This window comes from Gordonibacter sp. 28C, from assembly GCF_003339845.1.
In the GTDB taxonomy this organism is placed as follows: Bacteria; Actinomycetota; Coriobacteriia; order Coriobacteriales; family Eggerthellaceae; genus Gordonibacter.
Genome location: NZ_PPTR01000013.1, coordinates 1 through 57,671, shown reverse-complemented (window position 1 = coordinate 57,671; position 57,671 = coordinate 1). Strand labels below are relative to the sequence as shown.

Here is a 57,671-nt window from a genome sequence, read left to right as displayed (position 1 = left end):
GACGCACGTCGACTTGCCCGTGACGAATGGCCGCCTTGAGTCCGACATCGAACAGGACGTGCTCAAGACGTTCGTGTTCGAACGGCACCACGAGACGGGCACGTTCGGTTGCGGGTTCGTCAAGGGCTTCGGCATCAAACGCGGCGCCATGGCGTCCACCGTGGCGCACGACGCGCACAACCTACTGGTGGTTGGCACGAACGACGAGGATATGGCCTTGGCCGCCAACACGCTGGCCGCCTGCGGAGGCGGCATGGCGGTCGTCGCCGACGGCGAGGTGCTGGGACTGGTGGAGCTGCCGATAGCCGGCCTGATGGACGCGCTGCCCGCCGAGGAGATGAGCGAGAAGGTGCACGCCCTTGAGGGCGCCTGGACCGAGATCGGCTGCGCCATGCCGTCGCCGTTCATGACGATGGCCCTGATCCCGTTGGCCTGCCTACCCGAACTGAGGTTGACGAACCGGGGATTGGTAGACTGCACGACGTTCGAGTTCGTGCCGCTGGTGGTGGGATAGTAAAGGATACGACAGGGCTGCCCGTGTCAGAGGGCGGCCCAGTTTGCTTTCGAGTCGATGTCATTTGTTATCTCAACCGCACTCTCTGCCATGATGGGGAGATTACTTTGACCATGCTCTCGTACTGAAGTTCTTTGTCCGGCGCATGACCACATCCCAGCCTCAGGCCGAATCGCACAACACTATAGATGAACTGACTTAGTTTTCATAACGCAGCATTCCCTGTTCGTTATGAAGACGAAGACCCGTATGGGTCATCTATAAAGCGGGCGAAAGATCGTACCGCATGTTAGCCAAAGCAAGAGAAAGCGAAATCTGCGTATATGGGCGACTCTGCTCCGCAGAGCACCACATATGAACTCAAGTCGCTTCAATCGGAGAGTATTCAGCTCTTGCCGCATTAAGGAGCTTCTCCAGGGTCAATCCCGGAAAACTTAGCTCACGCGCTCACAGTTTTATATTTGCGATTAAATCAATCATCATTGATAATAGCAGTAGATAATTGTCTCTGGATGGGATGGCGCATGGACGAGTACTCATGTCTTCAAAAAATGGATGCAGAACCCACATCGCTCTCTAAAGAGGCGCAGTGGAGAAAAAAGCCCGCCGAGGAGCTCTCTATCTTCAAAAAGGATATTGAGAAATTTAAGGATAGTGGCTTTTATATTGCACGAGAAATGACGCGAAAATGCATTGTCAAGAGAGAATGGGCTCATCATAATCAGCTTGTGAATCGGGTTTGGCTTCTTTTTTATAAATTGGGCTATTGCGAGCTGGGTGCAGATTTCGATTTCAATACCAGTTCAAAAAAGGCGGATGACAAGTCCTTTTTTTACCATATAGACGTAATAGCAAAAGACGACGAAACCGTAGTTGTGTCCAAGTGCGTGTCTTCCGATATCCTTTCCAGAGCAAGTCTTACGAAAGAAATCGATGATTTCACTTGCTCAAAGAACCAGATATCAAAAGCCATCAACGAACATTACGCAAACCAAGGCAACAAATTAAAGATCATATGGATAATCATAACCCAAAATATCATCTGGACTTCTTTAGACAAGCAATATGCAGCAAAGAACAGGATTCAAGTCGTAACCGAAAAGGAGCTTCGTTACTATCTGCAAGTCGCAGAGCACTTAAAATCTGCAGCTAGATATCAGGTGCTCGCAGAGTTTTTGAAAGATCAGAAGATACCTGCACTCGAAAACGTAAAGGTTCCCGCAATCAGAGGGAAACTCGGAGGCCATTCTTACTATTCTTTTGTTTCAACACCGCAGCAATTACTTAAAATATCTTTTGTCAACCACAGGTCACTTAACGACCCGGAAGGTGCTCCTTCCTATCAAAGACTAATTAACAAAACGAGACTCGGACAGATATCAAAATTTATCAAAAACGGAGGTTACTTCCCTACTAATATTTTAATCAATTTCACAAGAAAGTGTAGATTTGAGCGCATCAGCCATGATGAAAATGCTGATATCACCTTTGGAAATTTATATCTACCGAGCCAATACCGCTCAGCATGGATCATAGATGGGCAGCATAGACTGTACGGATACGCGCCGTTGGACGAGGATCATTTAAAACAAAATGTAATGGTTGTGGCATTCGAAGAACTCGATAAAACTGAGGAAGCAAATCTTTTTGTAACCATCAACCATGAGCAAAAATCAGTTTCGAAAACCCTCCTTGATGAACTCGAGGGAGAACTAAGGTGGGGGTCAGACAAACCAAATGAACGCATTGGCGCAATAGGTTCGCGATTGATAAAGCTTTTAAACGAGGATCTTGGAGAACCACTCTACAGGAAAGTGACTCAGCAGGGAATCCCACCAGCCGATGAAACCTGCCTCACTATCCCGGAATTGAAAAATGGGTTAAAAAAATCAGGGCTCATCGGAACCATAGGCTGCAATAAAGAGTATCTCAGAGGACCTCTTTCAGGCGAAAACGATTCTGAAACACTTCAACGCGCTCGTGAAGCTATTAATAGTTATCTCGACTTTGTCAAAAGTTCAAATCCTATACTTTGGGACATGGGACGCAAAGGAATTATATGCACAAACATAAGCATTCAAGGGTATTTGATGCTTTTTGGTGCACTTTTAACCTTCAAACAGCTTGAAGCTGAAACGGATATGCAAAAGCAAAATCCACTTGATATCGTTCTGGGCATACTCGATTATCTCTCCCCTATTAGAAAATGGCTTTCGTCGGCTACTGTAGAAACGATGGTTGACGAATTCAAAGTTCAATTCGGCTCCGGAGGGCCAAAAGAATACTATTTTCGACTTTGTCAAATAATTAATAGTGAATACCCCGAATTCCAACCAGATGGGTATGCAAAATGGCTCAATGAACGTTCTGTTGAGCGCATTGAAAAAGCTGATAGACAAATTAAAGAGCTGCATATCGCTGTTCAAAAAACCATATTTGATCAGCTTAAAAAGATTCATGGCGACGATTATTGGCGCCATGGAGTTCAAGACAAAACCATCATGAGCAAAGCTTACGCGAAATCTCTAGAGGAAGACGAGGAACATCTTCCTCTAGAGAACTATCTCGAATTTATCGAATACAAAAAGATTGTCGAGCGTAAAGACAATTGGCCGATATTCAAATCTGTATTTGATATCCCAGAACCAAACGAAAAAGGAAAGGCAAAAAATTTGAAATGGATGGAGAGGATTAACGAGCTAAGGCGAATACAAGCGCATCCGACTGAAAATCGGAGCTACAAGATGGAAGACTACGAATATCTTGATTATGTATTTCAAGAATTTATAAATCGTATCCATGCAAACAGCAGCGAAAGCTAGACAATGAAGCCATTTTTAAACTGGGCCGGCGGCAAACGATGGCTAACAGTAAAGTATCCAGAATATTTTTTTTGCAGCTATGAAAGATATATAGAGCCTTTTCTGGGCAGCGGAGCAATTTTCTTTGCACACCAACCCAAAAACGCCATACTATCTGATTCGAACCAACAGCTAATTGACACATACAAGGCAGTACGTGATGATTATGATAAAGTTTTAAACATTCTCAAGATCCATGATTCCAATCACTGCACAGAATACTATTACAATACAAGAAATCGACAATGCACTAAATCTCACACTAAAGCAGCTCAATTCATATATTTGAACAGGACATGTTTCAACGGCCTATACCGCGTCAATAAAGAAGGAGTTTTCAATGTTCCCATAGGAACGAAAAAAAACGTACTTCGAGAAGACGACGATTTCTCAGCATGGGCGAGCATTTTGAAAAATGCAATCTTCTATGCTCAGGATTTTGAAAAAACGATTCAAATGGCGCATAGAGGTGATTTCGTATACGTTGATCCACCATATACTGTTCGCCACAATCAAAATGGTTTTTTAAAATATAATGAAAAGATATTCTCATGGAATGACCAGGAGAGGCTTTCTCGATCATTGAACGATGCGAGTGATAGAGGTGCGAAAATTTTGATTTCCAATGCTGATCACGACTCGATTCATTCTTTATACAGCATGGAGAGATGGACTATTGACAGGGTAACAAGGTTTAGCGGCATAGCGGCGGCTTCGGGTAATAGAAAAGGAATTACTGAAATATTAATTAGGAATTATGATTTGGAAAAATCGAATCCGTTTTTCTGATGCAACGCATCCTCATATCGTCGTTTCGTTGCGTGGTAGACGCGCTGCAAGCCTTGCAGCGCCAGCGAGTGGCGCCGGAGGAGGTCTTGCCGTTGCGTTTCGTCTCCGCACGCAGGACGCAACACCTTTCGAATTCTGCGATAGAAACACAGAATTCGAAAGGAAGGTCTATAGCCTCTGACCTGCGGCATCAAATCAAATCGGACACACGTTTTTTCCGGGCTCTTAAAATCGTCCCATAAGTTTAAAAGACGGTTTTTAGGTCACGGCCTGCTCTTACGTCCCTAAAACAGACACACTTTTTTGCCTACACCCCAAGATAATCTACGAACTTGAGGAGATATCCCGCCGCGACGACCCTCATAGCAAGGAAAGGCATTCGTCGGAAACCTTGCGGAACCGCAGTGCCATCGCGTCGACGATTATCACATCGTATGTAGCATCGATGTCGGTTCCTAGTGGTACTAGTGGTCGATATCGTACATCGCTGAGAAGCTTGCCGCTAAGGGCAGGAACCGTCGAGACTGTCGTATTATGCAGGGTTGGCATAACGCACATCGTTCTCCGCATAGCGTCTACGGTGCGCATAGAGCCCCCCCCCCCCAAAAAAAAACTATCCTCCTGCGCGCTTTTGGACATGGCGCCGCCACCCTCCGCCGGGCCATACTGTCCCTAACGTCATTCCCCTAGCTGCACCTCAGATCGACCGCACGTCGCACGTTTTCGAAGGCAAGCGCCCGCAGGCACCGCGAAGCGGGCACACGGCATGGCAAGCCCCGTTCGGAAAGGAGCAGACCGAAGGCGAAACGATCATCCGCAATCGTCGACCGACAAGACGAGAGGAAGAGGACTCATGGCTGAAGACAAGGTGGAGGTACTGCGAGCAGGTTGCTTCTTCTGCCACGTGCGCTGCGGCGTGCTGGTGACGAAGGTCAACGGCAGGATCACGAACATCGAGGGCGACCCGGACTGCCCGCACAACAAGGGCTACACGTGCTCCCGCTTGGACAAGGGACGCTACCTCGAAGGGTTCGTCTACAACCCGAACCGCCTGAAGAAGCCGCTCAAGCGCAAAGGAGAGCGCGGCGGCGGGCAGTGGGAGGAGATCTCGTGGGACCAGGCGTTCGACGAGATAGCCGCGAAGCTGGCGGAACTGCGCGACGAGTACGGCCCCGAGACGCTGGCCTTCACCGAGGGCACGGCGCGCACGTGGAGCTGGCTGCACTACAAGTTCACCAACCTGTTCGGCAGCCCGAACACCGGCGGCAACGGCACCATCTGCTACAGCTCCGACATGTGGCTCGAGCCCTGCACGTACGGCGGCTTCTGCTCCGACAAGGCCGACTGGGTGAACGCCGACCTCGTGGTGCTGTGGGGGCGCAACACCATCGCGTCGGAGCCGCTGCTGTGGCATTGGGTCGACACGAACCGCAAGGAGCGGGGGGCAAAGCTGCTGGTCATCGACCCGCGCTTCAGCGAAGTCGCCCAGCAGGCCGACCTGTTCCTGCAGCTGCGCCCCGGCACCGACGCGGCGCTCGCGCTCGGCTTCATCAACGTCATCGTCGAAGAGGACCTCTACGACCACGAGTTCGTGGACGAGTGGTGCATCGGCTTCGACGAGCTGCGCGAGCGCGCGAAGGAGTACCCGCCCGAGAAAGTGGCCGAGATCACCTGGGTCCCGGCCGACAAGATCCGCGAGGCGGCCCGCATGTACGCCACCGCGCCGTCGGCCTGCCTACCGTGGGGCCAGAAGGGCGGCGACGCCAGCGGCATCAACGCCTCGAGCGCCATCCAGGCCAAGGCCATCCTGCGCGCCATCACGGGCAACATCGACAAGAAGGGCGGCGACCAGCTGGCACCCCCGTCGCGCTTCCCCCCGGCGTTCTACGAGCACTACGCGCTCTCGCAGGAGCAGCGCGACAAGATGATCGGCAACGACCGCTTCCCCGGCCTCACGTTCAAGGGCTGGGACGTCATCTCGCAGGCGTACCCGTCGTTCTACCCGTACAGCAACGCGCCGCTGCTGTTCCGCGCCATGCGCGACGGCGACCCCTACCCCGTGAAGGCGCTCATCGTGCAGGCCGACAACCCGGTCATGGCGTTCTCGAACACGAAGCTCGTGGTGGAAGCGCTCATGAACCTGGAGCTTCTGGTGGTGCACGACTACTTCCTCACGCCCACGGCGGCGCTGGCCGACTACGCGCTGCCGGCTGCCACCTGGCTCGAGCGTCCCGACAACTGCTACGCGGTCATGAACCACCGCCCCATGTACTTCGGCGCGCAGGCCCGCGTGATAGAGCGCTTCGAAGGCGGCGCCGACGTGGACTTCCGCGACGATTACGAGTTCTTCTACGGCCTGGCCTGCCGCCTGGGCCAGGAGGACAAGTGGTGGGGCCCCACCACCGAGGGCATGCTGGACTTCCAGCTGGCTCCCATGGGCATGACGCACGAAAAGTTCTACAACGACGTGAAGTACATGGCCGGCCAGAAGAAGTTCGAGAAGTACAAGGAGCCCGGCTACAAGTTCCTCACGCCCTCGGGCAAGGTGGAGCTGAAGTCGAGCGTGGTGGAGAAGCTGGCCGCGGAAACGGGTTTGCCGTTCGACCCGCTGCCGCACTTCGAGTACCCGGGCCTCAGCGTGGAGAAGCACCCCGAATGGGAAGGCGTCTACCCGCTCGCCATGATCACCGGCGCGCGCTTCATGCCGTTCTACCACTCGGAGCACCGCCAGCCCGGCCCGTACCGCGACCTGCACCCCGACCCGATCTTCGACATCCATCCCGACACGGCCATCGACCTGGACATCCGCGACGGCGACTGGTGCTGGATCGAAACGCACATGGGCCGCATCAAGCAGCGCGCTCGCAAGACGTCCATCGTGGACCCGCGCGTCATCAGCGTGCAGCACGACTGGTGGTTCCCGGAGAAGGAAGAGGCCCTGCCGAGCCTGTTCGGGGCGTTCGAGTCGAACGCGAACGTGCTTCTGGACGACGATCCCGACACGCTCGACCAGCTCATCGGCGCTTGGCAGCAAACCGGCGTGGCCGCGAAGGTGTACAAGTGCGAGGAGCAGGACCTGTAGGAAAACGGCGCGGCGCCGAGGCGGGCCCGTTTAAGCCGCCCGAGCGCCGCGCAAACGCCCGCCCCCGTCCGGCGAGGATCGGGGGCGGGCGCATTGGCATGTTGACGATTCCCGCACGACGACCCCGTCGCGCGGACGACCAGGAAAGGCGGATGATTTTCATGGCTGCCGATCTCGACAAGCTGTTCGGTATCGACCCCGACGCGGTGACGAAGCTCAAGGACCTGGGCATCGGCACCATCGAGGACTTCTACGAAGTGGCCAAGTACCCCGACTCCCGCGCGGAACTCGCGGGGAAGATCGACGTCGACCCCTTCAAGCTGGAGGAATGGTCCTCGACGGCCGGCAACTTCATCCTCATGTCGAACTGCGAATGGTAAGGAGGCTCAACCATGTGCTTCAGGCCACCCACGGCGGAGGCGGGCGAGGTGGTGTGCCCCGGCTGCTACATCGTCGCCGAGCCGAACCCCGACGGCACCTGCCCCGAATGCGGAGCGATGATGAGGAAGCCGCAGGACCAGGCGACGGCTCCCGGCGCGCCAGGCGCTCCGGCCGCGCCGGGAGCGCCCAAGGCGCCCATGCCGCCGAAAGCGCCGGGGAATCCGGAGGGCGGCGCGTAACCCTCGACCGTAGAAAAACAGGAAGTACCTGCGGCAAGCCGTTTCGCCGCAGGTACTTCCGCGCTATCATGGAAACCGCAGTTGCCAGCGCGGCGTCGACCGGCCGCGCGCAGACGAGCCGTTCGAGGTGCCGCATGAGCCCGAAGCGCTACGAAGCGAAACTCCGCCTAGCCGAAGCGTTCGTACGCCTCGTGGAAGCCATGCCCGCCGAGCGGATCACCGTCAATATGATCGCGGAGGCGTCGGGCAAGCACCGCAAGACGTTCTACTACCACTTCGCCGACAAGGAGCAGCTGGTCGTTTGGCTGTTCCGCTACGATTTGGCAAGCGGGCTCGCCGACAAATTCCCCGAGGACCTGCTCGTGCGCGAGCAGGACTCGCCGGACAATCCGCTCGCGGAGTTCCCGTTCTACGCGCGCCGGATCGAGGAGTCGGGGCGCATCTACAACGCTCCCTTCTTCGCCGCGCTCTCCTATTCCCTGGAGAAGCGGAGGGCGTACTACCGCCGCATCTTCTCGACGCGCGGGCCGGGAACGCTCGACTTCTACCTGCACCAGCTGTTCTTTCCTGCAATCAAGGAGGACATCCTCTTCCTCATCGACCGCGAGATCGGCCGGCAGAGCGCGGTGGAGCGGAAGGCCCTGCGAGAGCGCATGACGAGCAACGCGGGAGTCGACTTCCTCGCCGAGTTCTACACGGGAGCGTTCCTGTCGCGCTTCGTCGAGCGCCTCAACTACACGTCGGCGCGACGCACCGCGCGCGACATCATCCCCTTCGAGAACGTCGTGCACGACTCGTTGGCCGCCCTCATACGGCAGGAGATCGAGAAGGCCGCCCGGGAACCGGGCTCCGAAGATCGGCCAGGGAAAGGAGGCGCCCCATGTGCATCCCCTGCGTGATGTGCGGCGCCTGCATGGACGGGAACGGCGCCGACGTCGACGACGGCCGCTGCCCCGCATGCGGCGAGCCGGTTCCCGACGACGCGCTGAGCTGCCCGCATTGCTTCACGTTCCTCTACCGCAAGCCCGCCGTGGCGGCTGAACGGCGCGAAGCGGGCCGCGACGGCCGGGAGCGGCCGGACGGCGGCGCGTAGGGCGTCCCCTCAGCCGCGCGCCCCGGCAGCCCATCCTACCCGCGTCAAGTAGTACGACTCGAGATCCCGCACGACGCCGTCGGGGCCGGCCTCGGCGGCGTGGATGGTGCCCTCGTGCGCGAAGCCGCACTTCTCGATGACGCGGCGGGAGCGGTCGTTTGACGGGTAATGCGTGCAGGAGACCAGGTCGAGCGCCAGCTCCTCGAAGCCGTAGCACAGCACCTCGCGCGACGCCTCGGTCATATAGCCGCGGCCCCAGGCGGGCTTCGCCATGGAGTAGCCCAGCATGAGGGCGTCCACGTTGCGCCGCTGCGGGTCGGGGATGAGCCCGACCGAGCCGATGCAGGGGCCCGTGCGCAACGCTGCGGATTCGTCGCCGGCCGAGGTGGCGGATCCGTCGGCGGCGGGAACCTTCTCGAACAGGCCGAACACGTGCGGCTCGCAGGCCGCGGCATCGATGAACGCGCGCGAGTCCTCGACGGTGCGGTGCATGGGCCACCCGGCGTCCGCGCCCACGTCCGGATCCGAGCAGTAGGCGAACACGTCCTCGGCGTCGTCCGGCGCGATGGCGCGCAGCACGAGCCGCTCGGTCTCGAGCACGGGGCACTCCGCCGAGGCGGCAGCGAGAAGGGCGGGCCGTGCGCCCGGATGGCGCGCCTCGGACGCGGCGAGCGCCGCGCCCAGCCGCTCCTCGTCGATCACGCGCACGCCCTCCCCGCGCAGCAGGCGCGCCGTCGCGCCGTAGCCTTCCGCCAGCGTTCCCGTGAACGTGCCGTCGTAGACGCGCCCGTTGCCGCACGACGGGCTCTTCGCCTTGAGCACGGCCAGCTTGCATTCGTTTCGCTGCACGATCTCGAGCGCCCTCTGCGCGCCTTCCATGAACGCGGCCGTGACGTCGACACCCTCCGCGTTCGTCACGCGCAGGACGCGCTCCGACGCGGCGATCTCGCTCGGTGGGCGCGGCGTGGGCAGGCCGCCGAGGACCTCCGGGCACAGCTCCACGAGCTCGATGCCGTCAACGTCTCGCAGGGACCGGGCCGCTTCGTTCGGGCAGGCCCGTCCGTCGAAGCGGCAGGGCTCTCCCATAAGGCAGGAGCTGACGGCAATCTTCAAGAGGGGCCTCTCTTCCGTGGCGTTGGGCGAACGGCGACCGAAACGCCATTCTAACACGGCGGCGCCTCCGCGGCGTTGCCCTTCGCGGGGGCTCCGCGTACAATGGGCACCCATGAGCCTCATCGACGACATACGCGCCTACGAGCCCTTCAACGAGCAGGAGACGGCCGACCGGCAGGTCATCCTGCGCGCGCTCGAGACCGATCCGCACGCGTTCGACCGTTCGTCCCCCGCCCATATGGCATGCTCCGTCTGGACGGTCGACGCCACCCGGGCGCGCACGCTCATGGTGTACCACAACCTCTACGACTCGTGGAGCTGGATCGGCGGGCACGCGGACGGCGAGCGCGACCTCGCCCGCGTGGCGCTGCGCGAGCTAAAAGAGGAGACCGGCGTCGCACACGCGCACCTCGTGCCGTGCGGACCGGGCGGCATCTACTCGCTCGAGGTGCTCACGGTGGACGGCCACGAGAAGCGCGGACGCTACGTGAGCTCGCACCTGCATTTGAACGTCACGTACCTGGCCGTGGCCTCGCCGGACGAGCCGCTGTGCGTCAAGCCCGACGAGAACAGCGGCGTGAGGTGGGTGGACCTGGACGACGTCTGCGCCGTGTCGACCGAGCCCTGGATACGGGAGCGCATCTACCGCAAGCTCATCGACAAGCTGAGCACCGTTGACCTGGGGCGACCGACCAGCTCTTAGGCGCCGCCCAGGACCCGTACTTTGCCGATTTAACGCGCGGAGCGCGCATCCGCATCCCTTCGCGCCATGGTCTGTAGTATGATGAACAGTACACCCGTTCGCGGAACAAGGAGCAGAAAGCCTATATGATCTCGGAAGACGCCATCGCGGAGCACTGTTACCCGCGCACGCTGCAGCGGGCCCAGGCGATCGCGGCCTCCGATCGGAACATCCTCACGAAGCAGGTGCGCTACGACGGCGACGAGACCGTGCTCTCCGCGTTCGTCGCCTCGAGCAACGGCTGGAACGACCGCTACCGCACCTCCGCGTCCTTCGACGAGGAGGCCGACGTCGTCACGGACTACGCGTGCACCTGCCCCGCCTACCGCGAGTACGACGGCATGTGCAAGCACTCCGCCGCGCTGCTTCTGGCCTACGGGAAGGCCCCCGAGAAATTCCTGGGCTATCGGGAGGTGCGCACGGCGTCCACGTCGCCGAGCATCGCCGCGTTCATGGAACGCGCGCGCCAGGCGGGCGCCGAGGAGCCCGGCACCGTCGATCTGGAAGCCACCGTCGCCTACGGCTACCGCACGTGGTCGGCGCATTTCCGCGTGGCCGGCCCGAACGGCTCCTACGTCCTGCGCAGCATCTCCGACTTCGTGCGCCGCATGCGCACCGGCGAGCGCTTCTCCTACGGCAAGAAGCTCGCCTTCGCCCACGTCCCCTCCGCGTTCACCGACCGCGGGCGCGCCCTCGCCCGCTTCCTGGAAAAGGCGGTCTCGCTGCGCGAGCAGGCGAATGGCCCTCTGTACGGCCGCTATCGCAGCCGAGACGAGGTGGAGCGCAGCCTGGACCTGTCCGACTGGGAGCTTATCGAGCTCCTGGACGCGCTGGACGGCACCGCGTTCACCGTCGAGGGGACCGACTACGGCACGCGTTCCGTCACGCAGGCGCGCATCGTCCACGAGGACCCGCTCGTCGACGTGCGCCTGAACCGAACGGACAAAGGCGGCTTCGTCATCGCGCGCGGAGACGACATCCCCTTCGCCGCGCAGGGAGAGCGCATGTACGTGTGGCGGGACGACCTGTTCTACCGTTGCTCTCCCGGCTTCGCGCGCACGGCCGACTTCCTGCGCAACGTGTACGAAAGCGACGACGACCGCCTGTTCGTGAGCGAGTCCGACATGCCCCTGTTCTGCGCGGCCGTGCTGCCCGCCATCGAGGAGCACCTGCACGTGGTCGCCCCCGAAGAGGTGAACGCCTACCGCCCGGTGCCCTGCCGGCTGGAGTTCTACTTCGACCGGGACAAGCGCGGAGTCACCTGCGACGCCCAAGCCGTGTACGGGGAGCGGCGCCACCCGCTGTTCGAGGCGCCGGAAGCCGGGACCGGAGGCGGAGCGCGGCAGGGCGGAAGGCCCGAGCCCTCCCCCGGCCCGCTGCGGGACGAGCGGTTGGAAGGCAGGGCGCGCGACTTGGTGGAGCGGTATTTCGACCTGCCGGATCCGTTCATCGAGATAGGCGACGACGAGGCCGTCGCGTCGCTCGTGTTCGGCGGCCTCGCCCGCTTCCAGGAACTCGGCGAGGTGTTCACCACGCCCGCCTTCGACCGGCTCTTGCGCGACAAGCAGCCGCGCATCGCCACGGGGCTCTCCCTCGCGGGGGATCTGGTGAACCTCACCGTGTCCTCCGACGACCTGCCCGCCTCGGAGCTCGCCGCGCTCCTGTCCAGCTACCGCAAGCGCAAGCGCTACCACCGGCTGCGCAACGGCGCGTTCGTGAGCCTGGAGGGCTACGACCTGGCCGAGCTCGACCGCCTCGTGGAGGATTTCGGCATCACGGCCAGGGAGCTGTCGTCGGGCACGGTGCAGCTGCCCGCCTTCCGCGCGCTCTACCTGGACGAAGCGCTTCAGGACGCCGAGCGAGACAAGTCGTTCACGCGCTACGTGGAGAACTTCCGCCGAATCGACGAGCGCGCCTACCGCGCACCGGCGTCGCTCGCGGGCACGCTGCGCCCCTACCAGGAGGCGGGCTTCCGCTGGATGAGCGCGCTCGCCGACGCGGGGTTCGGCGGCATCCTGGCCGACGAGATGGGCCTGGGCAAGTCCGTGCAGCTCATCGCCTTCCTGCTCGCGCGCCGCGACGAGGCGCGCGCCGAGGGGCCCAGCCTCATCGTATGCCCGGCATCGCTCGTGTACAACTGGAAGGCCGAGCTCGAGCGCTTCGCGCCGCAGCTGGACGTGCGCGCCATCGCGGGCACGAAGCGCGAGCGGGCCCTCGCGCGCGACGAGGCCTGCGGCGGCGCAACGTACGGAAACGGGACGGCCGGCGACGGCGCGAAGCCCTGCGACGTGCTCGTGACCTCCTACGACCTGCTGCGCATCGACGCGGACGACTACGCCCGCCGATCGTTTTTCTGCTGCGTGCTCGACGAGGCGCAGTACGTGAAGAACCATGCCACCAAGACGGCGCGCGGCGTCAAACGCGTGCGGGCCCGCCACCGCTTCGCCCTCACCGGCACGCCGGTGGAGAACCGCCCGAGCGAGCTGTGGAGCATCTTCGACTTCCTCATGCCGGGGCTCCTGGGATCCTACATGCGCTTCCGCGAGCGCTTCGAGCTGCCGCTGCTCGGCGGCGACGACGAGGCCGCGCGTCGGCTGCAGGCGCTCGTGGGGCCGTTCATGCTCAGGCGCCTGAAGGCCGACGTGCTGCGCGACTTGCCGGACAAGCTGGAATCGGTGGTGCGCGTGAGCCTGGAGGGCGAGCAGCGCCGCCTGTACGCCGCAAGCGAGCAGCAGCTGCGGGAGGCGCTGACCGAGCAGCACCGCGAGCGCAAGAGCCGGGAGAAGGACCGCACCAAGGTCGAGATACTCGCCGAGCTCACGAGGTTGCGCCAGCTGTGCTGCGACCCGGGGCTTCTGTACGAGAACTACGACGGCCCCGCCGCGAAGCTGGACGCCGTGATAGAGCTGGTGGAGTCCGCCTTGGACGCCGGGGAGAAGACGCTCGTGTTCTCGCAGTTCACAAGCTTCCTCGCGCGCATCTCGGAGCGGCTCGCGCGCGCCGGCGTGCCCCACTACACCATCACGGGCGCCACGCCCAAGAAGAAGCGCCTGGAGCTGGTGGACGCCTTCAACGCCGACGACACGCCCGCGTTCCTCGTGTCGCTCAAGGCGGGCGGCACGGGGCTCAACCTCACGGGCGCGTCGGTGGTCGTGCACGCCGACCCCTGGTGGAACGCCGCCGCGCAGAACCAGGCCACCGACCGCGCGCACCGCATCGGCCAGACGAAGGTGGTGAGCGTGCACCAGGTCATAGCAGAGGGCACCATCGAGGAGCGCATCCTGCGCCTGCAGGACGCCAAAAGCGAGCTGGCCGACCGGCTGATCGCCGGAGGCGGCGTGTCGCTGGCGTCGCTCAGCAAAGAAGAACTCGCGGACCTGCTGCAGGGATGACAAGAGGAGGGAGCCTGCGGCCTTCGTCCAGGATGGCAAGAGAGAGAGAGGGGGGGGGTGCAGCCCCCTCTCAGGATGACAGGAAAATCACTTGCTCGAAACTCAGAACTTCGCGAAGCGCTCGTAGCGGGCTTCCAGCACCTCTTCGATCGGTTGCTCGCACAGCTCGGCGAGGGTGTCTGCCACGTAGGCGCGCACCTGCTCGGCGGCGGCCTCAGGGTTCTCGTGGGCGGGAGCCGGGCCTTCGGATAGCACGGCGTCCACGATGCCCATCTGGCAGGCCTCGGCGGCGCTCATCTTCATGACGGCCGCCGCCTCGGGCGCGCGCGTGCGGTCCTTCCAGAGGATGGACGCGAAGCCCTCCGGCGACAGCACCGAGTACACGGCGTGCTCCTGCATGGCCACGCGGTCGGCCAGTGCGAGCGCGAGCGCCCCGCCGCTCCCGCCCTCGCCCAGAAGCACGCTCACCACCGGCACGCGCAAGCCCGCCAAGGCCAGCAGGTTGTCGGCGATGGCGTTGCCCTGCCCGCGCTCCTCGGCCTCCATGCCGCAGAACGCGCCCTGCGTGTCCACGAGGCACACCACAGGGCGGCCGAACTTCTCGGCCTGGCGCATGAGCCGCAAGCTCTTGCGGTACCCCTCGGGCTGCGGGCAGCCAAAGTTGCGCCGGATGCGCTCCTTCAAGTCCGCCCCCTTCTCCTGCGCGATCACCGTGACGGCGCGGCCGCCTATCCAGCCGACGCCGCACACCACCGCCTCGTCGTCGCCGAACGCGCGGTCGCCGTGCAGCTCGATGAAGCCGTCCACGAAGGTGTCGATGTAGGCCCGCGCCGTGGGACGGTGCACGTTGCGCGCGAGCTGCACGCTCTGCCATGCGCGGTTGCCGGGATCGGCGGCCATGTCCGCACCGCCGCCCACCACCACGCCGTTCACCTCGAGCGAAGCGCCCTCTTCGGCGTCGAAGCCGCCGCGCGAGAGAGCCTTCTCCAAGCGCTTGGGCATCGCGGCGCCGGAACCCCTCCGCTCGAAGCGCCCGGCGAGGCCGGACAGCAGCCGCTGCGCCCGGCGCGAACCGCGCGCGGCGGCCTCGCCGAACGGCAAGCCCCCTTCGGGCTCCAGCATGCCGTACGTCACCGTGTTGTAGGTGTCCGTGCCGTGCTCCAGGTTGTCGCGCACCTTTTGGTAGTCCACCAGGATGGAGCGCTCGCCCGGCCCGCACGAACCGCGGTCCTCCGTAGCCAGATGGATGGCCAGCAGGTGCGCAAGCGTCGCGCGCAGCTCGCCGCGCTCGACGATGGCGTCGATCAGGCCGTGCTCGAGGGCGAACTCGGCGGTTTGGAAGCCCTCGGGCAGCTCCTGCTTGATGGTGTCTTTGATGACGCGCTGGCCGGCGAAGCCGATGAGCGCGCGCGGTTCGGCCAGGATGACGTCGCCCTGCATGGCGAACGACGCGGTCACCCCGCCCGTGGTGGGGTCGGTGAGCACCGAGAGGTACGGCAGCCCCGCCTCGGCGTGACGCGCGAGCGCGCACGACACCTTCGCCATCTGCATGAGCGAGACGAGGCCCTCCTGCATGCGCGCGCCGCCCGAAGCCGTGAACACCACCACCGGCAGCCGCTCGTCGGTGGCGCGCTCCACCATGCGGCAGAGCTTCTCCCCCACGACCGAACCCATGGAGCCCATGAAGAACCGCGACTCCATGATGCCCACGGCCACGCGCAGACCGGCGATGCGGCCCTCGCCCGTACGCACGGCTTCCTCGAGGCCCGTCTTCTCGCGCTGCGCGGCCAGCTTGTCCTCGTAGCCCGGAAAGCCCAGCGGGTCGGTCTCGGGCACGCGGCGGTTCCATTCGACGAAGCTGTCCGCGTCGAGCGTGTCGTCGATGCGCTCGGCCGACGACATGCGGAAGTAGCCGCCGCACGAGGGGCACACGTAATGGCCGGACGCCAGGCTGGCCTCGTCGAACGAGAGGCCGCAGCGCGGGCAGGTGCGCCACGTCCCGTCGTCGGCGGCGGGCTTGTCGGTGGAGCAGAGTATCCAGCCGAGCGCCGGCGCGTCCGGGCTCATGGCGCGGAACACGCGGACGCCCCGCGCGGCGGCGCGGGCCAGGAAGCTGTCCACCTCGGCCAGGGGAAGAGCCTCGTCGGAGAGCAGCACCACCGCCGCCTCGCACTCGGCGGCCGCCTCCAGCACGGCGTGGCCGTTGCAGAACAGCGCGTCGGAGTATTTCTCGCCCAGGCACACCGCGCGTTGCGCCGCTTTGAGGTACCCTTCGTTGCGACGGTCCTGCGTGTAGACCGCGCAGGCGCAGAAGCCCGCGTCCGCCACGGCCTGCAACAGGCGCTTGGCCGACTTGGAGCGCGCCATCACGAGCGCGACGGGCTTGGCCGCCGGCACTGCGGCGCGCGAGACCCCCTCGGCGCGCGCGGCGGCCTGGGCCTCGCCCGGCGCCACGGCGGTGTACTCCGACATGTCGGCCGCATCCAGCGCGTTCGGGGCCACCGGAAAGCCGGCCGCCTCCTCCACCATGCGCGACAGGCGGTAGGCGACGTCGGCCGATTCCTGCGCGGGCGCCGTCTCTTCGGACGCGCTTCGCTGCGGGACGACCGCGCCGTCGGCGGAGAGCGTGATGTAGTTCTGCTTGCGTTGCTTCATCGGATGATCCCTTGCCTCTGTCTCGGGGCGCGAACGCGCCGCCTTACGCCTCGGCCTTCGCCAGCACGTACTTCTGCACGGCCGTGGCGCACACCTGGCCGTCCACGCTGGCCTCCACCTCCGCCACGCACAGGCGCGACGACGATTTCACGATGCGGGCCTTCAGCACGAGCGTCTCGCCCGGCTCCACCTGCCGACGGAACTTGGCCCCGTCGATGCCGGTGAGGAACCCGATGGACCCCTCCGCGCCGCGCTCCACCAGAATGCAGAACGAGGCCGCCTGTGCGAGCGCCTCCATGATGATGACGCCGGGCAGCACCGGATGCCCGGGAAAGTGGCCGGCGAACAGCGGGAGGGAGGGATCGACGTCCAGCTCGGCCGTCACTTCCACGCCCGGCTTGCACGCCGCAACCCGGCTCACCCAGCAGAACGGATCGCGATGCGGCAGCACCGCCTGAACGACGTCCTTGCCGCAGGGATATTCGATGTCCATGCTCTTTCCTTCCAACGTTCCTTGCCGTGCAGAGCGGTTCCGTAGGACGGCCGCCCCTACCTCCGGCGACGGCAATCCTCCGTAGGGGCGATCTCCTGATCGCCCGTTCCGGCGAAGCCGGAAAACAACCCTGTGCCGCGTTCTCGCGCTTCGCGCGAGCGGGCGATCAGGAGATCGCCCCTACGGTCAACCTGCCGATCGCCTCACGCGGGCCACAGGCCGCTACCTGCGATACGGCGAAATAGCCAAGCAGGCGTTGTGCCCGCCGAAGCCGAGGCTGTTCGACAGCGCCACCTTCTGCGGGTAGTTCGTCTTCGCCTCCGTCACGACGCTCACCGGGCACTCGGGGTCGGCTTCGGCGAAGCCGGCCGTAGGCGGCACGCAGTCGTTCATCACGGACAAGGCCGTGACGATGGCCTCGATGGCGCCGGCGGCGCCCAGCGTGTGGCCCGTCGTGCCCTTCACCGACGTGACCGGAACCGCGCGTCCCGCCTCCTCGCCGACGAGCGCCAGCAGCGCCTTCGACTCGGTGGCGTCGTTCGCCGGCGTGCCCGTGCCGTGCGCGTTCAAATGCCCCAGGTCGGCCGGCGTGAAACCGCCTTCCTCGAGCGCCTGGCGCATGGCGCGCGCCACGCCCTCGCCGCTGGGCTCGGGAGCCGTCATGTGGTAGGCGTCGCCCGTGGAGCCGAAGCCCGTGACTTCGGCCAAGATCGTCGCCCCGCGCCCCAGCGCATGCTCGAGCGACTCGAGCACCACCGCGCCCGCGCCCTCGCCCGCCACGAAACCGGCCCGGCGCGCGTCGAACGGCAGCGACGCCTGGGCGGGATCCTCCGCCTTCGTCAGCGCGCCCAGGTTCGAGAAGCCCGCCAGGCAGATGGGCGACACGGACTCCTCCGAGCCGCCCGCCAGCGCCGCGTCGATGTAGCCGTGGCGGATGTCGCGCACGGCCGAGCCGATGCAGTGCGCCCCGGTGGCGCAAGCGGTGACCACGTTGAGGCACTCGCCCTTCAAACCGTAGCGGATAGACAGGTTCCCGGCCGCGATGTTGCCGATCATCGTGGGGATGAACAGCGGGCTCACGCGTTTCGGCCCCTTCTCGGCCAGCGTGAAGAATCCGCTCTGCAGCTCGTCGATGCCGCCGATGCCCGTGCCGAACACGCACGCGATGCGCGTGGCGTCCTCGGCCTCGAGGTCCAGGCCCGACTGCGCGAGGGCCTCGTCGGAAGCCACGACGGCGTACTGCACGAAGCGCTCGAAGCGGCGCGCTTCCTTCTTCGACAGGCCGTGCTCGGTGGCGTCGAAGTCGCGCACCTCGGCGGCGATGTGCACGTCGTAGTCGGTCGTGTCGAAGCGCGTGACCGGCCCGATGCAGCAGGCGCGGCCCATGACCGCGTCCCACAGCGCGTCGGTGCCCACGCCGGCGGGCGACACCGCGCCCATGCCGGTGATGACCACGCGATGCGTGCCGTCGGGGCGGCGCGTCGATGCGTTCGTGTTCTCGCTCATAGCGACATACCTCCGTCGATGCAGACAACCTGTCCGGTGATGTAGCCCGCGTCCTCGCTGGCCAGGAAGCGCACGAGCTTCGCCACGTCCTCGGGCTCGCCGAGGCGCTTGCTGGCGATGCGCCCCACGATGGCCTCGCGCTGCTTCTCCGACAGCGCGTCGGTCATGTCGGTGGCGATGAAGCCCGGCGCCACCGCGTTCGCCGTTATGTTGCGGGCGGCCAGCTCGCGGGCGATGGACTTCGTGAGGCCGATGACGCCGGCCTTCGAGGCCGCGTAGTTCGCCTGGCCCGCGTTGCCCGCCACGCCCACGACGCTCGACATGTTGACGATGCGTCCGTAGCGCTGCTTCATCATGCGCTGGGCCGCGGCCTTGCAGCAGTTGAACGTGCCCTTGAGGTTCACGTCGATCACCGCGTCGAAGTCCTCGTCCTTCATGCGCGCCAGCAGCCCGTCGCGCGTGATGCCGGCGTTGTTCACCAGCACGTCCACGCGGCCGAACGCCTCATGGGCGGCGTCGATGAGCGCCTGCGCCTCGGCCGAGTCGGCCACGTTGGCGGCCACCGCGATGGCGCGCACGCCGTGGTCGGCTGCAAGCTGCGCTGCCAGCTCTTGCGCGGCGGGCAGACCGCCCTCGCTCGAGCAGTTCACGCACACGTCGAAGCCCGCGCGCGCCAGCTCCTCGGCCACCGCGCGGCCGATGCCGCGGTTCGATCCGGTGACGACCGCGCTTCGACGCGGGGTTTCGGTTTCGTTGGTCATGGGAGAAAAAGCTCCTATTCGGAATCGGTTGCGGAAGCTGCGGCCAGGTATCCGTCGAAGCTCGCGCGATCCTGGACGCAGGCGCGCGTCGCGCTCTTGTCGATGCGCTTCACGAGGTTCGCCAAAACGCCGCCGAAGCCGACTTCGACGAACGAGTCGGTGCCGGAACGGGCAAGCGCCTCGACGCTCTGCTGGAAGCGGACGGGGCTCGTGAGATGGCGCACGAGATGGTCGCGCGCCTCGGCGGCGGACAGCGGCGCGGCGGTGACGTTGCAGACAAGCGGGATGCGCGGCTCAGAGAACTCGACGCCCTTCAGGTAGTCGGCGAGCCCTGCCGCGGCATCGGCCATGAGCGGGCTGTGGAACGCGCCCGACGTGGCCAGACGCGACGAGCGCCTCCCCGCCTCGGCCCACGCCGCCTCGGCGCGCGCGACGGCCGCCGGCGCGCCGGCGACGACGATCTGCCCCGGGCAGTTGAAGTTCGCGGGCACCAGCACCTCGCCCTCGGCGCACCGCTCGCAGAGCGCGTCGACGCTCTCTTCGTCGGCCTTCAAGAGGGCGCTCATAGCCCCCGGATGGGCGGCGGCCGCCTCGGCCATGAGCTCCGAGCGCGCCTTCACGAACGCGAACGTCGCCTCGTCGGAAAGCATGCCCGACACGGCAAGCGCGCTCACCTGCCCCAGCGAGAAGCCCAGCACCGCCGCCGGCTCCACGCCGCGCGCCATGAGGACGCGCGCGATGCCCACCGACAGCACGCACAGCGCCGGCTGGGCGTTGCGCGTGTCGTTGAGCTTCTCAGGCTCCGCGTTGAGCACGAGATCGGCCACGTCGCACCCGAGCACGTCGGACGCGCAGGCGAAAACCTCCCTCACCTCTTTCACAGCGAGGAGATCGCCCCCCATCCCCGGCTTCTGCGATCCCTGCCCCGAAAACATGAACACAGGCGCGCCAGCGGGGATAACGGGGATCGCCGAACCGGAACAGGGCTGGACGGCGTCGTCCACCAAGCGAGTTCCGCAGCGCAGCGAGGACTGTTCGAGCGACTGGGCGATGTCGTCCAGCCCTCCCGCAGGTTGAAAATCGTCCATCAAGAGCCCCTTAGATCGCGCGCCCGCGCCGGGCGCTCAGCGCAGCCAGTGCTTCCAAGTTAAGCCCGCCCAGAGCCTCGGCCTCTTCGATCATCCGAGCGATAGCCTCGGCCGCCGTCGCGCGCTCGTGCACGAGCGCGGCCGACTGGCCGGCCATCATGGTGCCGTTGTCCACGTCGCCCTCGATGGCGCGCTTGAGCGATCCCACGTACATGGCCTCCAACTCGTCGCCGTTGGCCGCCACGTCGCCCTCGAGCGACCGCGCTTTGCGGGCGAACTTGTTCTTCAGGCAGCGCACGGGATGCCCGCTGCCGCGGCCCGTGACGATGGTGTCGGCGTCCTTGGCGGCGATCACCTTGTCCTTGTACGCGTCGGCGATGGTGCACTCGTCCACCGTGAGGAAGCGGGTGCCTACCTGCACGCCCTCGGCGCCCAGCGCGAAGGCGGCGGCCATGCCGCGCCCGTCGGCGATGCCGCCGGCGGCGATCACGGGGATGGACACGGCGTCGCACACCGCGGGGATGAGCGCCATCGTGGTCAGCTCGCCGATGTGGCCGCCGGCCTCGGTGCCCTCGGCCACCACGGCATCGGCGCCCAAGCGCTCCATGCGCGCAGCCAGCGCGCTCGAGGCCACCACGGGCACCACCTTGATGCCGGCTTCCTTCCACATCGGCAGGTAGTTCGCCGGGCTGCCCGCGCCCGTCGTGATGACGTCCACCTTGAGCCGGGCCAGAAGCTCGGCCGTCTCGCCGGCGTTCGGATCCATGAGCATGACGTTCGCGCCGATGGGCTTGTCGGTCATCGAGCGGGCGATGCGCACCTGCTCCTCCACCCAATCGAGCGGCGCGCCGCCGCATGCGATGATGCCCAGGCCGCCGGCCTCGCTCACCGCGCCGGCCAGGCTCGCGTTGGCGATGCGCGCCATGGCGCCCTGGATGACGGGCACCTCGATGCCCAGCAGTTCCGTGATACGCGTCTTCATGCTCAAGTTCGCTCCTCTTCTTCCGGCGTGCGTCAAAGCAAGGGCCCCGCATCGGGGCCCGATCGGCATGCGCTTACTTCAACGAGTCGATGTGCGCGACGAGCTGGCCGATGGTCTCGATGCCCTCGGGCTCGCCGAACTCGACCTCGCATTTCTCCTCCAAATCGCAGATGAGCTCGACCATGTCGAGCGAGTCCACGCCGAGCGATTCCAGCGTGGCGTCCTCGGTGACCTTGTCGGCCTCGAGGTCGAGGTTCTCCACGAGGACTTCCTTCACGGTGTCGATGGTAGCCATGGTTGCGTTCCTTTCGCGTCATGCCAATTAGTTTGATAATCAAAGTATTTCTACCGAAGTAATGGTATGGTGACGGACTTTCGATTGCAAGGCCCCTCGCCGCCCCTCCACGATTTCTGCGGCCTTCCCCTCTCTTCTTCCGCCCCGTTCCCGACGAGCCCCCGGGATGCTGCAACGCTTCCAGCCGAGTCATCCAGCCATGAACAGGGCGGCGCGGTCGTGCAGTGCGACGAACAATCGCTGCGTGTGTGAGGAGTGCTGTACGACCGCGCCGCCCGCCCCACAGGTCGATATCCCCTAAGCCTGAGAATCGAAAAACGCCTTCACCTTCGCCAGCGCGTCGGCGAACACGCGCTCCTCTTCGTCGGTGAGGTCGGCCAGCGCCTCGTCGATCATCTGGTGGTGGAACAGGTTGTGCGCGCGCAGCACCTGTCTGCCCTTCTTGGTGAGCGACACCAGCACCTTGCGCCGGTCGTCCTCCGCCCGCGTGCGGTCGACGAACCCCTTCCGGGCCAATTTGTTCACCGCCGTGGTCAGCGTGGCCAGCGTCACGTTCAGGCGCGCGGCCACCACGTTCATCGGATTGCGCTCGTGCAGGCCGATGGCCACGATGGTGTGCACTTCGGTGATGGTCAATCCATGCGTCAGGCGGTTGTCGAGCGATTGCTCCTCGATGCGCAAGATGGAGTTGAACGTGCCGGACAGCAGGTCGTCGATCTCCTCGCGTCGCTGCCGCGACGCGCTCGCCTCCTTGCTGGAACCGTTCATTCCCGCCTCCTTCTCGTTCGTCGCCTCACGTCATCCGCATCATACCGCAGTTAGTTAGATAGTCAAAGTATCTGGCTTGTCGGAATCGATGCCTTCGGCGGAGGCGCCGTGGCCTCCGGAACGGGCAGGCTCGCCGAAACCGGCAGGCGGGTTGGCCTCGGCGTTCTCGCCCGGCCCGCCGTCCTCCCCCGACACGATGCCGGCGGGGCGCGGCGCTTCCCCTTCCGGCACGGACAGCACGGGCACGAAGCGACGCGCGAACGTGCCCTCGCCCTTGCTTTTCAGGTAACGGTAGCCGATGACGGAGAACGCGAGCGCCCCCACGAAGTTCACGAACAGATCCTCCATCGTGTCGATGAGCCCGATGTCCAGGTACCCTCCCAACCCCAGGTCCCGCCCGTTCACCACCACGGACTCGATGCCGTCGATGCGCCACGGCCGCTGCAGCCCTTCCGGATCCAGCATGACGCTGGCGATGCTGCCCACGATGGTGTCCTTCTGCATGTCGAGCCCGAACACCCAGTCCATGCCGAACTCGAAGAACTCCCACAGCACGCCGATGGTCATGGAGAAGCAGAACGCCACGACGGCGCAGAAGAACGGCGAGAGGTAGAACGCGATGCGGTCCGAGCGGTTCAGGATGGACACGAGCGCGAGGCCGATGGCCGCCGCCAGAAACCCGTTGAACGTGTGCAGCAGCGTGTCCCAGAACGGGATGATGGTGTAGAAGTGGAACACCTCGCCCAGTATCTCCGCGGCGAAGATGAACAGGGCGATGACCACCTCGAGCGTCTCGGGTATCGTGATGCTGAAGTTGACCTCGATGAACGGCGGCACCAGGAACAGCACGAGCGTGAGCAGGCACAGGAAGAACGCCTCGTAGTTGCCGAACACGAGCGCGGTCACGGCGCACGCCACCACGACGAGGCGCAGCACCACGTACAGCGCGAAGGTCCCCTTGTTGCGGCGCATGACGCGCACCATGGCCAACGCCCTCTCGCGCACTCGTCCCATCGCTTCCCCCCTTCGCCCGCGGAATCCGCTTCAGCGCTCTTCGCGCGCCGGGCGGAAATCGAGCCGGCCGGCGCGCGGGTCGGCCGACGTGAGCACGACGGGCAGGCGCTGCCCCAGCCGATAGACCGCGCCGGAATCCTGGCCCGTCAAACGGTGCAGCACCGGATCGAACGAGAAGTACTCGCGCCCCAGGTTCTTGAGCGGCACGAGCCCCTCGGCCGTGTTCTCCAACCGCACGTACACGCCGTAATTGGCCACGCCCGACACGACGGCCGGAAACGCCTGCCCCACCGCACGCTCCATATACTCCACGATCTTGAGCTCCTGCGACTCGCGCGCCGCCTTCTCGGCCACACGCTCCATGTCGGACGAGTGCTCGGCTATCCACGGCAGGGCCGCGACCTCTTGGTCGAACCGCTCCGGCCGCCGGCGCAGCTGCGCCTTGAGCATGCGGTGCACCACGAGGTCGGGATAGCGCCTGATAGGGCTCGTGAAGTGCGCGTACGCCTCGCTCGCCAGGCCGTAGTGCGGCTCGCAGGCGGGACGGTACACGGCGCGCTTCATGGACCTCAGCACGAGCGTGGACACGAGCTCGCCTTCGGGGCGGCCCGCGCTGGCATCGAGCACCTGGGCGAGGACGTGCGGATCGCCGGCCACGAGCCGGTTCTGGTCGATTCCCCCGAACCACGCGAACTCCTGGAACACCGGGACGAGCGCAGCCAGGCTGTCGGCCGAGGGCTTGTCGTGCACGCGGAAGATGCCCGGGAACTTGGCGTCGCGCAGATGGCGCGCGACCGTCTCGTTCGCCAGTATCATGGCCTCCTCGACGAGCGACGTCGCTTCCGTCTTGCGCCGCAGGTCGATGGCCACGGGATGCCCCTCGTCGTCCAAGCGAACCTTCGCCTCGGTCGTGTCGAAGTCGAGCCCCCCGGCCGCCTCCCGCGCGGCCGCGCGCCGCTTCGCAATGCGCGAGAGCACCGCGAGGCGCGCGGCGAGGGAGTCGTTCGACGGAGCAGATCCACCCACGTCAGCGAAGGTTTCCGCGGCGTCGGCATTGCCCGTCGGCTGACAAGCCGACAGCATGGTTTGGGCTTCGTCGTAGGTCAGCCGGGCATCCGAGCGGATGAGCGCCGGATACAGCTCGTAGCCCACGAGCCGGGCCTCGCCGTCCAGGTACAGGTCGGCCGTCATCGCCCTCCGCGCCTCGCCGGGCCGAAGCGAGCACAGGTCGCCCGACAGCTCTTCGGGAAGCATGGGGATGACCCGGTCGACCAGGTACACGCTCGTCGCCCGCCTCCGCGCGTCCAGGTCGATCGACGAGTTCCACAGCACGTAGTGCGACACGTCCGCGATATGCACCCCCAGCCGCCACCGCGCCGCGCGGGCGCCGCGCCCGTCCACGAACCGCACCCCGGCAGGAACCCCGCAGCCCCCAACCCCGGAAGCCTCGCCGGTCGAACCGTTCTCACCAGCAGCACGTTCTCCATCGACGCAAGAACCTCGCAGCCCCTCGACACCACCCGCATCGCCAGCGGCACCTACGACCCCCTTGGAGCCCTCGGGCTCGCGGGTGCCCACCAAGCGAGTTCCGCACGAGCCGGAAGCCCCAGCGGGGCTTCCGTGCGAGCCAGGACTGCCGAGCGACTGGGCATCCGCGAGTCCGAGGGCGGTCCCGTCGGTCGAAACCCGCTCCAAAGACAGCGCGTCGTCGAAGTCCCGCGCGTCGGCGGGGTCGATGGTGAACGTGAAGCGCCCCCGCAGATCGCGGTACCCTTCCGCCAGCGCCCCGTCCTCGTCCAGTACGGCGGCGCGCGCCTCGGCGAGCGCGCCTTCCGAGAACGCCGTCTCGAGCTTGTGCCGCGCCACGATGAGGTCCACGCCCAGGTCCTCGTCGCCCGCGCGGCCGATAACCTCCTCCACCACGCCGGTGGCCGCCGTGTTGCGCGACGGGAACGCGGTGATGCGCACGCGCACGAGCGACCCGTCCTCGACGTCCGGATGGTCGGCCCGCATGGTGAAGATGTCGTAGGGAATGCGCGCGTCCTCGGGCACCACCACGCCGAAGGGCTCGGCCACCTCGTAGCGGCCCACGATCGTGTCGTGCGCGCGGTCGAGCACGCGCAGCACCCGGGCGGCAGGCTGGTCGCCGGAACGGGAACCGCCCTGGTGCGGCTGCTTCGCCCCTCCTTTACCGCCCGACGGGGGCAGGGGCGCCACTTCCACCAGGTCGCCGTCGAAGGCGCCGGCCATCTTCGACGCGGGGACGAAGTAGGCGCCCTCGGCCGTTTGCACGAACCCGAAGCCGCCGCCGCGCACGGTCAGCACGCCGCGCGGGTTGCTGCGGGGTCGGCGGCGCGTATGCGACCGCGAGCGCGCCACGGCGCTATTCCCGCACGAGGGATTGGGCGGTTTCCAAGGCCAGGTTCTTCTGGTTGTCGCTGCCGGCCTCGCCGCCGAGTCCCACCGACACGTCCGGCGTCACGCCCACGCCGTCGAACGAGCGGCCCTGGGGGCTCAGGTAGTAGGCCGCCGTGTAGCGCAACGCGCCGCCGAAGCTCAAATCGCGCACCACCTGCACTGACCCCTTGCCCAGCGTCGAGGCGCCCACGAGCGTGGCGCGCTGGCTCTCCTGCAGCGCGGCGGCCAGCACCTCGGCGGCGGCAGCGGTGTTCTCGTTCACCAGCACCACGAGCGGCTTGTCCGTGGCCACGCTGCCCGTGGCCGACTTCACGCTCTTGCCGTCCTTCGTCTCTATCTGCACGATGGCCCCGCTTTTCACGAACAGGCTCGCCATGTCCACGGCCTGCGTGAGGTAGCCGCCGGGGTTGTCGCGGACGTCGAGCACGAACGAAAGGGCCCCTTGGGCGCCCAAATCCGCGAGCGCCTGCTTCACCAGGCTGGACGAGTTCTGCGTCAGCTGCTTCACCTTGATGTAGCCCACGGTTCCGGAGAGGCTCGTCGTGACGTTCTTCACGTCGTACTTCGAGCAGGCCAGCGTGGTGGTGAACTCCTCGCCGCCCTCGGCCTCCAGCGTGGCCGGGCGCCGCCACGTCACGACCACGGTGTCGCCCTCCTCGCGGTCGAGCGATGCCGTGACCTCGTTCATGGACCATTCCTGGCCCCGGTCGCCGTCGATCGCCACCACGAAGTCCCCCTGGCGCACGCCCGCCGCCTGAGCCGCCGAGCCGTCGAACACGTCCACGGCGTAGGCCAGCCCGTTGTACTCCGAGAACAGCACGCCCACGCCGGAGTAGCTGCCCGAGCTGTCGTGCATGAGCGAGGAGTAGCGCGCCGGATCGTAGTAGCGCAGGTAGGGATCTTCCGTAGTGTCGGCGAACGCGTCGAGCACGCCCATGGTGGCCGCGTCGAGATCGTAGGAGTCCAGGGAGTCGTTGGCGAGCGCGTCCTCCACCTCCGAGACGCGCGCGGACAGCGAGTTGAAGGCGTTCTTGTCCTTGGCCGCCGCCGTTCCCGCAACGGAATCGCCGTTCTCCAGCAGCGGGACGAACCCGAGCGACGCGAGCAGCGTGTCGTTGCCGCGCACGGCGAACCCGGCCACGAAGGCCGCGCAAAGGAACACGACGAGCGCGAACACCCTCATCAAACGCAGATTGCGGGCCCGCGCTTTACGCGCGGACGCCGCAATCTGCTTGTTGTCTCCATGCCTTGCCATATGCGGGCCGCCTGCGCGACCGCTACACCTTCAGGTAGCGGCGCATGGCCAACGCGGAGCCCAGCAGGCCGATGACCAGGCCCGCGACCACGAGCGCGACGTAGATGAGCAAGAACATGTTCAGGCTCACGTCGAAGGACAGGAACGGCAGCGCGCTCTGCAGCTTCGGCAGCGCCATGTTGCGCAGAAGCTCCAGCACGCCCACCGCCAACAGCGATCCGATGACGGCGTGCAGCGCGCCCTCCATGAGGAAGGGTCCGCGGATGAAGCCGTTCGACGCGCCCACGAGGCGCATGATGGCGATCTCCTTGCGGCGGGCCAGGATGGCCAGGCGGATGGTGTTGTTGATGAACACCATGGCGATGAAGATGAGCAGCACGATGAGGGCGATGCCGATGTAGCGCACGTAGTTCGTGAGCGTGAACAGCTTCTCCACCGTCTTCTGGCCGTACTTGAGCGACTCGTCCACGGTGTCGTAGCCGTAGATCTTCTGGTACGTGGCGTTGTTGCGGATGGAGTCGGCGACCTGCTCCACGAGCTGGGGGTCGGAAAGCTCCACGTCGATGGACGCGGGCAGCGGGTTCTGGCCGTCGAGCGCGTCGATGATGTCGGTGGTGGACGTCGAGCGGAAGTTCTCGAGCGCCTGCTCCTTGGTGGTGAAGCCCACCGAGGCCACGCCGTCGAGGCCGCGGATGTAGCTCTCCACCTGGTCGATGTCGCTCTGCGAGGCGTCGTCGGCCACGAACGCGGCGATGGACACCTCGTTCTCCACGCCGGACACCACGTTCTCGACCACGAGGCCGCCGACGAGGAACACGCCGATGATCAAAAGCGACAGGAAGATGGTGACGATGGAGCCGAGCGCCGTCGAAAGGTTGCGCGTGAAGCCCGTCAGGGACTCTTTGAGGAAGTACGCGAAACTAGACATCGAAGCCGTACACCCCCCTATCCTGGTCGCGGGTCAGATGCCCGCGGTCGAGCGCGACCACGCGGCGGCGCATGTTGTCCACCATCTCGCGGTCGTGCGTGGCCACGAGCACCGTGGTGCCCGTGCGGTTGATGCGCTCGAGCAGATCCATGATGCCGCGCGACGTCTGCGGGTCGAGGTTGCCGGTGGGCTCGTCGCACACGAGCAGCGGCGGGCGGTTCACGATGGCGCGCGCGATGGACACGCGCTGCTGCTCGCCGCCGGAGAGCTGGTCGGGGCGCTTGTTGAGCTTGTCCTGCAAACCCACCAGACGCAGCACCTCGGGCACCTGCGTCTTGATGACGTGGCGGCTCTTGCCGATGACCTCGAGCGCGAACGCCACGTTCTCGAACACGGTCTTGTTCGGCAGCAGCTTGAAGTCCTGGAACACGCAGCCGATGTTGCGGCGCAAGTACGGCACGCGCCAGTTGCGCATGGTGGTGAGATCCTCGTCGGCGACGTAGATGTGGCCCTGCGTCGGCTTCACCTCGCGGATGAGCATGCGGATGAAGGTGGACTTGCCGGAGCCGGAATGGCCCACGAGGAAGATGAACTCGCCTGCGTAGATCTGCAGCGATATGTCGTTGAGCGCCGGCTTGTTGGGCTGCGCGGGGTACACTTTCGTCACGTGGTCGAAGGTGATGACCGGCGTGCCCGCCTGCTGGGGGATGTCGTCGACCTCCAGAACGGGCAGCGACGCAGAAAGCTGCGAAGTAGCCTGCCGGGAGTGAGCCGCGTGGGCGCCGGTGCGACCCGTCGGGCGCGCAGAACCCCCTTGGCTGGAAACGTTCGTCACAGAATGCTCCGTTCGAATAGTGATGTACTGAGACGGCTAGATTCTATCAGACTTGCTTTCGCGCCATGACGTTCTTCACAGCTTCGACAAGCGCGTCCGCGTCCAGGTCGAAGTACGCCATCAGCTCCTCGAACTCGCCCGATTTGCCGAACGCGTCGCGCATGCCCACGAACTCCATGGGCGTGGGGAGCTTGCGCGCGAGCGTCTCGGCCACAGCCGAGCCGAGGCCGCCCATCACGCTGTGCTCTTCGGCCGTGACGACGCAGCCCGTCTTGGCCGCAGAGGCCAGGACGGTCTCCTCGTCGAGCGGCTTCACGGAGAACGCGTCGATCACCTCGACCTCGACGCCCTCGGCCGCCAGCACCTCGGCCGCCTTGAGCGCCTGCTCCACCTCCACGCCGCAGGCCACGACGGTGGCGTCGGAACCCTCGCGCAGCACGTAGGCGCGCCCGAGCTCCAGCTCCACGTCGTCGGCGTACACGCACGGCACCGAGGCGCGGCCCATGCGCACATAGACGGGGCCCGGCTCGGCGGCCGCCAGGCGCAGCGCGGCGCGGGCGGCGGCGTAGTCGGCCGGCACGAGCACGCGCATGTTGGGCAGCCCCCGCATGAGCGACACGTCCTCGAGCATCTGATGGCTTCCGCCGTCGGGGCCCACCGAGATGCCGGCGTGCGTGGGAGCTATCTTGACGTTCAGGTTGCTGTAGCACACGGTGTTGCGGATCTGGTCGTAGGCGCGCCCCGTGCCGAACACGGCGAACGAGCCGGTGAAGGCCACGTGCCCCGTGACGGCCAGGCCGGCCGCCACGTCCACCATGTTCTGCTCGGCGATGCCGCAGTTGAACAGGCGGTCGACGTATCCGGCGTCGGCCAGCTTCTTCGTGGTCGTGGAGCCCGTGAGGTCGGCGTCCACCGCAACGACCGGCACGCCCTCGCCCGCGAGCTCGGCGAGCGTCGCTCCGTAAGCCGCACGCGTGGCCTTCTTCTGCTTGGCCTGGTCCTCGTTGGCGAGCTTAACCACGGCGGGCCTCCTTCCCCTCGGCGCCCTCGAGCGCGGCGAGCGCGTCGGCGGCCTGCTCGGCGCTCGGCGCCTTCCCGTGCCAGCCCGCCTCGTTTTCCATGAACGGCACGCCCTTGCCCTTGACGGTGCGGGCGATGACGGCGTGCGGCTTGCCCGCACGGTCGGCCTTCGCGGCCCCCAGCACCTCGACGAGGGCCCCCGCGTCGTGGCCGTCGACCTCGGTCACGTCCCAGCCGAACGCGGCGAACTTCGCGCCCAGATCGCCCGGATCGCACACGTCGCAGGTGCGTCCGTCGATCTGCAGGCCGTTGCGGTCGACGACGGCCACGAGGTTGTCCAAGCGCCGATGCGCCGCGAACATGGCGGCCTCCCACACCTGGCCCTCCTGGCACTCGCCGTCGCCCAGCAGCGCGAACACCGCCTGCGGCTTGCCGTCCAGCTTGAGGCCGGCCGCGGCGCCGGCGGCGATGGACAGCCCCTGGCCGAGCGAGCCCGTGGACACCTCGACGCCGGGCACCTGGTTCGAGTCCGGGTGGCCCTGCAGCCGGCTGCCCAGCTTGCGCAGCGTGGCGAGCTCGGCTTTCGGGAAGTAGCCGGCCTGCGCGAGCGCCGCGTAGAGCGCCGGCGCCGCATGCCCCTTCGCAAGGACGAAGCGGTCGCGCCCCTCCCACTCCGGGTTCTCCGGGTCGTGCTCGAGCACGCCGCCGAAGTACAGCGCGGCCAGGATGTCGGCGCACGAGAGCGATCCGCCCGGGTGCCCGCTGCCGGCCTCGGCGATCATGCGCACGATGTCGACGCGCATCTCCGTCGCCCGTCGTTCAAGCTCGGTCATTTCGTTTCCTTCCGTTATTGCGAGACTCGCCACTTGTGATAGCCTATCACGAAATCCTCCAGGTCGCCGTCGAGGACGGCGTCGACGTTGCCGGTTTCCACGCCGCTGCGCACGTCCTTCACCATCTGGTAAGGGTAGAGCACGTAGTTGCGGATCTGGCTGCCGAACGTGTTCTCCATGCGGTCGCCGCGCAGCTCGGCCAGCTCCTCTTGGCGCTTCTGCTCTTCGCGCTCGTAGAGCTTCGCCTTGAGCACGCGGAACGCCGCCTCCTTGTTCTGCAGCTGGGACTTCTCGTTCTGGCACGTCACCACGATGCCCGTGGGCAGGTGCGTGAGGCGCACGGCCGAGTCGGTGGTGTTCACGCACTGGCCGCCGGGGCCGCTGGAGCGGTACACGTCCACGCGCACGTCGGAGGGGTTCAGGTCCACCTCGATGTCGTCGGGCAGCACCGGCAGCACCTCCACGCCCGCGAACGTGGTGTGGCGGCGCTTCTTGTCGTCGGTGGGGCTGATGCGCACGAGGCGGTGCACGCCGTTCTCGCTCTTCAGCATGCCGAAGGCGTTGCGGCCCTCGATCTGGATCGTGGCCTTGTCAAGGCCGATGCCCTCGCCCGGAACCACGTCGAGGATCGTGACCTTCCAGCCCTTGTTCTCGGCGTAGCGGGTGTACATGCGGTAGAGCATGTCGGTCCAGTCCTGGGCCTCCAGCCCGCCGGAACCGGGGTTCACCGTGAGGATGGCATCGCCGCCGTCGAAGCGCTCCGAGAACCACGACGTGATCTCCAGCGCGTCGAGCAGGCCCGACAGGCGCGCCAGCGCGGCGTCGGCCTCCTCGGCGAACGCCTCGTCCTCCCCCGCCAGCTCGAGCGCGGCGCGGGCGTCCTCCAGAAGAGCGGCGGCCTCGTCGTACTCGCGGATGGTCTCGCGCAGGTTCGACGCCTGCTTGGACACGCCCTGCGCGTGCGCCGCGTCGTCCCAGAAACCGGGGGCCGCTATCTCCTCGTCGAGCTTCGCCAGCTCGGCCGTCTTGTCGTCGATATGCAAGAAGCCGCGCGCGTCGCTCACGCGCTCGGCCATCTGCTCGATATCGTGTTCGTTGCTGTCTGCCATGTTCAACCTATGCGTTTTTGCCGTGGCACTTCTTGTATTTCAGCCCCGAGCCGCAAGGGCACGGGTCGTTGCGGCCCACGTTCGCGAAGGGGTCGTCTTTGTCCTTCTCGAACGTCTGCGGCTTCGCGGCGGCGGGCTTCGGGGGCGGCGCGGCCTGGCCGGCGGCCTGGGCGGAAGCCTGGCTGCGCGCGGCGGCCACGCCCGTCTGCTCGAGCGCCTGCTCGGGCGAGGAGTAGCTCACCTTGCCGTCGAGCGGGCTCTTCTCCTCGGGCAGCTCCGGAGCCTGCTGCACGGCTATCTGCAGGCGCAAAAGCGTGCGCAGGTAGTCCTCGTACATGGACGCCGTGAGGTTCTGGAACGCGTTGTAGGCCTCGTTCTTGTATTCGACGAGCGGGTCGCGCTGGCCGAACGCGCGCAGGCCGATGCCCGCTTTGAGGTAGTCCATCTCCTGGAGGTGGGCCATCCAGCGCGTGTCGATGATGCGAAGCATGACCTGGGCCTCGAGGGTCTTCATAACGTCCTCGCCCAGCTGCCCGGCCTTCTCGACGTACACGCCTTCCAAGTACTCCACCAACGCGTCGGCGAGCAGGGCCGGATCGTCCTCGTGGTCGATCTCCGCCACCTTGAAGTCGTCGCGACCCGTCATGTTCGCGGCCCACGTCTCCACGGGCTTGACGTCCCAGTCGTCGCTCGGCACCTTGTCGGGACAGTTCTCGGACACCACGGCCTCAGCCGCCTCGCGCACGATCTCGGGGATGCGCTCGGCCATGTCCTTGCCGTCCAGGATGGCGTTGCGCTCGCCGTAGATGGCGGCGCGCTGCAGGTTCATGACGTCGTCGTACTCGAGCACGTTCTTACGGGCGGCGAAGTGCATGCTCTCCACCTGGCGCTGGGCGCTCTCGATGGCCTTGGACACCATGCCGGCCTGGATGGGCATGTCCTCGGGCATGTCGGTCTTCTCCATCATGCGGCCGATGGAGTCCATGCGGTTGCCGCCGAACAGGCGCATGAGGTCGTCTTCCAACGACAGGTAGAACTGCGTGACGCCCGGGTCGCCCTGGCGGCCGGCGCGGCCGCGCAGCTGGTTGTCGATACGGCGCGACTCGTGGCGCTCGGTGCCGATGACCGTGAGACCGCCCGCGGCGATGACCTGCTCGTGCTCGACGGCGCAGGTCTCCTTCGCTTCGGCGAGCGCGCTCGCGCGCTCCTCGTCGGAGGGCGCCGGCATGGCCGCCTCGTCCGCCTCGACGGCCTCCTCGTCGTTCAAGGAGCGGTCGGGGTCGAAGCCGCGCGCGCGGAGCACGTCGTCGGCCATGACCTCGGGATTGCCGCCCAAGAGGATGTCGGTTCCGCGGCCCGCCATGTTCGTGGCGATGGTCACGGCGCCCACGCGGCCGGCCTGCGCGATGATGTGGGCCTCGCGCTCGTGGTTCTTCGCGTTCAGGGTCTCGTGCTTGATGCCGCGCTTGTCCAGCAGGCGGGAGAGCTTCTCGGAGCTCTCGATGGACACCGTGCCGATGAGGCAGGGCTGCCCGGCCTGGTGGCGCGTGGCCACGTCGTCGGCCACGGCGTTGAACTTCGCCTCCACCGAGCGGTAGATGAGGTCGTCCTCGTCTTTTCGGGCCACGGGGCGGTTCGGCGGGATGGCCACGACGGGCAGCTTGTAGATCTCGCGGAACTCGGCGTCCTCGGTCATGGCGGTGCCGGTCATGCCGGAGAGCTTCTCGTACAGGCGGAAGTAGTTCTGCAGCGTGATGGTGGCCAGCGTCTGGTTCTCCTCGCGCACGAGCACGTGCTCTTTCGCCTCGAGCGCCTGGTGCAGGCCCTCGGAGTAGCGGCGGCCCTCCATGATGCGGCCCGTGAACTCGTCGACGATCTTCACCTCGCCGTTCACCACGACGTAGTCCACGTCGCGGTGGAACAGGAACTGGGCCTTCAAGGCCTGCTGCAGGTGGTTCGCCATCTGGCCCGACGGGTCGGCGTAGATGTCCTCGATGCCGAGCATCGACTCGATCTTCTCCAAGCCGCTCTCGGTGGCGTTGATGGTCTTCTTCGCCTCGTCCATGTCGAAGTCGACCTCGGGGACGAGGCCCGGCATGACGCGCGCGAACTTGTTGTACGTCTCCGCCGCCTGCGTGCCGGCACCGGAGATGATGAGCGGGGTTCGCGCCTCGTCGATGAGGATGGAGTCGACCTCGTCGACGATGGCGAAGTGGTGGCCGCGCTGCACGCGGGCCTCGGCGCGCGTGACCATGTTGTCGCGCAGGTAGTCGAAGCCGAACTCGGAGTTCGTGCCGTACGTGACGGCGGCCGCGTAGGCGGGCTTCTTCTTGTCGGGGCGCATGCCGTTCTGGATGAGGCCCACCTCCATGCCGAGGAAGCGGTATATCTGGCCCATCCACTCGCTGTCGCGCTTGGCAAGGTAGTCGTTCACGGTGACGATGTGCACGTTGTCGCCGGGGATGGCGTTCAGGTAGCCGGCAAGCGTGGACACGAGCGTCTTGCCCTCGCCGGTCTTCATCTCGGCGATCTGGCCGTCGTTCAGGGCCATGCCGCCGATGAGCTGCACGTCGAAGTGGCGCAGCCCCAGCGTGCGCACGGACGCCTCGCGCACGGTGGCGAACGCCTCGGGCAGCAGGCTTTTGAGGTCTTCGCCCGCGTCGGCGCGTTCGCGGAAGGAGGCGGTGAGGGCGCGCAGCTCGTCGTCCGACTTCGCCTGCATCTCCCCTTCGAGGCCGTTGATCTTCTGGGCCGCCGCCTCGTAGTTCTTAAGCTGCTTGCCCTCGCCGAGCGTCAGCAGCTTGGATAGGAATCCTGCCATGTGTGATGCGCCGTCCTTCTCTTGGCTTTGAACAGTACTTGCTACTCTAGCATAACGCGCTTCGCGTCAAAGGAAATCCACAGGGCACGCAAGGCCCCGCCGCGCGCCGGTGAGGACGCGCGACGGGGTTCCGTTTTCCATGAAGCCGCCACTCGAGTCGGTCGACCGCGCGGCGGTCTGGGCGACCGCCGCTCAAAACGCTGTCGCATCGACATTGAAGAGGATTGGCGGTGCCGTTCAGGCGCTCCTGCGCGCCGCCTCGTCGTCGAGACGCTCCGCGATCCACGTCTTGATGACGGCCTGGCGGCCGACGCCGATCCGCCGCGCCTCGCGGTCGAGCGCCTCCACCACCCACGCGGGGAAGTCCACGTTCACGCGCTTGGTTTCGGTTTTATCCTCCACCACAGCCGAATCGAAGTCGAAAAACTCCGTAACGTCCTCACCGCGGTCAAACATCTCCTCGAGGTTCTCAGAGGTTATCTTGGTGCTGCGCATAGTATCTCCTCTCTTTTTCCGTCGAGCGCCTGACCGATATGATACGAACCCGATCACCTCGATCGGTCGCTATCGCCGTCCAGCACACGCCGCGCACCGTGCCGACAACAGCGTAACGGCGCTCGTCTCGTTTCTTGGCAGACGCCCTCACGTGGGGCTCGTCCCACAGTCTCTGCGCCTCTCCGAAGTCGATGCCGTGCTTCGCAAGGTTTCGCGCGCTTTTCTGCGGGTCGTATTCGAATTCCATTATAGCTCCTTATAGATATATTATCCATACCTTTATTAACCTTTTACTCACTCTCAACACTCCACCACGACATACACGCGCAGCGGCAGGGGCGACGCGCGACCGTCAGTCCAACGGCTCCTCGGTCTCGATGATGCTGCGATAGAGCTCCATGGTCTCGAGCGAGGGGTCGATGCCCAGCTCCGTGGTGAGGAAGCGGCGGCAGGAGAAGTACGTCTCGAGCGCGGCCGTGCGCTGACCGGCGGCGATCTGCGCCCTCATGAGGGCCGTGTAGGCGTCTTCGCGCGTGCGGTCGCGGCGCAGCGCCGCGCGGGCGAACCACAGCCCCTCCTGCACGTCGTGCGCCGCGACGAGGCGGTCCGCTGCCGCGACGAGCGCGTCGACGAGCTGCACGCGGCACTCGCTGCGCGCCTGCACCACGAACTCGTTGTCCTGCTCGCTGGGCATGAGGTCGTCGGCGAACGCGTCGTCTATCTCGGCGTAGAGCTGCGCCCATCCGTCGGCGCTCGGCTGCCCGAACAGCAGCATGCGGCACACGGCGTCGAACCGCGCCACGTCGGTGTTCAGCAGGCGCTCGTCGAGACGGCAGCCGTTCTGTTGGCGCACGAGGTAGGGGCACGTGCCCGACGGGCCCGACAGGGCGCTGCGCAGGTACGACCATATGCTGTAGAAATTCTTGCGCGCCGTGTCCATCTCGCTTTCGGGCCACAGGATGCGCACGAGCCTATCGCGCGGGAACTCGCGGCCCCTGTTGAGCACGAGCAGCGCCAGAAGCGTCTTCACCTTCTGCCGGCGGAAGCGTCGCGGGTCGACGGGGGCGTCGCCGATGCGCACGTCCAGCCCGCCGAACAGGTTGACGGTGAGCAGGGGGACGATGGTCGTGGCGCGGCCCTTCTCGGGCAGGTACCGGCCGTCGAGGTACGCGTCCGGGCGGGCGGCCGCGCGCTCCGCGCGGCGCTCCTCGCGCTCGCGGGAGGCTCGTTCGAACGAGCGCCTCTGCGAGAACAGCTCCATCTCCGTTCGATGCAGCACGAGGGCCTCGTCGGCGCCGAGCGGCGCGGACGAGTCGAGCCCTCCCCGCTCGCGAACCCGCTCCAAGGCCAAGCCGGCTGCGGCGGCGAACAGGTCGCGCCCCTCTTCCCCCGCCTCGGCAAGCCGTGCCCGGACGAACGCCTCCATGCGCGCCAGAGCCTCCGCGCGCTCGGGCGCCTCGTCGGATCGAGCGCCCTCCCGGCCCTCGGCCACCTCGTCGAGCGCCCAAGCCGCCGCGAGGGCGCGGGCGTCCCCATCCCCGTCCTCCATGCGGGATGCGGCGCCGTGCGCGAGCCACGACGGATCGTCGAGGAGAGCCAGCTGAGCCGACACGAGGGGGCTCCAGAACGCCGCGTCGGGCGAACGTCCCGCATCGCGGCCCATCGACGAGGCCGCGTCGCCGCCCCCATGCGAACCCGCAAGCCGCGCGAGCTCCTCGTGCGCCCTCTTGCGCGACGGACCCTTGCCGCGCCGCACGACCAAGAGCGCCGCGAGGGCGCGCACGCCATCGGGCGCCGACAGGTCGAAGGCGACGCGCCGGGCGAGGCCGAGCGCCCCCGACACGTCGCCGAGCACGGCGAGCCTCACGGCCTCCCCCAGTTCGAGCCGCGGGCTCGCAAGGGAGGCGGTCTGCCCGAGCGAGGCGTACAACTCGTGGCCCGGCAGCACGCACGCCCGCCTCATGAGCGCGCGCGATCGTTCCGCGAGCCACGCCGCGCGCGCAGCTCGCGAGCAGAGCGCCCCCACCAACTCGCAGGCCCGCTCGCAGCGGGCGCGGTCGACGAGGGCGTCCGCCCAGCGCCCCACGAGCGCGTCGCGCCCGGCGAAGCGCGAGCGGACGGCGAGAGCGTCGACCTTGCCGGCGATGGCCCCCGCCACGGCCGACGCGGGGAAATCGGGTGCCTCGAACCGCTCGCGGCGCCGATCGACGCCCAGGTAGGGATAGCTCGATGCCAAGAGCGCCACGAGATCGTCGCCGCACGGGCCGAACGCGTCCACGTCGAGCACGGAGCCCATCCCCAACACGAGCATCGTGGCCATGGCCAACAGCACGTCGGCGGGCAGCTCCTCGCGCAGGATGCCGCCCAGGAAAGCGGCCTCCGCGCCGGGAGGGCCCCACACCAGCGCGGGGATGCGCTCGGCCGGGGGAACCGCGGAGGCGGGCCGTGCCGCCCGGTCGTCGGAAGAGCGGCCGACGTCGACCTCGACGTCGGAGAGCAGCAGGTCGACTGCGGAAAGCTTGAGCCGGTCGTGCTGAAGGGGCCCGTAGGCGTCGCACGAGGGCGCGCACGTGGCCAGGACCTCGCACCCGCGCCCGAGCAGCTCGTCGAACGCGGCCGACAGCGACGCCGCCCGGGCGGCGTCGAGCGGCGGCACATCCTCCATCACGACGAGGAACGGCCCCTCGTCCGCCGCCGTCAGCGAGGACACGATGATGTCGCGGTCGAGGTCGCGCAGAAAGCACGGGCTGCGCCCGTTGATCCAGAACACGTGCTCGAAGGAGAACACCGTGTCGGAGTACTCCATGGCAAGCCCGCTCTTGCCGAAGCCCTCCGGCGCGACGAGGAACCGCGCCACGTGGCGCTCGCGCAGAAGCCGCGCGATGAGATCGGGCCGGGGATAGTGGCGGCGGGACGCCAGATGGTTCGGCCGACGGCCTTTGCACGCCGATTGTTCCAGGAATCCAGTCATAGGGCAACGCTCCTCTCGAAGAGGCAGCGCATCAGCCCAGATGGTTTGCTTATCATAGCCGCAGGGTCAGCGTTCTGCAAGACCCGACATCCGTTCGCGGCCCGAGCGAAACCGGCCCGCCGGAAAATGAGGAAGGCGCACGAAAGCGCGCGGGACCGTTCCAAGCGGTGCGAAAACGGCATCCGAGGGCGCGAACAACGCGCACGCGGGCGCGCGGCGGACCGCCGCGACGGTGTACAATGGGCTGCGACCCGAACGAGCAAGGAGAGCCCGATGTTCCGACCAGCCACCCTCGCCGACCTGCCCGCGTTTTTCTGCGGGCACGCGCAGAACGCCGAAGCCGCCACCGGATGCACCGTGATCGTCGCGCCCGAGGGAGCGGTATGCGGCGTGGACGTGCGCGGCGGCGGCCCCGCAACCCGCGAGACCGACCTGCTGCGCCCCGAGAACATGATCGAAGCCGTGCACGCCGTCGTGCTCGCAGGCGGCAGCGCCTTCGGACTGGCCGCCTCGACCGGCGTCATGGACGAGCTCGCGGGGCGCGGCATCGGCTTTCCCGTGGCCGGCGCGCGCGTGCCCATCGTGGTGGGAGCCTGCCTGTTCGACCTGCCCGTCGGCGAGAACGCCCACCCCGACGCGGCCATGGGCGCCGCGGCGTGCGCCGCCGCGTTCGAGCGCGAGGCGAGCGAGCCTCTGGCCGAGGGCAACGTCGGTGCCGGCTGCGGGGCGACGGTGGGAAAGCTGCTGGGCGGCGAGCGCGCCATGAAGTCGGGTCTGGGCGTGTGCGGCTTGGCACTCGGCGACCTCGTCGTGTGCGCTGTCGTGGCCGTGAACGCGCTCGGCAACGTGCGCGACGAGAACGGCGCTTGGATCGCGGGATGCCGCGACGGCGAGGGCGGCGTCATGGACCCGCTCGCAGCGTTCGGCGCGATGGCCTCGCAGGCGGCCGCCGGCGAGGCATCGGGAGGAGCGGCTGCGAAGGGAGGGCCCTGCCCCAACACCACCATCGGCGCGGTGCTCACGAACGCGCGGCTCACGAAGGCGCAGGCGACCAAGACCGCCTCGACCGTTCACGACGCCTACGCGCGCGCCATCAAGCCCGTGCACACGCTGAACGACGGCGACACCGTGTTCGCGTTCGCGTCGGGCGAGATCGAGGCCCTGCCCGACGCGGTGTCCGTACTGGCGACCGAGGCCATGCAGGGCGCCGTCGTGCGCGCTGTGCGCGAGGCGGAGGGGGCCTACGGGCTGCCCGCCGCCCGCGACCTGGCCGGGCGGCGGTAGGAGGCGCGCGTGGAGACGACGAAGCTCGCGAACCGCACGCTGTTCGTCCTGGCGGTCATCGTCACCGGCGCCGTCGCCGGAGCGTTCGTCTGGGCGCTGCTGTTCGTCATGAACCTGGGCATAACGTTTATCTGGAGCAATCTGGGCTCGCACTTCGGCATCTACTTCCCCCTGGCCGCCTGCCTCATGGGAGGCCTGGTCATCGGCCTGTTCGCCAAGCGGTTCGGCCCTTATCCCGAGGATCTGAACGCGGTCATGGCGAAAGTGAAGCGCGACGGGCGCTACGACTACGACAAGCTGGGCCCTATGTCCGCAGCCGCGCTGCTGCCGCTCTTCTTCGGCGGGTCCGTCGGCCCCGAAGCGGGCCTCACCGGCGCTATCGCGGGCATCTGCACATGGGTGGGCGACCGCATGAAGCGCTTCGGCGCCGACTTCCAGCAGCTCACGGAGGTGGGCACCATGGCGGCGCTCTCGGCCATCTTCACCGCCCCCCTGTTCGGCTTCGCGGCGCCGCTCTACGGCGACGGGGACGACGGCACGGACGACGCGACCATCACGCTGCCGAAGAACGGGAAGATCGTCGCGTACTTCTGCGCCATCGCGGGCGCGCTCGGGGCGTTCATGGGGTTGGGGGCGCTGTTCGGCGGCGGCCTGTCGTTGCCGCGCTTCACCGACATCCACGTCGGCGCGACCGAGCTCGCCTGGCTCGTGCCGCTCGCCCTCACAGGCGCCCTGGCCGGTTGGCTGTTCTGCGTGTTCGACGGCCTGTTCGAGAAGGCGTCCGGCAAGATGGGCGACCGACCCGTAGTCAAGGCCCTTGTCGCCGGGCTCGTGCTGGCGTGCGCCGGCATCCTGCTGCCGTTCACCATGTTCGCCGGCGAAACGCAAGCCGAGCAGCTGGGCGAGGTGTGGACGACCATGGGCGCGCTCGCGCTTCTGGCCACGGGGTTCGCGAAGGTCGCGGTCACGCCGCTGTGCATCCGCTTCGGCTGGAGGGGAGGCCACTTCTTCCCCGTCATCTTCGCGGGCATCTCCATCGGCTACGGCATGGCAACGCTCACCGGCGCCGACCCCGTGTTCTGCCTGTGCGCCTGCACGGCCGCGCTCGTGGGCGGCGTCATGCGCCAGCCCCTCATGGCCGTGCTGCTGCTGTTCCTGTGCTTCCCCGTCAAAGGCGTCGTGGTCATGTTCCTAGCAGCCGCCCTGGGCGCCGCCGTCCCGCTGCCGAAGGCGTTCCGCCCCGTCAAACGGGAGAAGACCCCGGCAGGCAAGGACCATAATCGCAGGAGCGCCGAGAAGCCGGCCGAAAGCTAGGAGCGGGGCTCCACCGCCAGCTTGAACCCGAGCGCCTCGACCACGCCCATGACCGTGGAGAGCCGGGGGTTGCCGTCGGCCGAAAGCGACTTGTACAGGCTCTCGCGTCCCACCCCCGCCGTCTCGGCCACCTGCGCCATCCCCCCACGCGCCCGAGCCACGTCGCCGAGCGCCACCTGGAAGAACTCCGGGTCGTTCTCCTCCAGCGCAGCGGTCAAGTATGCAGCGATGGCCTCGTCCGAATCGAGGTAGTCCTCTACGCGAAACTCGCTCAGCTCTATCGGCTTCCTAAAGGGATTCCTCACAAGGTGCTCCTTCCTCCGCGCAGCGCGCGAACCATCCGTTTCGCCCTCGCAACGTCCCGCGCCTGCGAACCCTTGTCGCCGCCGCAAAGGAGCGTGACCGACGAACCGTCGCTGCGCGTGCCGTACACGCGATATCCAGGTCCTGAGTTTATTCGCAACTCGAACACCCCTTCGCCCACATCGCGCACGTCACCGACAAGGCCGACCTGCAAACGGCGAATGCGCATGGACACGAGGCTTCGCGCCTCGATGCCCTTCATTCCGCCCATCCACCGGGCAAACTCCGGCATCACACGCACCGCTATCGCACGCTGTTCCATCTCCGCTCCTTTGTATCTTACAGGATACTAACCTCTGCGTCAAGGGTAGAGGCCGAAACGGAAGCATAGCAGCGAAAAGACATCGATTATATTGCGGGAGAGCCGTCGGGAAGCCGCGCGAATCTTGCACGGATCCAACGCGAGAACCGTGCGAACCTTGCGGGATTGTCCGCTCGAAACCGCCGGAACCTTGCGGGAACCCAACAGGGGGTCGAGCCAAACTCGAACGAATCCAACGCATATGAAAACGGGGGCGGCCCGCTTTGCGCGCGCCGCCCCCGTTCGATCGATCCCCTACGCCTTGCCCAAGAGCTTGGCGATGCGGTCGGAGTACTCCAGCTCGGTGAGCCCGGCCTCTTTCGCCAAGTCGATGACCGGCGCGTCGTTCCACAGGGCCTCGAGGCGGTAGTACTCGCGCGTCTCGGGCTGGAACACGTGCACGACGATGTCGCCGTAGTCCAAAAGCGACCACGTGCCGTCCTGCGTGCCCTCGCGATGCAGCGGCTTGCAATGCCCCTGTACGCGCTCGGCCTCCTCGATCTCGTCGACGATGGCCTCCACCTGGCGGTTGTTCGCCGCCGTGGCGATGACGAAGTAGTCCGTCACGCCGATGAGGTCGCGCACCTCCTGCACCATGATGTCGGTGGCCTTCTTCTCGTCGGCCGCGCGCGCCGCTATGAGGGCGCGCTCCCGCGAGGTCGTCTCGTCCTGCTTGTTCTTCGGTTCGCTCACGCTGTTCCTTTCTTCTTCCTTCGGTCGTCCGCCGCGTCGCGCGAGCGGGCGATGTAATAATTCCATATCTCGATGGTCTGCGGATGCACGCGCTTGCGGCGCTGCACGAGGTTCAGGAACACGTGCCCGAACGTCGCCAGGTACAGCTCCTCGAGCGGCACCCTCCCCACCAGGCTGCGGATCTCCCCCAGCCCTTCGTAATCGCGCCCCGGTTCGAGCGCGTCGGCGATGTAGACGATCATGTCGAGGTCGGTCATGCCCACCGCGCCCGCGGTGTGCCGCTCGACGGCCTGCACCACGTCGCGCGGCAGGCCGGGGAACTCTCGGGCGAGGGCGGCTGCGGCCGTGGGGCCGTGCAGCAGTTGGGGCATCTCCTCGAACACGTAGGGGTTCACGACCAGGCCCAGCTCCTCCACGCGCGCGCGTATGCCCTCGTCGTCGTAATTCTTGTCCCAGTCGTGCAGCAAGCCCGCCAAGCGCGCCTTCCGCTCGTCGGCGCCGTAGAGCCGCGCGAGGTTCTCGGCCGTCTTCGACACGCCGAGCGCGTGCTCGAACCGGCCGCGCCGCAGACGGCGGGACAGATCGTCCTCGCGCGCCGCGAAGAACGCGTCGGACAGCACATCGGCCGCGCCGCAGGCGGGTCGGGGATCTTCGCTCATCGCAGCGCCTCCTTTCCCGCCCCGGCCAGGCCGCTTGCCGCCGCAGCCCGCGGCGATCGACCGGGTGCGTCGCCCGCGTCGTCGGCCCCCGTCGCCGGAACCTCTTCCGCGCGCTCGGCCGCATCGTCCGCCTCCCCGTACAAGCCGTGCTCCAGGATGTAGTCGCGCACGCTCTGCATGGTAAGGTAGCGGATGGAACGGCCCTCGCGCAGGCGCGCGCGCAGGTCGCTCGACGATATGGCCAAGGCCGTGACCTCGAGGTACGAAACATCGAAGCTGCCCTCGTCCTCTATCTCGCGCTTGCGCTCGGCCGTGAGCGCGTAGCCCGGCCGCGTGACGGCGATGAGATGGGCGAGATCGGCGATGGCGGCGCTCTCGCGCCACTTCACGATGTGCGCCACGGCGTCGGCCCCCGTGATGAAGAACAGCTCCACGTTGGCCGGGTAGTGGGCGCGCAGCTCGCGCAGCGTGTCCACCGTGTAGGTGTCGCCGCCGCGCTCGATCTCGAGCGCGCTCACGCAGAACGCCGGGTTGCTGGCCACGGCGAGCCGGCACAGTGCCAGGCGGTCGACGGCCGGCGTGACGCGGCGGTGCTTCTTGAACACGGGGTTGCCGGCCGGCACGAACACGACGGCGTCGAGGCCGTATGCCTCGCGCGCCTGCTCGGCCGTGGCCAGGTGCCCGATGTGGATGGGGTCGAACGTGCCGCCCATGATGCCGAGGCGCGCGGGTGTGCCGTCCGCGCCCAGGTCGTCGAAGCGCTCGCAGATGCGTGCCACTACGCGCGCACCTGCCCGTCGCCGCGCAGCACGTACTTGTACGACGTGAGCGCCTCGAGCGCGAAGGGCCCGCGCGCGTGCAGCTTCTGCGTTGAGATGCCGATCTCGGCACCCAGGCCGAACTGCCCGCCGTCGGTGAAGGCCGTGGAGGCGTTCGCGTACACGGCGGCCGCGTCGACGCGCGCGAGGAACCGCTCGCACGCGTCCGCGTCCTCGGCCACGATGGCCTCGGAGTGCTTCGTGCCGAAGCGGTTCACATGGTCGACGGCCTCGTCCACGCCGGACACGCACTTGACCGCGATCTCGGGCGCCAGGTACTCGGCAGCCCAGTCATCCTCGGTCGCGGGCACGGTCTCGATGCCGTGCGCCGCCGCCACGCCGGCCGCGCGATCGTCGGCGTGCAGGACCACGCCGCGCTCGCGCAAGTCGGCCAGCACGGCCGGCAGGAACGCCTCGGCGACGGCCTCGTCCACGAGCAGCGTCTCGGCGGCGTTGCACACGCCGTAGCGGCGGCATTTCGCGTTCACGACGATGGCCCGGGCGCGCTCGAGGTCGGCCGACGCGTGCACGTACACGTGGCAGTTGCCCGTGCCCGTCTCGATGACCGGCACCTTCGAGCACTCGACGCAGTGGCGGATGAGGCCCGCGCCGCCGCGCGGGATGAGCACGTCCACCACGCCGTGCAGCTGCATGAGCTCGTCGGCGGCGGCGCGGTCGGTGGAGGCCACCAGGCCGATGCAGCCCTCCGGCATGCCGGAGGCGACGGCCGCGTCGTGCAGCGTGGACGCGACGGCCGCGTTCGAATGCGCGGCCATGCTGCCGCCGCGCAGGACGGCCGCGTTGCCGGATTTCAGGCAGATGCCGGCCGCGTCGGCGGTCACGTTCGGGCGCGCCTCGTACACGACGGCCACCACGCCCAGCGGAACGCTCACCCGGGTGAGTTCGATGCCGTTGTACAGCGTGCGCTCGTCCTGCACGGCCCCCAACGGGTCGGGCAGCGCCACCAGGTCCTCGAGTGCGGCCGCCATGGACTCGATACGTGCGCAGTCCAGCATGAGGCGGTCGATGAGGCTCTCCTTCGTGCCGGCGGCGCAGGCCGCCTCCACGTCGAGCGCGTTCGCCTCCACGATGGCCGGCGCATGCGCGCGCAGCGCCCCCGCCATGGCCGCGAGCGCCGCGTTGCGCTCCTCCGCGCTCGTCTGCCCCAGCGCGACGCTCGCGCGCTTCGCCGCCTCGGCGACGCGCCTGACCTCGGCCCTTGCGTCTTCGATTACCATGCCGTCTCTCCCCTACTCGAACACTATCAGCTCGTCGCGATGCACGAGCGCTTTGTCGGCCAAGCCGGCCAGAAGCCGGTTCGCCCGCAGCGTCTCGCGCGAATGCCCCACGGCGAGTTCCACCTCGTCGCTGGCCGCGGCCACGAGGCCGCGGGCGAACAGGTGGCCCGCGTCGTCCTTGATGTCGACGACGTCGCCCGCGTCGAACCGTCCCTCGACCCGGGCGACGCCCACGGACAGAAGCGAGCTTCCCTTCCCGATGAGCGCGGCCTTCGCGCCCGCGTCCACCACGAGCGCGCCCTTGGCCGCGTCGCCCAGGGCGATCCACAGCTTCTTCGGCGTGATCTCGTGCGGCTTGCGCGCGGCCACGAACCGCGTGCCCACGTCCTCGCCCGCCGCGGCGTCCACGATGGCGTCCGCGCGCCGGCCGGCGCAGATGACCATGGGGATGCCCGCCACCATGAGCACGCGCGCAGCCTTGATCTTCGTCACCATGCCGCCCGAGCCCACGGTCGTTCCCGCACCGCCCGCCACGGCCATGATGTCCGGACCTATGGCCTCCACGCGCCCGATGAGCTTCGCATCGGGGTTGAAATGCGGGTTCGCGTCGTAGAGCCCCTCGATGTCCGAGAGGATGACCATGAGGTCGGCCTCGATGAGGCAGGCCACGAGAGCCGCGAGCGTGTCGTTGTCGCCGAAGCGGATCTGCTCGACCGACACGGTGTCGTTCTCGTTCACCACGGGCACCACGCCCAGCTCCAAAAGGCGCGTGAGCGTGTCGCGCGCGTGCAGGTAGGCCCGGCGGTCCGCCGTGTCGCGGCGCGTGAGCAGCACGACCGACGTGACGATGCCGTGGGGCGCGAACGCCTCGGCGTAGGCCGTGGACAGCACGCCCTCGCCCACCGAAGCCGCAGCCTGGAGGCTCGGCATGTCGTGCGGACGCTTGTCGATGCCCAGGGCCTCCAGGCCGCACGCGATGGCCGCCGACGTGACGATGACCGGCTGCCAGCCCGCCGCGCGCACGCGCGCCACCTGGTCGGCCACCGACTGCAGGTAGCCGTAGTCCACCTTGCTCTCGGACGTCGTCAACGTGGACGACCCTATCTTTATCACCAGGCGCCTTCCCCGCCCCTCCTCGGGGCGGACGGTGCCGACAGAACCCTTCGTCACAGGTCGAGCTCCTTGAACATATCCTCCGCCGTGCGCGCCGACTCGAAGTCGAACGCACGCCCGACGATGCGTATCTCGTCGCCGTCAACCGCGCCGGCGCGTTCGAGCGCTTGCTCCACGCCCAGGCGCTTCAGACGGTGCTGCAAAAAGGCGATAGCCTCCTCGTTCTCCCAGTCGGTCTGCACCACCATGCGCTCCACCTGGGGGCCGACGACGCGGAACACGCCTCCGCCCAGATTGAGCACCTCGAAGCGCTTGTCGCGCGCCTCGCGCTTGTGTTCCCACACATGGTCGTACTGCACGTCGGCCGCGAGCTCGGCCCGCGAGGCCTCGCGCAACTCGTGCACCTTGGTGGCGATGGCGGCCTTGAGGGCCTCCACCCCCTCGCCCGTGAGCGCGCTGATGCGGTAGAGCTTCGGGTCGATGGGGCTGGGAGCGAACTCGTCGCCGCCGGCCGCCGCCACGGAGTCCGCCCTCACGCGCTCGGCCAGGCGCTCGGCGGCCTCCTCGGTGCCGGGCACGTCGATCTTGTTCGCCACGACGATGCGCGGGCGCGCCGCCAGGTCGTCGGCGTACAGAGCCAACTCGCGGTTGATGACCTCGTAGTCCTCCAACGGGTCGCGGCCCTCGTAGTCGCCCGTCAGATCCACCACGTGCACGATGAGCGCCGTGCGCTCGATATGGCGCAGGAACTCGTGGCCCAGGCCCCGCCCCTCGGCTGCGCCCTCGATGAGCCCGGGAATGTCGGCCGCCACGAAGCTCAGGTCGCCCGAGCGGGCCACGCCCAGGTTCGGCACGAGCGTGGTGAACGGGTAGTCGGCGATCTTGGGGCGCGCCGCGCTGATCTTGGCGATGAGCGACGACTTGCCCGCGCTCGGCATGCCCACGAGCGCCGCGTCGGCCATGAGCTTCATCTCCAGCTCGATCCAGCACTCCTGGGCCGGTTCGCCCAGCTCGGCGAACGCCGGCGCGCGCCGCGTGGGCGTGACGAAGTGGATGTTGCCGCGTCCGCCCATGCCGCCGCAGGCCACGGTCACGCTCTCGCCGTCGTGCGTGAGGTCGGCGATAAGCTCGCCCGTCTCCTTCGACTCCTCGAAGTACTCGCGCACCACGGTGCCCACGGGCACCTTGAGCACCAGGTCCTCGCCCGTGGCGCCGTGCATGCGGCTGCCCTTGCCGTGCGTGCCGCGATCGGCCTTGAAGTGGTGCTTGAAGCGGTACTCGATGAGCGAGGACAGGCTCGCGTCGGCCTCCACCACCACGTTGCCGCCGTGTCCGCCGTCGCCTCCGTCGGGCCCGCCCTTGGGCACGTGCGCCTCGCGGCGGAACGACATGCAGCCCGCGCCGCCGTCGCCGCCCTTCACGTGGATGCGTACTTTGTCTATGAACACTTGGTACCTCTATCTCGGGCCCGGTTCCGCACAGGGCGGAACGGAGGGTCGATTCATTGATCTCGCAACTCGGATTGTATATGAAAAATGCCCCCTGACGAGCAGGGGGCACGCGAAAACAGATAACGTTACGCAGTCGTGGCGCGCGAGATTCGCTTTTACGCCTCGGGGCGGACGTGCACCTTGTGCTTGGCGCCCTTCGTGAACTCCACCTTGCCGTCGCACAGGGCGAACAGCGTGTCGTCCTTGCCGCGGCCGACGTTCTCGCCCGGATGGATGTGCGTGCCGCGCTGGCGAACGATGACGTTGCCCGTGTGCACCTCTTGACCGCCGAACAACTTCACGCCGAGACGCTGCGCGTGGGAATCGCGGCCGTTACGGCTGGAACCGAGACCCTTCTTGTGTGCCATGGTATTCCCTCCCTTGCTTTATTCGGCGTCGACGGACGCGGGTTCTTCGGCCTTCTCGGCCTTCTTCGGAGCCGCCTTCTTGGCGGCGGCCTTCTTCTCGGCCTTGGCCGAGCCGACGGATTCGATCTCGACGCGCGTCAGCTGCTGGCGATGGCCGCGCATCTTCTTGTAGTTCTTGCGCTTCTTGAACTTGAACACGAGCTGCTTCTCGCCCTTGAACTGCTCGAGGACGATGGCGGTGACCTTCGTGGCGGCCGCCTTGGCAGGATCGGCCTCCACCTTGTCGCCGTCGACGACGCAGATGGCCTCGAGTTCGACCTTCGCGCCGACCTCGGCTTCAAGCTTCTCGATGTTCAGCTTGTCTCCGGGGGCAACCTTGTACTGTTTGCCGCCCGTTTTTACGATTGCGTACATGAGTGTCTCCTTGTATGAAATAAAACGCAAGGCGATATCTTAACAGCGTGACCGTAGCAAGTCAATGTGATCGTATGCACAATCTCCGCGTATCATCGCACTCTTTCCTTTGCTGCGCCTCCACAGAGCGCAACATTCATATGATAGCAGATAATCATAGCCACACACGACGGCGTGGCGTGTTTTTTTCCAGCCTCACAGGTTCGACAAAGTCAGCCGAACCCCTAGTGCGACTCCGCCCAGTTCGCGCCCCACGACACGTCGACGTCGAGCGGGACGCGCAGTTCGGCGATGTTCTCCATGACGTCCTTCACCAGGGCGGACAGCGCCTCGATCTCGCCTTCGGGCACGCTGAAGTCCAATTCGTCGTGCACCTGCAGCAGAAGCCGAGCCTGGAAGCCCTCGGAGGCCAGGCGGCGCTGCACCTCGGTCATGGCCAGCTTGATGATGTCGGCGGCGCTGCCCTGCATGGGATGGTTCATGGCCGTGCGCTCGCCGAAGCCGCGCGTGGCGGCGTTCGTCGCCTTGAGCTCGGGGATGTGGCGCTTGCGGCCGAACATCGTCTCGGCGAAGCCCTTCTCCTTGGCCTCCTCGATCGTGGCGTCCAGGTAGGAGCGCACGCCCGGGTACGCCGCGAAGTAGCGCTCGATCATCTCCTTCGCCTCGCCGAACGGGATGCCCAGGCTCTGCGACAGGCCGAACGCCTGCTGGCCGTACACGATGCCGAAGTTCACGGCCTTCGCGCGACTGCGCAGCTCCGGCGTGACCTCGTCCACCGGCACGTCGAACACGCGCGCGGCGGTGCTGGCGTGGAAGTCGGCGCCCGAGCAGAACGCCGCGACCAGGTGCTCGTCGCCGGAAAGGTGCGCGAGCAGGCGCAGCTCGATCTGCGAGTAGTCGGCGGAGAGGAACTTGCTCCCCTTCTCGAGCGGCACGAAGCACTCGCGGATCTGGCGGCCGAAGTCGGTGCGCACGGGGATGTTCTGCAGGTTCGGATCCGACGAGGACAAGCGCCCCGTGGTGGTGACCGTCTCGTTGAAGCACGTGTGCACGCGCCCGTCGCCGGCGCGCATGCGGGGCAGCGCGTCGATGTAGGTGGATTTGATCTTCGAGAGCTCGCGGTAGCGCAGCACGAGCGCGGGCAGCTCGTGGTCGGCGCACAGCTCCTTGAGCACGGCGGCGTCGGTGGAGTAGCCGCGCTGGTTCTTCTTCTTGGGCTTGAGGCCAAGCACCTCGAACAGGATGCGCGAGAGCTGTTTGGGGCTGTCCAGGTTGAACGTCTCCCCCGCCATGTCGAAGATGCGCGCCGACAGCTCGTCGAGCTCGGTTTGGGTGCTGGCGCCCAGCTCGGCCAGGCGGTCGCAGTCGACGGCGGCCCCGGTGCGCTCCATGACGGCGAGCACGCCCACGAGCGGCAGATCGATGTCGAAGTAGGCGCCGCGGCTTCCGTCTCTCTCGAGCGCCTCCGTGAGCGGACCCACGAGCGTGCGGGCAGCCGCCGCCTGCACGCAGGCCAGGTCGGCCTCCGCCTTCGTCTCGGGCAGCACGCCGCCGCAGTAGGCGTCGAGCAGCGCGTCGAAGGAGTACTCCGTCACCGACGAGTTCAGCACGTAGCCCGCGAGCCCCAGGTCGAACGCCCGCATGCCCACGAGGTCGTCGTCGGCGACGAGCGCCGGCTCGGCCGTGTCGGCCGGGTAGACGCGGTGCGCGGCGTGCTTGACGTCGAGCGCCGCGAACGAGCCGTCCCGCACGACGCGCGCGAACGCCGCGAGGCCGCCCTCGTCCTCGTACAGCGCCGTGCCCTGCGCCGTGGAGATGGCGCACGTGAGGTCGACGTTGAAAAGAGACGCCTGCTCCGGCTCCACGAACGACACGCCCAGCGTCTCGCCGCGCGCGACGGCCGCCTCGACGAGCGCGTCGGCCTCGGGCCCGGTGACGACGGGCTCCCATGAAAGCGGGGCCGCCTTCTTCTCCAGCTCGCGTCCCACAAGCTTGAGCACGCGGTTCAGATGCGCGTTGAACTGCACCTTCTTGAACGCCTCGGTCACGTCCTCGGGGTCGAACGACGGGAAGCTGCATCCCTCCAAGTCGAGCGGGAAGTCCAGGTCGCGCACGATGGTGGCCACCTCGCGACTCAGGAAGGCCATATCCTTGTTGTCGACCATCTTCTCCTTCTGCTTGCCCTTGAGGTCGTCCACGTGCTCGTAGATGCCCTCGAGGTTCCCGTAGGTCTGCAGCAGCTTCGCGGCCGTCTTGTCGCCGATGCCGGGCACCCCGGGGATGTTGTCCGACGAGTCGCCTTTGAGGCCCAGGAAGTCGATGAACTGGTCGGGGCGCACGCCGTAGCGCTCCTCCACCTCGGCCGGCCCGTAGATGGCCACGTCGGTGATGCCCTTCTTCGTGGTGACGATGCGCGTCTTGTCGGTGGCCAGCTGATAGGCGTCCTTGTCGCCCGTCACGAGCAGCGTCTCGTACCCGAGCTCCTCGTCGCGCGCGGCCACGGTTCCCAGCACGTCGTCGCCCTCCCAGCCCTTGATGCGCACGACGGGCACGGCCATGGCCTCCAGCAGCTCCTCGATGATGGGAAACTGCACCTTGAGGTCGTCGTCCATGGGCGGGCGCTGCGCCTTGTACTGCTCGAGCGCCTTCATGCGGAACGCCGGGCGCCCCGCGTCGAACGCGCAGATGATGGCGTCGGGGCTGGCCATGTCGATGAACTTCAGCAGCATGGCCAAAAAGCCGAACACGGCGTTCGTGGGCGTGCCGTCGGGCGCGTTCATAGTCTGCGGAACGGCATGGTAGGCGCGGTGCATGAGCGAGTTGCCGTCGATGACGGCGATCTTCTTCGGCATGGTCGTGTCCTCCGTCGCTTGGTTTCTGATCGACCAGTATAGTTCAAGGGCCGCGCACCGCACCCGAACGCCGCCCGAGAAACAGAAAACCGCAACGGGTCTTGCGCACCCAACCCGCCTCGTCGCACCGGGCCTTCCGGCGCTCAGCCCCCAACGGCTTGCAGGTTGAATCCTCTCACCAGAATATCTCACGGCGGCCCCCCATCCCGCCCACGAATCCCCGCCCTTCTCAACCTCGCCAAACCTGCCCGGAGCGAGTCCGGCGAGGGGGTTCCGGGCCCCCGCTTCGCTGCTCTCGCGTATCCCCTGATCGCCAAAGCGATCAGGGGATACGCGCTCGTGCGCTGCGCTCCCTCATGCTTTGGAATGCGCCCTGCGGGCGCGGATGACGGTGTTCGGAAGGGCCCGGAACCCCCTCGCCGGACTCGCTCCTGCTGGTTCGCAGTCGAACAACCTGCGGTAAGGCCGGCGCCCGGGGAGCCGTTTCGATTCCTTCTGAACACCGTTCCTGTTTTGCGCCCGAGGGGCGCATCGTCCAAGGCATAAAGGAGCGCAGCGCACGAATGCGAAAGCCCTGTTCGCCGAAGCGAACAGGGCTTTCGCATGAGCAGCGGAGCGGGGAATCGAAACGGCTCCCCGGGCGCCGGCCGGACAGGTTGATCGAACCCCGCAATAAAACAAAAGGGCCAAGGGGATGTTGAAAGGTTGCCGAGCGGGGGCAACGAGCTCTGCACCTTGGTGAGAGGATTCAACCTGCGAGGCTGTGAAGGCCCGGAGACCCCTAGGCGCTCCAGAGGTAGCCCACGCCGCGGACGGTTTCAAGGTGCTGGGACAGGTCGGGGCCCAGCTTGGCACGGACGCGACGGACGTGAACGTCGACCGTGCGCGAGCCGCCGTAGTAGTCGAACCCCCACACGCGGCGCAGGAGGGCGTCGCGGGAGTACGTGCGGCCGGGGTGGGTCACGAGGAACGCGAGCAGCGCGTACTCGAGGTACGTGAGGTCGAGGGGCTCGCCGGCCACGTTCACCTGGTAGGTGGCCAGGTTGATGGTCATGGAATCGACCGCGATGAAGTCGGAGGCGGAGCTCTCGTTGCCGGGCCACAGCAGCTGGCGGATGCGGGCGGCGCATTCCTCGGAGCCGGCCCCGTGCACGACGAAGTCGCTCTTCACCTGCACGGGCAGGCGGAACTCCCCCAGCTGATCCTCGCCCACGATCACGAGCAGCGACGCGGAACCGTCCTCGAGCAGCAGGGACTCGGCCTGCGCCACGCAGCCCAGCGCCTCGCCGCGCGCCTCGTAGATGACGAGGTCGTAGCCAGGGTGCTGGGAGAGCAGCTTTTTGAACTGCGCCGACGAGCCGGCCGCCACGTCCACGTCGAGGCCGGAGAGCACCTGCTGGAACTTGTGCGCGTTGTCCAGGCTGTCGGCGACGAAAATAACCGATTTCCTCATGTCAGAGCCCCCGTCCTTCAGACCCGTCCATGGTTACAGCACCGCCAGGTAGCGGTCGCGTTCCCAGGCGCTCACGTTGCCCTGGTAGTCGTTCCATTCGGCGCGCTTAGCGGCCACGAGGTAGGAGTGGATGTGCTCGCCCAGCGTCTCGCGCATGAGATCCGACTCGGCGAACAGCTCGACGGCCTCGCCCAGGCTCTCGGGCAGCGTTTGGAAGCCCTGGTGGCGCAGGTCCTGGCGCGGAAGCGAGAACAGGTCCCGGTCCTCGGTGGGCGGCTGCAGCTCCAGCTCGTCCTCGATGCCCTTGAGGCCGGCGGCCAGCATGACGGCGAAGGCCAGGTAGGGGTTCGCGGCCGGGTCGGGGCTGCGCAGCTCGATGCGGCAGGCGTCCTCGCGGTTCGGGCGGTAGCCGGGGATGCGCACGAGCGTGGAGCGGTTGCTGCTCGCCCACGACAGGTACGTGGGCGCCTCGCCGCCGGAGATGAGACGCTTGTAGGAGTTCACGTACTGGTTCGTGACGGCGCAGAACTCGGGCGCGTACTTCAAGAGGCCCGCGACGTAGTGCTTCGCCACCTTCGACAGGTGGTAGCCCTGCGGGTCCTCGGGGTCGTAGAACGCGTTGTTGCCGTCGAAGTCGAACAGACTCTGGTGCACGTGCATGCCGCTGCCCGGCTCGTCGGCCATGGGCTTGGGCATGAACGACGCGTACACGCCGTGCTTCATGGCTATTTCCTTCACCACCAGCTTGTACGTCATGACCGCGTCGGCCATGGACAGCGCGTCGGTGAAGCGCAGGTCTATCTCGTGCTGCGACGGGCCGTTCTCGTGGTGGGAGTACTCAACGGGAATGCCCATCTTCTCCAGCGTGAGCACCGTGTCGCGGCGCAGGTCGGAGGCGTAGTCGAGGCTCGTGAGGTCGAAGTAGCCGCCCCGGTCGAGCACCTCGGTGCCCTCCGCGTCCTTGAAGTAGTAGAACTCCAGCTCGGGGCCGACGTTGAACACGTAGCCCATCTCCTGGGCCTTCTCCACCGTGCGCGCCAGCACGTGGCGCGGGTCGCCGTCGAAGGGCCGGCCGTCGGGCGTGCGCACGGCGCAGAACATGCGCGCGACCGCGTTGCTCTCGGGGCGCCACGGCAGCACCTGGAACGTGGAGGCGTCCGGATAGGCCAGCATGTCGGACTCCTGCGTGCGGCAGAACCCCTCGATGCAACTGCCGTCGAAGCCCATGCCGTCGGCGAAGGCGTCGTCCAGCTCGTTCGGCACGACGGCGAACGACTTCATGGTGCCCAGCACGTCGGTGAACCAGAACCGGACGAAGTGCACGTCGCGGCTCTTCACGGTCTTGAGGACGAAGTCTTGGTCGGGGTTCGCGGTCATGGGACGGTCCTTTCTCTCAAGCAACCATTATACGGCATGACGTTTCGGTTTCGTTACGCCGACGTCGACCAATGAATTTCGCGAGATGGAACAGGTTTTTCGACCCGGTCGAAAACAAGACGCGCGCCCCCGGAGGAGCGCGCGTCTCTCGATGCCGCGCGGTTTCGCGGCCGACAGGCCGGCGGAACCCTTACTTCTTCAGATCCTCGATGCTCGCGGTCTTGCCGGGGTACAGGCCCAGCGGCTCGAAGTGTATCTTGCCGGCGGACACGAGCGTCGTGCCGTTCTCGGCGTTGTAGTCCTCCAGGTACGTGATGTGCTGGAAGTAGTTCGCGTCGAGCTCGCCGTCGGCCAGCGCCACGTTCGGCTGGATGTAGTCGGAGAACTCCTTGACCTCCAGCGTGTAGCCGTGGTTCGCGAGGATGCCGCGCACCTGTTCGAGGATCTCGGCGTGCGGAGCGGGCGAGGCGCCCACCAGGATGCGCGTGTCGCCGTCCTTCGCGTCCTCGATCTCCACGTTGCCGGGGGCGTCGAGCGGCACGACCTGGCCGGCGTACGTGTCCTCCATGTACTGGCGCGCCGTGGCGCTCTGCAGCGCCGTGACGAGCGCCTTGATCTTGTCGCTGTTCTCGTCGCCTTCGCGCACGGCCACCACGTTGGCGTACTTGTCGGCGGCCTCGGACGCGGTGTCCTCGCGGGCCACGGCCGACGAGACGTCGATGCCGCCGCTGATGGCGTAGTTGCCGTTGATGACGGCCATGTCGACGTCGGGCAGCGTCGAGGGAAGCGAGGCCGCCTCCATCTCCACGATCTCGATGTTGTGCGGGTTGTCGGCGATGTCGTTCTTCGTGGCCGAGAGCCCCGCGCCGTCCTTCAGCGTGATCAGGCCCTGGTCCTGCAGAAGCAGCAGGGCGCGCGCCTCGTTCGTCGGATCGGACGGCACGGCGATCTTCGCGCCCGCCGCCCCTCCGCAGCCCGCAAGCGCGGCGAGCGCGGCGCCGGCCACGGCCACCGTGGCAACCGCTTTCGCAATGGTTCTGATTTTCATGTTCGTAGTCCCTTCCCTATAAGGTTTCAAATGTCTTCGAGTTCTCTTCTCAACGTCGTTTGTCAACGCGCCGGGCCAACAGGTTGCCCAGGCTCTGCACCACCTGCACCAGCACGATGCACAGGATGAGCGCCGCCACCATCACGTCGCCCTGGTAGCGCTGGTAGCCGTAGCGGATGGCGATGTCGCCCAAGCCGCCCGCGCCCACCATGCCGGCCATGGCCGAGTAGCCGAACAGCGTGATGAACGCGATGGACGCGCCGCGGATGAGCGACGGCAGGCTCTCGCGCAAAAACACCTTCACCACGATCTGCCACACGCCGGCGCCGAAGCTCTGCGCCGCCTCCACCAGGCCGCCGTCCACCTCGGCCAGGCTCTGCTCCACCATGCGCCCCACGAAGGGCGCGGCTGCCACCGTGAGCGGCACGACGGCGCCCGGCACGCCCAGCGACGTGCCCACGATCCAGCGCGTCACCGGGATGAGCACCACGAGCAGGATGATGAACGGCACGGAGCGCCCGATGTTCGTGATCCAGCCGAGCACCGCGTTCAGCACGCGGTGCGGGCGCAGGCCGCCCGGAGCCGTGACCACCAGGGCCACGCCGAGCGGGATGCCGATGACGTAGGCGAAGAGCGTTGCCGCCACGGACATGACGATGGTGTCCCCCGTGCCCTGCGCGAGCAGCAGGCCGTACTGGTCGAAGAACGATGCGAGGAAATCCACGCTACCTCCCCTCCAGGCTGTCGTACTCCAGAAGCTCGCGCGTCACGGGGCTTTGCGGGTTGGAGAACACGTCGGCCGTGCTCCCCTCCTCCACGATGCGCCCCGCGTCGATGACCGCGATGCGGTTGCATATCTTCTTCGCCACGGCCAGCGAATGCGTGATCACCACCATCGTCACGCCCAGCTCCTTGTTGATGTCGGCCAGAAGGTTCAGGATGGACACCGTCGTGCGCGTGTCGAGCGCGCTCGTGGCCTCGTCGCAGAGCATGACCTTGGGATTGTTCGCCAGCGCGCGGGCGATGGCGACGCGCTGCTGCTGGCCGCCGGAAAGCTGGCTGGGGTACCGGTCGACCTTGTCCCCCAACTCCACCAGATCCAAAAGCTCGCGAGCGCGCTTCTCCGCAACGTCCCTCTTCTCGCGGCGCAGCTCCAACGGGAACATGACGTTGCCGAGCACCGTGCGCTGCTGGAACAAACTGAAGTTCTGGAAGATCATGCCGATGGACGCGCGCAGCTCCAGCAGCTCCTTGCCCTTGAGGTTCGTCACGTCCGCCCCGTCGATGACGACGCGTCCCGCGGTGGGGCGTTCCAGCAGGTTGATGCAGCGGACGAGCGTCGACTTCCCCGCGCCCGACGCGCCGATGATGCCGAAGACGTCGCCGTCCTCGATGGTCAGGCTCACGTCGGAGAGCGCATGGTGGGCGGCGTCGGCCGCGCCGTCGTAGGTTTTGTTCAGGTGTTCGAGCTGGATCATGGGATTCTCTATCGTCTCGTTCGTGCTTGCATGCGGAAACTTGCGGCTGTTCAGTATAGCCGCGCGGAGGCTAGGCCTGAGCGTCGGCGCACGGGCCGACCAACCCAGGCTTGGGCATCATCATGTCCATGATATGCACGAAGAGCGAACTCATAGATGTGTATCTTACGTGATGCGCGCGCCCTGTCAAGACGGAAAGGGCCCTCTCGCCTATGCGATTATTCCATCATTGGCTATCTATTATTTATATATCCAGGTTTCTGCAACCTCATATGATCGAACGTGCGGAAGAGCTCCGCAACAAGTCGTGGACGGCAAAAACACGAGCCGGTAACGCACGCGTGACGAACGCATGTCATCCTTCATTCCCCGCGCGAAAAGGTTATACTTGGTTGCTCATCCATCGTCGCACGCGATGGGCGAACGTACTGTGCATAACGAGAGGCGGGGACCCCATGACGTCAGAATACGCGGAAGCGTTGAAAAGAAGCGGCATCGACTACGACGAGGCCATGGACCGTTTCGGCGGCAACACGGCGCTGTTCGAGAGGCTCGCCGCCAAATTCCTCGACGACGCCCATTTCACCGCCCTCGAACAGGCCCTTGCCGACGGGGACGACGCGGCGGCCCTGCGCGAGGCCCACACGCTCAAAGGCGTGGCCGGCAACCTTTCGTTCACCGACCTGTACGATGCGGTCAGCGACGTGAACGCCGCGCTGCGCGAAGGCGACTCCGCCGCCGCGGAGGCGCGCATGGAGCCCGTCCGCCGCGCCTACGACGCCGTGACGGCCGCCCTGCGCTCGCTGCGCGACCAAGGCTGATCGCCCTCGCCCATTACAGTTAGACCCAGCTCTTGCTGGGTCTAACTCTTTCCTTTGATCCCCTGTGCGGATTACGATGGGAGTTGACCCTGCGGGGTTGCTGGCCGACCAGCCCCGGATGGCCCTTCGCCCTT

General features: G+C 66.4%; 50 protein-coding genes and 1 pseudogene (1 of these 51 running past the window's edge). 13 read left to right on the top strand and 38 right to left on the bottom strand.

Annotated features, from left to right (window positions below; all coding sequences use genetic code 11):
• The 3 genes from ade to C1878_RS13755 all read left to right on the top strand — a co-directional run.
• Positions 1 to 514 carry the 3' end of an adenine deaminase gene (gene ade, locus C1878_RS13765; RefSeq protein ID WP_114602185.1) on the top strand. The gene continues 1,289 nt to the left of window position 1, outside the view, so the window shows 514 of its 1,803 coding nt (coding positions 1,290-1,803); its start codon lies beyond the left edge, outside the window; the stop codon is at positions 512 to 514.
• Between the two features lie 524 nt (positions 515 to 1,038).
• Positions 1,039 to 3,336 (top strand): DGQHR domain-containing protein, encoded by a 2,298-nt coding sequence (locus tag C1878_RS13760; protein WP_158539818.1) that lies wholly within the window; start codon positions 1,039 to 1,041, stop codon positions 3,334 to 3,336.
• A 3-nt stretch (positions 3,337 to 3,339) separates the two neighbouring features.
• On the top strand, positions 3,340 to 4,164 hold the full coding sequence (locus C1878_RS13755) for a Dam family site-specific DNA-(adenine-N6)-methyltransferase (RefSeq protein WP_114602183.1): 825 nt from the start codon (positions 3,340 to 3,342) through the stop codon (positions 4,162 to 4,164).
• 16 nt (positions 4,165 to 4,180) lie between these two features.
• Here the strand turns inward: C1878_RS13755 and C1878_RS13750 are convergent.
• Positions 4,181 to 4,298: pseudogene (locus C1878_RS13750) on the bottom strand (IS256 family transposase); the annotation flags it as partial.
• A gap of 719 nt (positions 4,299 to 5,017) precedes the next feature.
• On the opposite strand from C1878_RS13750, the gene C1878_RS13745 reads away from it, so the two are divergent.
• From C1878_RS13745 to C1878_RS13730, 5 genes are all read left to right on the top strand, one after another.
• The gene (locus C1878_RS13745) at positions 5,018 to 7,246 is read left to right on the top strand and encodes a molybdopterin-dependent oxidoreductase (protein WP_158539817.1); all 2,229 of its coding nucleotides are present in this window, start codon (positions 5,018 to 5,020) and stop codon (positions 7,244 to 7,246) included.
• A 161-nt stretch (positions 7,247 to 7,407) separates the two neighbouring features.
• Positions 7,408 to 7,626 (top strand): hypothetical protein, encoded by a 219-nt coding sequence (locus C1878_RS13740; protein ID WP_147272955.1) that lies wholly within the window; start codon positions 7,408 to 7,410, stop codon positions 7,624 to 7,626.
• A 12-nt stretch (positions 7,627 to 7,638) separates the two neighbouring features.
• Positions 7,639 to 7,866 (top strand): hypothetical protein, encoded by a 228-nt coding sequence (locus C1878_RS16470; RefSeq protein WP_147272954.1) that lies wholly within the window; start codon positions 7,639 to 7,641, stop codon positions 7,864 to 7,866.
• Positions 7,867 to 8,000: 134 nt separating this feature from the next.
• A complete protein-coding gene (locus C1878_RS13735; RefSeq protein ID WP_158539816.1) occupies positions 8,001 to 8,765 on the top strand; it encodes a TetR family transcriptional regulator in 765 nt (254 codons plus the stop codon).
• The gene (locus C1878_RS13730) at positions 8,747 to 8,959 is read left to right on the top strand and encodes a zinc-ribbon domain-containing protein (RefSeq protein WP_114602179.1); all 213 of its coding nucleotides are present in this window, start codon (positions 8,747 to 8,749) and stop codon (positions 8,957 to 8,959) included. Before C1878_RS13735 ends, C1878_RS13730 begins: the two co-directional genes overlap by 19 nt.
• A gap of 9 nt (positions 8,960 to 8,968) precedes the next feature.
• On the opposite strand, the gene C1878_RS13725 is transcribed toward C1878_RS13730, so the two are convergent.
• Complete coding sequence (locus tag C1878_RS13725) at positions 8,969 to 10,072, bottom strand: GNAT family N-acetyltransferase (protein ID WP_114602178.1); 1,104 nt, start codon at positions 10,070 to 10,072, stop codon at positions 8,969 to 8,971.
• Positions 10,073 to 10,184: 112 nt separating this feature from the next.
• Between C1878_RS13725 and C1878_RS13720 the strand changes: the two genes are divergently transcribed.
• Positions 10,185 to 10,775, top strand: coding sequence for an NUDIX hydrolase (locus C1878_RS13720; protein ID WP_114602177.1), 591 nt, complete (start codon positions 10,185 to 10,187; stop codon positions 10,773 to 10,775).
• Positions 10,776 to 10,900: 125 nt separating this feature from the next.
• Entirely contained in the window at positions 10,901 to 14,206 is a 3,306-nt protein-coding gene (locus C1878_RS13715; protein WP_114602176.1) for a DEAD/DEAH box helicase, read from the top strand.
• A gap of 102 nt (positions 14,207 to 14,308) precedes the next feature.
• Here the strand turns inward: C1878_RS13715 and C1878_RS13710 are convergent, their stop codons facing one another.
• From C1878_RS13710 to C1878_RS13615, 20 genes are all read right to left on the bottom strand, one after another.
• Positions 14,309 to 16,861, bottom strand: coding sequence for an acetyl-CoA carboxylase carboxyltransferase subunit alpha (locus tag C1878_RS13710; protein WP_114602175.1), 2,553 nt, complete (start codon positions 16,859 to 16,861; stop codon positions 14,309 to 14,311).
• A gap of 43 nt (positions 16,862 to 16,904) precedes the next feature.
• Entirely contained in the window at positions 16,905 to 17,354 is a 450-nt protein-coding gene (fabZ, locus tag C1878_RS13705; RefSeq protein WP_114602174.1) for a 3-hydroxyacyl-ACP dehydratase FabZ, read from the bottom strand.
• Between the two features lie 222 nt (positions 17,355 to 17,576).
• The gene (gene fabF, locus C1878_RS13700) at positions 17,577 to 18,860 is read right to left on the bottom strand and encodes a beta-ketoacyl-ACP synthase II (protein ID WP_114602173.1); all 1,284 of its coding nucleotides are present in this window, start codon (positions 18,858 to 18,860) and stop codon (positions 17,577 to 17,579) included.
• Positions 18,857 to 19,621, bottom strand: coding sequence for a 3-oxoacyl-[acyl-carrier-protein] reductase (gene fabG, locus C1878_RS13695; RefSeq protein ID WP_114602172.1), 765 nt, complete (start codon positions 19,619 to 19,621; stop codon positions 18,857 to 18,859). The genes fabF and fabG overlap by 4 nt, the downstream gene beginning before the upstream one ends.
• Before the next feature lie 14 nt (positions 19,622 to 19,635).
• The gene (locus C1878_RS13690) at positions 19,636 to 20,556 is read right to left on the bottom strand and encodes an ACP S-malonyltransferase (RefSeq protein ID WP_241963762.1); all 921 of its coding nucleotides are present in this window, start codon (positions 20,554 to 20,556) and stop codon (positions 19,636 to 19,638) included.
• 163 nt (positions 20,557 to 20,719) lie between these two features.
• Complete coding sequence (locus C1878_RS13685) at positions 20,720 to 21,691, bottom strand: nitronate monooxygenase (protein WP_167510335.1); 972 nt, start codon at positions 21,689 to 21,691, stop codon at positions 20,720 to 20,722.
• Positions 21,692 to 21,764: 73 nt separating this feature from the next.
• On the bottom strand, positions 21,765 to 21,986 hold the full coding sequence (locus C1878_RS13680; RefSeq protein ID WP_114602169.1) for an acyl carrier protein: 222 nt from the start codon (positions 21,984 to 21,986) through the stop codon (positions 21,765 to 21,767).
• 297 nt (positions 21,987 to 22,283) lie between these two features.
• Positions 22,284 to 22,754, bottom strand: coding sequence for a MarR family winged helix-turn-helix transcriptional regulator (locus tag C1878_RS13675; protein WP_114602168.1), 471 nt, complete (start codon positions 22,752 to 22,754; stop codon positions 22,284 to 22,286).
• 54 nt (positions 22,755 to 22,808) lie between these two features.
• Positions 22,809 to 23,768: a hypothetical protein gene (locus C1878_RS13670; protein ID WP_241963754.1), complete on the bottom strand. Its 960-nt coding sequence runs from the start codon at positions 23,766 to 23,768 to the stop codon at positions 22,809 to 22,811.
• Between the two features lie 30 nt (positions 23,769 to 23,798).
• A complete protein-coding gene (locus tag C1878_RS13665; protein ID WP_114602167.1) occupies positions 23,799 to 26,147 on the bottom strand; it encodes a ribonuclease R family protein in 2,349 nt (782 codons plus the stop codon).
• Between the two features lie 4 nt (positions 26,148 to 26,151).
• Positions 26,152 to 27,441: a S41 family peptidase gene (locus C1878_RS13660; RefSeq protein WP_114602166.1), complete on the bottom strand. Its 1,290-nt coding sequence runs from the start codon at positions 27,439 to 27,441 to the stop codon at positions 26,152 to 26,154.
• Between the two features lie 22 nt (positions 27,442 to 27,463).
• Entirely contained in the window at positions 27,464 to 28,369 is a 906-nt protein-coding gene (ftsX, locus tag C1878_RS13655) for a permease-like cell division protein FtsX (RefSeq protein ID WP_114602165.1), read from the bottom strand.
• Positions 28,362 to 29,051 (bottom strand): cell division ATP-binding protein FtsE, encoded by a 690-nt coding sequence (gene ftsE / locus C1878_RS13650; RefSeq protein ID WP_199519356.1) that lies wholly within the window; start codon positions 29,049 to 29,051, stop codon positions 28,362 to 28,364. The genes ftsX and ftsE overlap by 8 nt, the downstream gene beginning before the upstream one ends.
• 199 nt (positions 29,052 to 29,250) lie before the next feature.
• Positions 29,251 to 30,225, bottom strand: coding sequence for a transketolase family protein (locus C1878_RS13645; RefSeq protein ID WP_114602163.1), 975 nt, complete (start codon positions 30,223 to 30,225; stop codon positions 29,251 to 29,253).
• Entirely contained in the window at positions 30,218 to 31,057 is an 840-nt protein-coding gene (locus tag C1878_RS13640; RefSeq protein ID WP_114602162.1) for a transketolase, read from the bottom strand. The genes C1878_RS13645 and C1878_RS13640 overlap by 8 nt, the downstream gene beginning before the upstream one ends.
• Positions 31,058 to 31,071: 14 nt before the next feature.
• Positions 31,072 to 32,166 (bottom strand): peptide chain release factor 2, encoded by a 1,095-nt coding sequence (gene prfB / locus C1878_RS13635; protein ID WP_114602228.1) that lies wholly within the window; start codon positions 32,164 to 32,166, stop codon positions 31,072 to 31,074.
• A 7-nt stretch (positions 32,167 to 32,173) separates the two neighbouring features.
• Positions 32,174 to 34,987, bottom strand: coding sequence for a preprotein translocase subunit SecA (secA, locus tag C1878_RS13630; protein WP_114602161.1), 2,814 nt, complete (start codon positions 34,985 to 34,987; stop codon positions 32,174 to 32,176).
• Between the two features lie 237 nt (positions 34,988 to 35,224).
• On the bottom strand, positions 35,225 to 35,482 hold the full coding sequence (brnA, locus tag C1878_RS13625; protein WP_114602160.1) for a type II toxin-antitoxin system BrnA family antitoxin: 258 nt from the start codon (positions 35,480 to 35,482) through the stop codon (positions 35,225 to 35,227).
• Positions 35,457 to 35,729 carry a BrnT family toxin gene (locus C1878_RS13620; protein WP_114602159.1) on the bottom strand — a complete coding sequence of 91 codons (273 nt, stop codon included), beginning with the start codon at positions 35,727 to 35,729 and terminating at the stop codon, positions 35,457 to 35,459. The genes brnA and C1878_RS13620 overlap by 26 nt, the downstream gene beginning before the upstream one ends.
• 105 nt (positions 35,730 to 35,834) lie before the next feature.
• Positions 35,835 to 38,453, bottom strand: a complete 2,619-nt coding sequence (locus C1878_RS13615) for a BTAD domain-containing putative transcriptional regulator (protein WP_114602158.1) — start codon at positions 38,451 to 38,453, stop codon at positions 35,835 to 35,837.
• Between the two features lie 273 nt (positions 38,454 to 38,726).
• Here C1878_RS13615 and C1878_RS13610 point away from each other — a divergent pair, with 273 nt between their 5' ends.
• Together C1878_RS13610 and C1878_RS13605 are read left to right on the top strand one after the other, a co-directional pair.
• Positions 38,727 to 39,737 carry a P1 family peptidase gene (locus tag C1878_RS13610; protein ID WP_114602157.1) on the top strand — a complete coding sequence of 337 codons (1,011 nt, stop codon included), beginning with the start codon at positions 38,727 to 38,729 and terminating at the stop codon, positions 39,735 to 39,737.
• Between the two features lie 9 nt (positions 39,738 to 39,746).
• Positions 39,747 to 41,051 (top strand): chloride channel protein, encoded by a 1,305-nt coding sequence (locus C1878_RS13605; protein WP_114602156.1) that lies wholly within the window; start codon positions 39,747 to 39,749, stop codon positions 41,049 to 41,051.
• Here C1878_RS13605 and C1878_RS13600 read toward each other — a convergent pair.
• From C1878_RS13600 to C1878_RS13525, 16 genes are all read right to left on the bottom strand, one after another.
• Complete coding sequence (locus C1878_RS13600) at positions 41,048 to 41,356, bottom strand: addiction module antidote protein (protein WP_114602155.1); 309 nt, start codon at positions 41,354 to 41,356, stop codon at positions 41,048 to 41,050. The two genes, C1878_RS13605 and C1878_RS13600, sit on opposite strands and share 4 nt — an antisense overlap.
• Positions 41,353 to 41,676, bottom strand: coding sequence for a type II toxin-antitoxin system RelE/ParE family toxin (locus tag C1878_RS13595; protein WP_199519354.1), 324 nt, complete (start codon positions 41,674 to 41,676; stop codon positions 41,353 to 41,355). Before C1878_RS13595 ends, C1878_RS13600 begins: the two co-directional genes overlap by 4 nt.
• Positions 41,677 to 41,970: 294 nt before the next feature.
• The gene (rsfS, locus tag C1878_RS13590; RefSeq protein ID WP_241963753.1) at positions 41,971 to 42,408 is read right to left on the bottom strand and encodes a ribosome silencing factor; all 438 of its coding nucleotides are present in this window, start codon (positions 42,406 to 42,408) and stop codon (positions 41,971 to 41,973) included.
• Complete coding sequence (gene yqeK / locus C1878_RS13585; protein WP_114602153.1) at positions 42,405 to 43,067, bottom strand: bis(5'-nucleosyl)-tetraphosphatase (symmetrical) YqeK; 663 nt, start codon at positions 43,065 to 43,067, stop codon at positions 42,405 to 42,407. The genes rsfS and yqeK overlap by 4 nt, the downstream gene beginning before the upstream one ends.
• A complete protein-coding gene (gene nadD / locus C1878_RS13580; RefSeq protein ID WP_114602152.1) occupies positions 43,064 to 43,846 on the bottom strand; it encodes a nicotinate-nucleotide adenylyltransferase in 783 nt (260 codons plus the stop codon). The genes yqeK and nadD overlap by 4 nt, the downstream gene beginning before the upstream one ends.
• The gene (locus tag C1878_RS13575; RefSeq protein WP_114602151.1) at positions 43,846 to 45,123 is read right to left on the bottom strand and encodes a glutamate-5-semialdehyde dehydrogenase; all 1,278 of its coding nucleotides are present in this window, start codon (positions 45,121 to 45,123) and stop codon (positions 43,846 to 43,848) included. The genes nadD and C1878_RS13575 overlap by 1 nt, the downstream gene beginning before the upstream one ends.
• A gap of 12 nt (positions 45,124 to 45,135) precedes the next feature.
• Positions 45,136 to 46,293: a glutamate 5-kinase gene (gene proB / locus C1878_RS13570; protein WP_114602150.1), complete on the bottom strand. Its 1,158-nt coding sequence runs from the start codon at positions 46,291 to 46,293 to the stop codon at positions 45,136 to 45,138.
• Positions 46,290 to 47,684, bottom strand: a complete 1,395-nt coding sequence (gene obgE / locus C1878_RS13565) for a GTPase ObgE (protein ID WP_114602149.1) — start codon at positions 47,682 to 47,684, stop codon at positions 46,290 to 46,292. Before obgE ends, proB begins: the two co-directional genes overlap by 4 nt.
• 158 nt (positions 47,685 to 47,842) lie before the next feature.
• Positions 47,843 to 48,094, bottom strand: coding sequence for a 50S ribosomal protein L27 (gene rpmA, locus C1878_RS13560; RefSeq protein WP_080143454.1), 252 nt, complete (start codon positions 48,092 to 48,094; stop codon positions 47,843 to 47,845).
• 18 nt (positions 48,095 to 48,112) lie between these two features.
• Positions 48,113 to 48,508, bottom strand: a complete 396-nt coding sequence (gene rplU, locus C1878_RS13555) for a 50S ribosomal protein L21 (RefSeq protein WP_114602148.1) — start codon at positions 48,506 to 48,508, stop codon at positions 48,113 to 48,115.
• Between the two features lie 224 nt (positions 48,509 to 48,732).
• Positions 48,733 to 51,360, bottom strand: coding sequence for a DNA polymerase I (gene polA / locus C1878_RS13550; protein WP_114602147.1), 2,628 nt, complete (start codon positions 51,358 to 51,360; stop codon positions 48,733 to 48,735).
• A gap of 781 nt (positions 51,361 to 52,141) precedes the next feature.
• Positions 52,142 to 52,813 (bottom strand): winged helix family transcriptional regulator, encoded by a 672-nt coding sequence (locus tag C1878_RS13545; protein ID WP_114602146.1) that lies wholly within the window; start codon positions 52,811 to 52,813, stop codon positions 52,142 to 52,144.
• 33 nt (positions 52,814 to 52,846) lie between these two features.
• On the bottom strand, positions 52,847 to 54,190 hold the full coding sequence (gene glnA / locus C1878_RS13540) for a type I glutamate--ammonia ligase (RefSeq protein ID WP_114602145.1): 1,344 nt from the start codon (positions 54,188 to 54,190) through the stop codon (positions 52,847 to 52,849).
• A gap of 190 nt (positions 54,191 to 54,380) precedes the next feature.
• Complete coding sequence (locus C1878_RS13535; protein WP_114602144.1) at positions 54,381 to 55,238, bottom strand: MetQ/NlpA family ABC transporter substrate-binding protein; 858 nt, start codon at positions 55,236 to 55,238, stop codon at positions 54,381 to 54,383.
• Between the two features lie 49 nt (positions 55,239 to 55,287).
• Positions 55,288 to 55,962 carry a methionine ABC transporter permease gene (locus C1878_RS13530; protein ID WP_114602143.1) on the bottom strand — a complete coding sequence of 225 codons (675 nt, stop codon included), beginning with the start codon at positions 55,960 to 55,962 and terminating at the stop codon, positions 55,288 to 55,290.
• Position 55,963: 1 nt separating this feature from the next.
• Positions 55,964 to 56,716, bottom strand: coding sequence for a methionine ABC transporter ATP-binding protein (locus tag C1878_RS13525; RefSeq protein ID WP_114602142.1), 753 nt, complete (start codon positions 56,714 to 56,716; stop codon positions 55,964 to 55,966).
• Positions 56,717 to 57,171: 455 nt separating this feature from the next.
• Here C1878_RS13525 and C1878_RS13520 point away from each other — a divergent pair, with 455 nt between their 5' ends.
• Complete coding sequence (locus C1878_RS13520; protein ID WP_114602141.1) at positions 57,172 to 57,537, top strand: Hpt domain-containing protein; 366 nt, start codon at positions 57,172 to 57,174, stop codon at positions 57,535 to 57,537.
• Positions 57,538 to 57,671 lie beyond the last annotated feature (134 nt).

What these genes read in the sequence shown, in the direction of transcription:
- C1878_RS13595 (WP_199519354.1), bottom strand. Translation starts at nt 41,676, where the DNA reads ATGGAACAGCGTGCGATAGCGGTGCGTGTGATGCCGGAGTTTGCCCGG.
- yqeK (WP_114602153.1), bottom strand. Translation starts at nt 43,067, where the DNA reads ATGAGCGAAGATCCCCGACCCGCCTGCGGCGCGGCCGATGTGCTGTCC.
- C1878_RS13575 (WP_114602151.1), bottom strand. Translation starts at nt 45,123, where the DNA reads ATGGTAATCGAAGACGCAAGGGCCGAGGTCAGGCGCGTCGCCGAGGCG.
- C1878_RS13660 (WP_114602166.1), bottom strand. Translation starts at nt 27,441, where the DNA reads ATGGCAAGGCATGGAGACAACAAGCAGATTGCGGCGTCCGCGCGTAAA.
- C1878_RS13715 (WP_114602176.1), top strand. Translation starts at nt 10,901, where the DNA reads ATGATCTCGGAAGACGCCATCGCGGAGCACTGTTACCCGCGCACGCTG.
- C1878_RS13535 (WP_114602144.1), bottom strand. Translation starts at nt 55,238, where the DNA reads ATGAAAATCAGAACCATTGCGAAAGCGGTTGCCACGGTGGCCGTGGCC.
- fabZ (WP_114602174.1), bottom strand. Translation starts at nt 17,354, where the DNA reads ATGGACATCGAATATCCCTGCGGCAAGGACGTCGTTCAGGCGGTGCTG.
- fabF (WP_114602173.1), bottom strand. Translation starts at nt 18,860, where the DNA reads ATGAGCGAGAACACGAACGCATCGACGCGCCGCCCCGACGGCACGCAT.
- fabG (WP_114602172.1), bottom strand. Translation starts at nt 19,621, where the DNA reads ATGACCAACGAAACCGAAACCCCGCGTCGAAGCGCGGTCGTCACCGGA.
- C1878_RS13690 (WP_241963762.1), bottom strand. Translation starts at nt 20,556, where the DNA reads ATGTTTTCGGGGCAGGGATCGCAGAAGCCGGGGATGGGGGGCGATCTC.
- C1878_RS13545 (WP_114602146.1), bottom strand. Translation starts at nt 52,813, where the DNA reads ATGAGGAAATCGGTTATTTTCGTCGCCGACAGCCTGGACAACGCGCAC.
- C1878_RS13620 (WP_114602159.1), bottom strand. Translation starts at nt 35,729, where the DNA reads ATGGAATTCGAATACGACCCGCAGAAAAGCGCGCGAAACCTTGCGAAG.
- C1878_RS13675 (WP_114602168.1), bottom strand. Translation starts at nt 22,754, where the DNA reads ATGAACGGTTCCAGCAAGGAGGCGAGCGCGTCGCGGCAGCGACGCGAG.
- C1878_RS16470 (WP_147272954.1), top strand. Translation starts at nt 7,639, where the DNA reads ATGTGCTTCAGGCCACCCACGGCGGAGGCGGGCGAGGTGGTGTGCCCC.
- C1878_RS13610 (WP_114602157.1), top strand. Translation starts at nt 38,727, where the DNA reads ATGTTCCGACCAGCCACCCTCGCCGACCTGCCCGCGTTTTTCTGCGGG.
- secA (WP_114602161.1), bottom strand. Translation starts at nt 34,987, where the DNA reads ATGGCAGGATTCCTATCCAAGCTGCTGACGCTCGGCGAGGGCAAGCAG.
- prfB (WP_114602228.1), bottom strand. Translation starts at nt 32,166, where the DNA reads ATGGCAGACAGCAACGAACACGATATCGAGCAGATGGCCGAGCGCGTG.
- C1878_RS13685 (WP_167510335.1), bottom strand. Translation starts at nt 21,691, where the DNA reads ATGAAGACGCGTATCACGGAACTGCTGGGCATCGAGGTGCCCGTCATC.
- glnA (WP_114602145.1), bottom strand. Translation starts at nt 54,190, where the DNA reads ATGACCGCGAACCCCGACCAAGACTTCGTCCTCAAGACCGTGAAGAGC.
- C1878_RS13720 (WP_114602177.1), top strand. Translation starts at nt 10,185, where the DNA reads ATGAGCCTCATCGACGACATACGCGCCTACGAGCCCTTCAACGAGCAG.
- C1878_RS13755 (WP_114602183.1), top strand. Translation starts at nt 3,340, where the DNA reads ATGAAGCCATTTTTAAACTGGGCCGGCGGCAAACGATGGCTAACAGTA.
- brnA (WP_114602160.1), bottom strand. Translation starts at nt 35,482, where the DNA reads ATGCGCAGCACCAAGATAACCTCTGAGAACCTCGAGGAGATGTTTGAC.
- C1878_RS13520 (WP_114602141.1), top strand. Translation starts at nt 57,172, where the DNA reads ATGACGTCAGAATACGCGGAAGCGTTGAAAAGAAGCGGCATCGACTAC.
- C1878_RS13760 (WP_158539818.1), top strand. Translation starts at nt 1,039, where the DNA reads ATGGACGAGTACTCATGTCTTCAAAAAATGGATGCAGAACCCACATCG.
- C1878_RS13615 (WP_114602158.1), bottom strand. Translation starts at nt 38,453, where the DNA reads ATGACTGGATTCCTGGAACAATCGGCGTGCAAAGGCCGTCGGCCGAAC.
- C1878_RS13745 (WP_158539817.1), top strand. Translation starts at nt 5,018, where the DNA reads ATGGCTGAAGACAAGGTGGAGGTACTGCGAGCAGGTTGCTTCTTCTGC.
- rpmA (WP_080143454.1), bottom strand. Translation starts at nt 48,094, where the DNA reads ATGGCACACAAGAAGGGTCTCGGTTCCAGCCGTAACGGCCGCGATTCC.
- polA (WP_114602147.1), bottom strand. Translation starts at nt 51,360, where the DNA reads ATGCCGAAGAAGATCGCCGTCATCGACGGCAACTCGCTCATGCACCGC.
- C1878_RS13525 (WP_114602142.1), bottom strand. Translation starts at nt 56,716, where the DNA reads ATGATCCAGCTCGAACACCTGAACAAAACCTACGACGGCGCGGCCGAC.
- C1878_RS13670 (WP_241963754.1), bottom strand. Translation starts at nt 23,768, where the DNA reads ATGGGACGAGTGCGCGAGAGGGCGTTGGCCATGGTGCGCGTCATGCGC.
- C1878_RS13680 (WP_114602169.1), bottom strand. Translation starts at nt 21,986, where the DNA reads ATGGCTACCATCGACACCGTGAAGGAAGTCCTCGTGGAGAACCTCGAC.
- C1878_RS13640 (WP_114602162.1), bottom strand. Translation starts at nt 31,057, where the DNA reads ATGACCGAGCTTGAACGACGGGCGACGGAGATGCGCGTCGACATCGTG.
- C1878_RS13735 (WP_158539816.1), top strand. Translation starts at nt 8,001, where the DNA reads ATGAGCCCGAAGCGCTACGAAGCGAAACTCCGCCTAGCCGAAGCGTTC.
- C1878_RS13730 (WP_114602179.1), top strand. Translation starts at nt 8,747, where the DNA reads ATGTGCATCCCCTGCGTGATGTGCGGCGCCTGCATGGACGGGAACGGC.
- ftsX (WP_114602165.1), bottom strand. Translation starts at nt 28,369, where the DNA reads ATGTCTAGTTTCGCGTACTTCCTCAAAGAGTCCCTGACGGGCTTCACG.
- C1878_RS13710 (WP_114602175.1), bottom strand. Translation starts at nt 16,861, where the DNA reads ATGAAGCAACGCAAGCAGAACTACATCACGCTCTCCGCCGACGGCGCG.
- rplU (WP_114602148.1), bottom strand. Translation starts at nt 48,508, where the DNA reads ATGTACGCAATCGTAAAAACGGGCGGCAAACAGTACAAGGTTGCCCCC.
- C1878_RS13740 (WP_147272955.1), top strand. Translation starts at nt 7,408, where the DNA reads ATGGCTGCCGATCTCGACAAGCTGTTCGGTATCGACCCCGACGCGGTG.